Source organism: Alishewanella sp. WH16-1 (assembly GCF_001441695.1).
Taxonomy (GTDB): domain Bacteria; phylum Pseudomonadota; class Gammaproteobacteria; order Enterobacterales; family Alteromonadaceae; genus Alishewanella; species Alishewanella agri.
In genome coordinates, this window is the sequence record NZ_LCWL01000029.1 from 1 (window position 1) to 57,671 (window position 57,671).

The window sequence follows — 57,671 nt, forward strand, 5'->3', positions numbered from 1 at the left end:
TACCAATTCCACCACATCTGCATAACGTTTTGCGCAGTGCGCTTAACGTGGCGTGCAGTATAGCGACTTATCAGGCCGCGTCAATACGATTTTCAGCCTGATAAGCGCGGTTGCACAATTTAGCAGCGTTTTAGCCTTTTGGGCCTTTTTTCAGCAAGCCAATCTCTTCCAGACGTTGCATCAGATAGTCGTTAGAGTTAATCGGCTCCGGATAGCGGTTTGGCCGCTCAGCACTGATACAGCTGGCTAAGGTTTCAATTACATAATCCGGATTCGGATGCATAAAAAACGGGATAGAATAACGAGGCTCACCCGCCGCTGCACCCGCCGGGTTCACCACCCGATGCGTCGTTGATGGCAGTACATGGTTAGTTAAGCGCTGCAGCATATCGCCGATATTGACCACAATAGTGCCTTCAATGGTGGTCACCGGTAACCAGCTACCATCGCGGCGTAAAATTTCCAGTCCCGCCTCATTAGAGCCCACCAATAAGGTGATCAGGTTAATATCTTCATGCTGACCAGCCCGGATTGATTGGGTTGAGGTGTCCTTAATCGGCGGATAGTGAATAGGCCGCAGAATGGAATTACCGTAATTAACCTTGTCGGCAAAGTACGACTGCTGTTGCCCCAGGAAAAGCGCCAGCGCTTCCAGTACCCGGTTACCCAACTTTTCCAGTTCGGTATATAAACGATAAGTCGCGTCTTTGAATTCTGGTACTTCAGCTGGCCAGACATTTGGATACAAACTGGGATGCGGTGCCGGGATATCCAACTCCCGACCAACATGCCAGAATTCTTTTAGATCCGGGTGATTAGAATCCTTGGCTTTTTCCACACCAAAACCGGTATAGCCACGTGCCCCACCCTGACCCGGCTGATGATACTTGGCTTTTACTTCGGTTGGCAGTGCAAAAAACTGCTTTATAGCTTGATAAGTGTTCTCTATTACCTCATCCGGGATACCGTGACCACTAATGCCACAAAATCCAAACTCAGTATAGGCCTTGCCAATTTCGGCAACAAAGTTATCTTTGTCGGTGGCAAACCGTCTTATATCCAACGTTGGAACATGTTGAGTCATATAAAAGACCTGTTTTTAGCCTAAAGAAAAAAAGAACCCTGCAATCGCAGCGCTCATTAAATTCGCTAATGTTGCAGCAAGTAAGGCTTTTAAACCCAACTCGGCAATATCAGCGCGCCGGCCTGGCGCCATACCACCCAGGCCGCCTAACAAAATGGCAATTGATGAGAAATTGGCGAAGCCACACAGAGCGATAGTAACTATCACCTGAGTATGGGCGCTTAACTGCTCTTTCACCTGCACAAAGTCGAGGTATGCGACAAATTCATTAATCACCAGCTTTTGACCGATAAAACTGCCAGCCGCGCGGGCTTCTTCCCAAGACACGCCCAGAATAAAAGCCAATGGTTGGAATACGTAACCGAAAATCAGTTGTAAAGTAAGATCGTCTTTACCCAGCCAACCACCGACTCCACCGACAATGCCATTAACCAGAGCGATTAAACCAACAAAAGCCAATAACATAGCACCAACATTCAGTGCCAGCTGCATACCACTGGAAGCCCCTGCGGCTGCGGCATCAATCAGATTGGTATGCGGCTTTTCAGTGGTAATCTCTGCCAGATCATTTTTGGGTGTTTCGGTCTCTGGCAGAATCATCTTGGCCATTAAAAAGCCACCTGGCGCCGCCATAAAGCTGGCGGCAATCAGATACTTTAACTCCACACCTAAACCAGCATAGCCGGCTAATACCGAACCAGCTACCGATGCCAGCCCCCCTACCATCACAGCAAACAACTCGGAACGGGTCATGGTTGGGATAAAAGGTTTAACAATAAGTGGCGCTTCCGTCTGACCAACAAAGATATTGGCTGCGGCGGACATTGACTCTGGCCGGCTGGTACCCAGTAACTTTTGTAAACCGCCACCAATCAAACGAATCACCCAGGTCATAATGCCAACGTGATATAACACCGCTATTAATGACGAGAAAAATATGATGATAGTTAGTACATGAATCGCAAAAATAAAGCCTTGCGAGAAATTACCCAAATCGCCAAACAAAAATAGAATACCGGCGTTAGCATAGCCAATGACGTTGGCGACAACTTGCGAAATGCTATATAACACTTCCTGACCAACAGGCACGTAAAGCACAAAGGCACCAATGGCAATCTGAATGGCAAAGGCGCCACCGACAGTACGCCAGTTGATCCGGCTACGATTCGCCGACGCCAAATAGGCGACTAATAACAGGGCGGCAATGCCCACTAATCCCATCATAATGTTTTCCTGGTTGTTATTCCGACAATAGCTGGCGGATTTTTGCTTTTATAATATCGATAGCAATCTGGTTTTTACCACCGCGGGTGACCACCAGATCGGCATATTGTTTGGAAGGAGCGATAAATTCAAAAAAGGCTGGACGAACCGTAGTTTCATATTGTTCAGTTACCGAAGACAAACTACGACCGCGGTCTTCCAAATCACGCTTAATCCGGCGTAATAAACAAATATCCAAGGGTGTGTCCATAAACACGGAGATATCAAACTGTTCACGCAGTTTTTCATCAGTCAATAACAGGATCCCCTCAACCAGAATCACCTTGGCAGGCTGAACTTTAATGGTTTCTTCGGTACGGGTATGTAATTTATAACTATATTGCGGCATCGCAATTGTCTGACCGGCACGCAGTGCTTGTAAATGCTCGACCAGCAACTCATGCTCAAAAGCCGAAGGATGATCATAGTTGGTCAGAATACGCTGATCAAAAGACAAATGGCTCTGATCGCGGTAGTAAGCATCTTCGGACAGGATCGCAATCCGTTCACCACCCAACTCTGCTACCAGCTCCTGGTAAACCGTTGAAGCGAATAAACTTTTACCGGATGCTGACGCACCGGCGATAGCGATAATGGTTCTTTTACCCATAAAACAGCCCGAAGAATTGCAAATAGCTGGTAATTATCGCTAATAACGCCGTGTTTAGGAATAAAAACTTCCAAAAAAAATGCCAGTCAACTGACTGGCATTTTTACGATCACTAAATCATTAGAAGCGGTAGCTCACACCCATTTTCAGTCTCCAGGTAGAGAACTGGTTGTAGAACTTATCGTAGTTGTTAGTGTTGCTGGTAACGTTACCATAAACGTACTGGCCAGTAGTTGGATTGATTGTGAAGTCAACCAACTGAATAGTACCGAAATCACTACCATAGACACGACCTTGTGAACTGTCTAACAGGTTCAGGAAGTTAGCGATAGTGAAGTAGAAGGTGCCTTTATGGCCCTCTAACAGACCCGGGATTTCCTGACGGAAGTTCAGATCCAGTGTCGTCACCCATGGGGTGGTGCTTGAACCACGAGGCGCATAACCGCCAGCATACTTATCCAAGCCCAATGCATTGATGGTATTGAAGAAGTTGGTACGTGCCGCATCGTTCAAGAACACCACATTTGGGTCATTCGCCGTTGGGATATATACCAACAGAGCATTTGACGTAGTACCTGGGCTCAGCAAATCGTATGGATTACCGAAACCAGTACTATTATTGAAGGAGGTATTGTTACCGTTCAAGAAGTAAGTGATCGGCTTACCAGAACGACGCTCGTAGAACATATTAACGTTAGTTTTATAACCTGCGAAAAACTCGTGTTCATAGCCAAAGTTCACCACAAAGCGATGTTCAGTTTCAAAGGCTGAACGACCAACCAGTGCTTCGTTACGGTTAATTACGGTATTGAAACCGAAGTTACTGCTGGCAGTTGAACTGGTACTGGTATGAGCGTCCGTAATATCCTGATTGGTATAAGAGGTAGTCACACGAATACCGTTATCCCAAGCTTTGCTCAGCATAGTGCTGAAGATCTTCGAACGACCTTCTTTATCAGCATTGGTCAGCATAATATCGCGTGGCTGAGAAGCATTATAAATAATACGTTGACCGTCAGCAGTAAAACCTGCTTCGCGGCCTGTCAGACTTGGGTCGATCCAGAACGCAGTATTTTCAGGCTTCTTATACATATATTCCGTGGTCCACATTACATCATCTGCAATATACGGAATATTAATCATGTAATCGGCCGCTAACTGGAAGCGCCAGTCAGAAGGCATCTTAAAGTTAGGATCAGTGAAGTTGGTGCCAGCAAACACAGATGAGTTAGCAACGGCATCTTTAAACGCCTGCGGAACGTCCTTGATATCTACGCCAACTAAAGCAGCGGCTAACGGGCTGTTAGTGGTATTACGAATATCAAATTGTGCGATACCGACACCCGGATTTGAGTAAGCGTTTGAAATCCAAACAGTTGGTTGACCACCAGAGAAGCGACCAATACCGCCACGAATCGTCAGATCATCAGCGGCATCCCATTTAAAACCGAAGCGTGGCAGGAAAATACCTAAGCCATCCAGGTTTTCAGTGTTGTCAAATCCTGTGCGATCTTTTGCCTGCTGGTTAAATTTAGGCACATCACTAGACGCCAGCATCTCGTAACGTACACCGATATCGATTTGCAGATTATCGGCGGCAAACCACTGGTCATGTACATAGAATGCATGTTCGTCGCGCACAAACTCAGCAGCAGCGTCAGCTGGGTTCAGACTGGTCGCGTTTTGATAGATCAGGCGAGAAGCAATTCTGTTTTCAAAGTCAGCAAGACTGTTGAAAGTGTAAGAGCCCTTGGTGTTCTGTAAGAACATATTAAAAATATCCAGGCGCTTAAACTGATAGCCAAAGCTCAGATTATGGTCGCCTAACAGGTAATCCGCATCCATCGCAATGATGGTTGATTTCTTGTTCAGCTCGTTAGAGTGACGCGAGAAATCAGAACCCATACCAATATTATTGCTACCTACGCCGATATTTACCGTGATATCACCGAAGTCACCGAATGAGGCCTGGGTAGTAGGGTTATCAATATAGGTCAGACTGAACTGAGTAGAAAAATCTGGCGTCCAGTCTGAATAAAGTTTAAAAGCATAGTTGTTAAGATCTTCAATACGGTTGTACCAGTGCGAAGATAAACGCAGACGGTTAGCTGCAGAAGTAGTGTTAGCTGTTCTGTTGCCTTTGTTGTACTGGTAGGTAAAAGCTGCACGGTGGTCTTGGTTAATGTTCCAGTCCAGCTTGACCAGTAACTTCTTGTCGTCCGTTACGGGTGTGAAATCCCAGCTACCTGCGTCAACTCCGTAGACATCACGGGCAATGCGGCGAACCTCTTCATAGTCTGATAAGGTTGCAACTGTCGTGTTGGCCGCGCTGCTACCAGCTGGACCCCATTCGATCGGCGTATCAGCTTCATAGAATTCGTAAGAAACGAAATAGAACAGTTTATCCTGAACGATAGCGCCACCAGCCGTAGCACCCCAGGTGTATTCGTCAAATCTTAGTGGACGCTCAGTACGACCGTCTTTTGGTGTACCAGCCCACTTGTCGTTTTGCTTTTCATACATCACGCTGCCGTTAAACTTATTGGTACCAGACTTGGTAACGGCATTGATTTTCGCGCCTTGGAAACCGCTATCTTTGGCATTGAACGGAGAAACATCGATAGTAATCTGATCGATCGCATCTAAAGAGATCGGCGAGCGTGTGGTTGGGTAACCGTTAGCATTCAAACCGAAGTCATCGTTCTGTGCAATACCATCAATACTAATACTGTTAAAACGAGGGTTAGTACCAGCAACCACTAACTCACCATCTTTTGCTGTCAGAACAGCTAAAGGGTTATTACGCACAACATCTTTAATATCGCGGTCAAAGCTTGGAGTATTTGCAACGTCATTAGCACCAAAATAGCTGCTGCTACCTGTGTTACCCGCGAGAATAGCGGTCCCTGTTACAGCAATACGCTCAACCTGCTGCGGCTCTAACTCAGCATTAATCCGGAAAGATTCACCAAGTGAAATAAAGATATTATTATAAACTTTAGTGCCTTGTGCACTGGTGATCGTAATGGTATACGGCCCACCAACGCGTAAACCTGAACTGGCGAAAGCACCGCTTTGGTTCGTTGTAGCAACGGAACGGGTACCTGACGGCACGTGTAAAATTTCGACGCGGGCATTAGCTGCAACTTCACCTGTTGCAGTAACAACGTTACCACGAATTGCAGAAGATGTATCAGCAAATGCTATGTTGCTTACGCCGAGCGCAAGCGTTACAGCCATCGCTAAATGTCTAATTTTCATATCGTTTTCACCTGGTAGTTGTGGGTTTTATGCTAAATCTGATTTAGTTTTCAAAGATTGCTTTCAATCTGGTACAGAAGCCTAAACGAAAAATATGTCATTTTCGTTACAGTGACTGCAACTTACGGGAACTAATCCCAATGTCACTTGTCAAAGCCATCCCGTCTTATTAGTGTAACATGTCTAATTTCTGATGCGAATAATAGTGCAGAAAATCAACGAAAAAAGCTCCATTTAAATTTATCTTTTCTCAAAAACATCTCCCCTTTCCGACACCCCTGACATAATCAGCCAGCTTGCCCGGCCAAGACTGGATCTTCTGTTATCGACTGGCTATGCTGATTGACCTTTTCGTTATATCGGGAACAGCAATGCTTCAACGTTTGATCGCCAAACTTTGTGTTGGCTTTTTTTTACTCAACAGTCAGGTGCTTATGGCCACACAGCAAATCACTGTCGCTACCTTTAACGTCAGTATGGAAGCGGAAAACTACTTACCGCGAGGCACCAGAGGCAACACTCAGGTATTGATTGATGTGCTGGCAAATGGCGAGCATCCGCAGGTTAAAAACATTGCCGCGATCATTCAGCGGGTCCGGCCCGACATTCTGCTATTAAATGAATTCGACTATATTGAGAACCCAGCTCAGGGTATCGAAGCCTTTATTAAAAACTACTTGCAACAACCTCAGGCAGGCAGCGAGCCAATTGATTATCCCTACTATTATTACAATACCGTAAACACCGGACAGCCAAGCCCTTTTGATTTGGATAACGATGGCGAAGCCACCGGCGTTGGCGCCGATGCCTGGGGGTTTGGCTTTTACCCCGGACAATACGGTATGGTGTTGTTGTCTAAATATCCGATCGCGCTTGATCAGGTGCGGACCTTCCAACACTTTAAGTGGCAGGATATGCCAGGCCACTTGGTTACCACCAAAGCCGACGGTTCAGCCTGGTATAGCAATGATGCCTGGCAGCAATTCCCACTCTCTTCAAAAGCACACTGGGATATTCCGGTTCAGGTCGACGGTATAACAATCCACGTGCTGGCCAGTCACCCAACACCACCGGTGTTTGATGGCCCGGAAAATCGTAACGGTAAACGCAACCACGATGAAATCCGCTTTTGGGCTGATTATTTAATGTCAGAGCAGTCGGGTTATATCTACGATGATCAGGGTAGTAAAGGTGGCCTGCTCGGTGATGCACGTTTTGTAATTCTCGGAGATCTTAATGCTTCCGCCGAAGGCGAAGGCGATGCGCTACTGGCTGGGATCAGTGCTTTAATAAAGCATCAAAAAGTAAACAGTGATTTTATCCCGACTAGTGTAGGGGGTGCAGAGCATAGTCCGGATCGGGAATTTGGCGCCCGCCATACCGCTGGCTGGCGGATGCGGGCAGACTATGTACTGCCTTCCAGGCAAGGGTTTAACATTACAGATGGTGGGATATTCTGGCCGGCAAAAGCCGACGCCGACTATCGGTTAGTCGGCACCCGTGATGCCAGTTCAGATCACCGACTGGTGTGGCTAACCCTGCAGCTTACTGATTAGCTTTTTAGCGCTTAATCGGCTGCACATGTACCGTGACCTCTTCCCGGTCATGGTACAGATGCCGCGCCTGCAGTTGGTATCGGAATCCCGCTTCCTGCAACTGTTGCTCAAACGCAGCCAGTACTTCTTTTACGGTCTCGTAGCGTCTTTTCATCGGTAATTTCAGGTTAAAGATGGTTTCCTGACACCAACCCTGAATTAACCAGTCTGCAATACGCGCGGCAACGCGCTGCGGCTGCTCAATCATATCGCAAACCAACCAGTAAACATTTTTCTTGGCGGGGACAAATTTAAAACCATCCACCATCAGATGCTTCACCTGCCCCGTTTCCATTAGCGACTCAGCCATGGGACCATTGTCGATAGCGGTCACCATCATGCTGCGTTTTACCAGCTGATAGGTCCAGCCACCCGGGCAGGCACCCAAATCCACCGCCTGCATACCTGGCGCGAGCCGGGTTTCCCATTCATCTTTAGGGATAAAAGTAATAAAGGCTTCTTCCAACTTTAACGTACTACGACTAGGTGCTTCCGGCGGGAACTTCAGCCGCATAATACCGTTTTCCAGCGCAGAATTATTCTCCGGGTAAGACAAACCCAGATAACCGCTGGTGCCACTTAATAAAAACAAGTGCAAAACCGGCGCACGTTTATGTTCTTTTTGCAGCATCACCCCAGCCTGACGCAAGGACTGGCGCAGCGGCACAGTCAGCTTGCGTGCCAGTGTCGATAACGTCTTGCCATCGTTCGTATCAGGGAATTCCACCCGCAAGCTACCACAGCCGCTGAGTTCTTCCGCCAGTGCGGCCTGCAGTACGGGCGCGATCCGATCCTGGGCTGGCAGCTCCAGTTCGCCGCTTAGCAGCAATAACCACTGCCGGATAAAGATAAAGTGGTGAAAATCGAAATCGCGGTAAAAGCGCTGTAACGCTTCACTGTCATAGGCCTCAAAGATCACAAAGGCGCTGTTGGCTTTCAGTTTACAAAAACCAAATACCGCAAAGGCTGCGGCCTGCTCCTGTAGCTCAGCCGCCGCTTCTTTCTCAAAGCCGGCGCGGCAATATACTAATAATTGTTTCATCTTACTCTCTATGCCAGCTTGTCTGGCGCCAGCTTGCGATGGCCAGAAGCAGCCAACCTAAAATAAAGCTCTGGCCCCCCAGCGGGGCCAAAGCAGAAATATGTAGCGGCAAGGCAAAAACGCCGCTTAACAGTGTCCAACAAAACAGCCAGACACCCAGATGCCAACACAGTCTGACGGCCAATAACAGCTTCGTCGGCTGCCAGACATTTAACAACAGCAAACCTAAAGCATGTAATGCCAGCATTGCTAAGGCAGCCAATACCCGGCCTGTCGCCAGTTCCGTTAAGCTGCTGTGCCATAAATGCATCAGTGCTGCCGAAAGCGCCACTACTGCGCCGCCGTATAAAGCTGCCAGACTAGTACTTAACTTTAGCCAGAATTGCATCGATACTCCCGCGGGTAAACTCGGCGGCCTGCGCTATTAATTGGCGCTGGCTCAGGCCGCTACTTTTAAGTGGCTGAAAATCATGATCCGCTGTTTTTAACCAGTGTAAGGTCACCTCGGGCCAAGCTGACATCAGCGCGCTCAGTTCAGCATAGTTGCCAAAGGGATCCCGCTCGCCCTGCATTATAATAAGCGGCCGGCTAAGCTCAGAAAAATGCCCGGTACGCCACTGTACTTTGCGCGGTGGATGAAACGGATAGCCATAAGCAAATACCGCCCCAACCCGCTCCTCCAAAGATTCAGGCAGCGCGGCCAGCAGCGACGCAACACGCCCACCCATTGATTTACCGCCAATAAACAGCGGCAAATCGTCACCCAGCGCCTTTATCGCCGCCGCTAACTCCGGCAGCAAACTGGCAACTTTAGGCGGCGGCACCGGCGTACCGAGTTCGCGTTTACGCTGCATATAAGCAAACTCGAACAGCGCTACTTCTATCTGCTGTTGCTGCAGCGCTGCGGCCAGCTGCTGCATAAAAGCGCTATCACAACCGGCGCCGGCGCCATGGCAAAGTAATAACCTGGCCACTGCTGTCATGCCAGCACTCGCAGCACTATTAACAATGCCAGCAATACCAGAGGATTAGCTAGCATTTAATCATCCATTGCCACCGCATTGGTAAACTGCTGCTCGGCAAATTCGGCCTGCTCGGCACTGACCATATCCAGCATCCATTGTCGGAACGCTGTGATCTTGCCAAGCTCGGTTTGGCTCTCGCGACACACCAGATAGTAAGAGTCTTTACTGATCAGCACATGATTAAACGGTACGATCAGCCGGCCAGAGCTAATATCCGGCCGCGCAAGTACATTATGCGCCAAGGCCACGCCCTGACCATGAATCGCCGCCTGTAGCACCATCGAGGAATGACTGAAGATCGGCCCCTGATTGACATTAAAATTTTTAAAACCCTGGGTAGTAAACCAGGCTTTCCATGCACGGCGTGAGCCATCATGCAGCAGGTTATGAAACCGCAGATCAGTTGGCTCTTTCAGCGGTTTGCTGCCATTTAATAGCAGCGGCGAGCACACCGGCAATAAATATTCGGTATGCAATTTATCTGCATGCAGGTTACGCCAGTTACCGCGACCATAATAAATGGCGACATCAACATCATCGGTCAGCGAGCCTTCATCCTGATCCACGGCCTTGATCCGCACATCGATATCCGGATGCTGTTCACTAAACTGGTTTAACCGCGGTACCAGCCACTGAATAGCAAAGCTTGGCTGCAGGCTGACGGTAAGGGAGCCCTTAGCACCACGCGCCAGCAATTTTTCGGTGGCTTCGTGTAGCTGCAAAAAGATCTCTTTAATATCGAGAAAATAGCTCTGCCCTTCTTCGGTTAGCAGCAAAGAGCGGTTTTTCCGCATAAAGAGTTTCAGCCCCAGATGATCTTCCAGTGCTTTGATCTGGTGACTAATCGCCGCCTGAGTCACATACAGCTCTTCGGCCGCCTTGGTAAAACTTAGATGCCGGGCAGCAGTTTCAAAAGCTTTTAATGCATTAAGCGGCGGTAAACGGCGGGCCATAAGTCTCCGAAACGGGCGTAATGCAGCGGTTAGTTAGCAGGTGGCGTATAGCCATCAATCTGCACGTCCTGCCCCTGGAACAAAAAGGCTTCCATCTGCTGCTCTAACAACTTGCGATGCTCAACATTCATCATATTCAGCTTTTTCTCGTTAATCAGCATCACTTGCTTAGCTTGCCACTGTGCCCAGGCTTCTTTGCTGATGTTGTCGAAAATTTTCTTGCCCAGATCGCCCGGATAGAACTGGAAATCCAATCCCGGTGCCTCTTTTTGCAGAAATTGGCAAAATACGGTACGGCTCATAATTTTTCCTTGCTCAGACTTAATGCAGCCAGTTGCTGCAGCAGGTTTTTTGCCGGGGCCGACAGCCCCAGTTCAGGTATGGCACTTATTGTATACCAGAGCGCGGCAGATTGCTCCTCTACCCGCGCCGGCAAGCTGGAAAGTTGCAGCCAAAGTGGATTGATCCATAAATGAAAATGGCTGAAGGTATGCCGAAAGGTCGCCAGCTCCGTTTGTTGTTGCACCGCCAGGCCCTGCAGCGCGATAAATTGCTCGCGGTCTGCGGCAGTGGCAAATTCCAGAAAACCATATAAGCCGCCCCATAAGCCACTAGCCGGACGCTGCTTTAGCAACACCTGATCAGCTGCGGTTAACAGTAGCCAAAAACTTTGCTGCTCGGGTAAGGCTTTCTTTGGCTTTTTGCCCGGATAACCTTGCTGCTCGCCCTTAAGCGCCGCCTGACAATGCCGGGCCAGCGGACACTCGGCACAGCGCGGTTTACTGCGGCTGCAAAGCGAAGCGCCCAAATCCATCATCGCCTGATTAAACTGCTTTACTGTATCCTTAGGCGTATAGCGCTCTGCGAGTTGCCACAGCTGCTGCTCGACCTTTTTCTCGCCCGGCCAGCCGCTTACTGCGGCAAAACGGCTAAGTACCCGCTTGCAGTTACCATCTAAAATCGGATAATGCTGCCCCAGCGACAACGACAGGATAGCGCCGGCGGTAGAGCGCCCGACACCGGGCAGCGCCAGTACTTGTGCAAATTCGGTGGGAAATTCGCCCTGATGCAGTTCGACGATCTGCCGTGCCGCCTGATGTAAATTACGCGCCCGCGCATAATAACCAAGACCGGTCCAGTAGTGCAGCACCTCGTCGGTTTGCGCGGCGGCCAGGGCTTTCACATCCGGGAAACGGGCGAAAAAGCGCTGAAAATAGGGTATGACCGTCACCACCTGCGTCTGCTGTAACATTACCTCCGAGAGCCAGGTTTTATAGGGGCTGGGCTGTTGCTGCCAGGGTAAATCTTTGCGGCCATGTTGCTGGTACCATGCTACCAACTGCTCACTAAACCAGGTATCAGTTTGCAAAAATACGACTCCTGCCATTTAAAAGCACCAATTGTACCAGAGCCCGAGGTTGAGCTTGCTACCGTTTCCAAGGATAATAGCCGACTTATTTTTCAGATTGGAGCTTTGCATGACCAACCAGGCCACACCGCCAAACGACCATCAGCCGGATGATGCCAGTACGCAACCTTATTTACGGCGGATCCGCTCTTTCGTGTTGCGTGAAGGCCGCTTAACCAAGGGCCAACAACTGGCGCTGGAAAATCACTGGTCAGGCTATGGCGTGGATTATCAGCCGGCACTACTGGATCTGGACCTGTTATTTGGTCGCAGCGCCCCGCGGGTACTGGAAATTGGCTTTGGCATGGGCAAATCGCTGGTGGCGATGGCAAAAGCGGCGCCAGAACAGGATTTTATCGGTATTGAAGTGCATAAGCCTGGGGTTGGCGCCTGCTTATCCGAAGCCGTTGCGCAGGGCGTAAGCAATCTGAAAGTGTTTGAACATGATGCGGTTGAAGTGTTGGCCGAGATGATTCCAGAGCAAAGCCTGGATACAGTGCAACTGTTTTTCCCGGATCCCTGGCACAAAAAGCGCCATCATAAAAGACGTATCGTGCAGCCAGACTTTGTACAGGCACTGCGCAGCAAATTAAAAATCGGTGGTGTGTTTCATATGGCGACCGATTGGGAAAACTATGCCGAGCATATGCTGGAAGTCATGCAAGCTGCCGAGGGTTTTCAGAACTTATCTGCCGACAACACCTATGTCGAACGTCCTGAACACCGGCCTTTGACCAAGTTCGAACAACGCGGCCAGCGCTTGGGCCATGGTGTCTGGGATCTGATGTTTAAAAGGATAAGTTAATGCTTGCTAACAGCAGTCAGCTGATTTTACGCAACCTGGACGATTTACAGGGTCCGGTATTATTTGTCGAGCCAGAAGCCGACCAACTGGCCCGCCAGTTACCGGCCCTGGGGCAAATCAGCTGCTTTACCACCGATGCCGCCGTTAAACAGCAGTGGCAGCAAGCCGGTGCCGAGGTTTACTTTAGCGCTACGCCAGCCTTTAGCCAGCAGTTTGCCACCGCAGTGTTGTTTTATCCCAAGAGTAAAGAATTACTGGCCGATAATCTGGCCCGTATTGCCAGTGCACTGCAGCCTGATGCCCAGCTCTATGTGGTAGGTGATAATAAAGGCGGTATTAAAAGCCTGGTTAATCACGCCGAGAAGCTGGGGTTACATGCGCATAAACTGGATAACGCCAAACACTGCCTGTGGTTTTCACTCACAGGCGATCTCAGTCAACTCAAAACCGGCGCCATCAGTCAGTTTAGGATCCAACATAAGGATAAACACCTGACAATCTGTTCGCTGCCTGGGGTATTTAATCATGGCAAGCTGGATACCGGCACGGCGCTGTTACTGCAGCACCTGGGGCATATCCAGGATGGCAAGGTGCTGGACTTCGCCTGCGGCGCCGGCATTATCGGCGCCGCACTAAAACAGCAGGCGCCAGGCATTGAGCTGTATTGCTCGGATATCAGCGCTTTGGCTATCGCTGCGACCAACGCCACCTTACAGGCTAATCAACTCAGTGGTCAGGTTATTGCCGCTGATGGTTTGCCGACTCAGCCGCAGCTGTTTAAGCATATTGTCAGCAATCCACCCTTTCATACCGGCATTAAAACCGACTACAGTATCAGTGAAGCCTTTATTGCCCAAAGCGCGGCGCGGCTGCAATCTGGTGGTACCTTAACCCTGGTCGCTAATAATCATCTCGCCTACCAACAACTGCTGGAGCAAGCCTTTGGTAAGGTGAATATTCTGGCTAAAGCCAATGGTTTTGTAATTTATCAGGCGGTGAAAAAATAATATGCCAGCACGGGCGCTGATTTCAGTAGCATTGTTACTGGGCGGGCTATGTAGCCTTCCGGCGAAAGCCAATCCAGCCAATTGTTTACAGGCGCCTGAGCGGGTAAAAGCTTGCCCGCATAAGTTGTATCGGGCTGTGCAATTAGCCGGCATGAGCAAACCGGCTTTGACCTGTATCTGTGTCACTGACTTTGCGCTGCTGCTGGCCACACCAGCAGATGCGACCGAGCGTCTGGCACAGTTTCGCCGCAAACAGCAGCTAACCGAGCATTTGCAACAAGACGTCGAACCCATACTGGAGATCCTTCGCCGCGCGCCCTAGAAGCTCTAGGCTGGTAACAACACCAAGCGTTGTTGAAATTGGCCCAGGCACTCTTCTTGTTCTTGCAGCAATACTGGCACCAGGTAAAGCTGACCCTGCTCCACCCAATAAATGGCATTTTGAGTAAACTCAAGTGCCAGCGTTATTGCCTGCTGCTTGTCGCAGAGCACGACCCAACTTTTCTCTTGGAAGCTCAGATCGGGAGCGGCGCCAATAACTGAGCGATATGGCGCACCCAGTTGCAGCAACCGTGCTTGTAGCTTCTTATCGAGTAGCTGATTATAAAGTGGGTTTTCCGCGTTACCGGCAGGGTTCTGGCCGCTGATAATGGCAAAATTAATCGCCATCGAAAGTGATTGGTGAGATAAAAAAATACTGCTTTTATAAAGTTGCCATAGGTTCATGGCTGATCTCAGCTATCATTGCCTGCAATTACTATAAACGCGCTGGATAAAATTTCCACTCTTCCTTTGCTAAAAAGCACTATTCTGTTTAGCATCTAACAAGTACAACATTACATTCGGGATTTGCAGAATATTTATGTCCAGCCCAACCCGCACCACATCGATGAAAAGCGCGCTGATCTGGCTGGTGATGTTAATTTGCAGTTTAACCCTGACTATCGCACTCTTTTTCAGCAATTATCTGGATTTTCAGCGCCAGGAACAACAGCTGCAGCAGCAGGTTCTGGCGTTGGCGGACATCATTGCCATTAATACACAATCAACTCTACTCACCAATAACCGACATCGCGAAGAAACCCGGCTAAAGGCATTAACTGCGATACCGACGATTAAAAATGTACATATCTATCAATTTGATCAAACTAATCAGCAACTAAAATTTTTTGCCAGTTATAACCGCACTGACATCGGTCCCTGGCCACCACAAACCGAACGGGTTCAAAGCCTCAGCGAGCAGCCTCTCCCCCTTAGCAGTGCGGATCAGCTGGAATTGGGTCGCCAGGTCGAAGTTGACGGCCAATTGCTGGGCTATGTGTATCTGCGAGCCGGTTCGGATCAATTGCAGCAATCGCAGCGGAATCAGAATCTTATCACCATAGTTATCGCATTATTGGCGCTGGGGCTAGCGCTGTTACTGGCGCTTAAGCTACAGCGGCGCTTCACTCTGCCATTGCATGTGCTGTTAGAACTGGTAAATAAGGTCGCAAAAGAAAGAGACTATTGTGTACGCGCCCCTACTGCCAACCTCGATGAGTTAAACCAACTTAGCCGGGCGTTTAATACCATGATGGATCGGATTGAAGGTCAATTGCGCAAGCGGGAACAGGCCGAACTGGAAATTAAACAACTTAACCAGAGTCTGGAACAAAAAATCGCCGAACGGACCAAGGCGTTACGCGAGTCAAATCAAGAGTTACTCAATACCCTTGCCACCCTGCATCAATACCAAAATCAAATTGTTGAAACCGAAAAAATGGCTAGTCTGGGTCAAATGGTGGCGGGTATCGCGCATGAGGTGAATACACCTATTGGCCTCGGTGTTACAGCCTCAACTTTGCTACAGGATAAGGTTCAAGAAATTGAGCAGGCGTTTCAGCAAAAAACGCTAACCTCAAGTCAACTGGCGCGTTTTCTGAACGATAGCAAAGAAAATCTGGGCATTATTTATCGCAACTTGGAGCGTGCTGCTGGCTTAATCAGCAGCTTTAAACAAGTCGCCGTCGATCAATCTAATGAGAATCAACGGCAATTTAATATGGCGCAGTTGATTAACGAGGTGATGTTATCGCTGCGGCCTAATCTTAAAAAGACCGCGCACCAGTTACGGATCGAATGCCCGCCCGATTTGATCGTAAATAGCAAACCCGGACCAATCAACCAAATTTTAATTAATTTAATTATGAATAGCTTGCTACATGCTTTTGATGAGGGGCAAGCGGGCGAAATTACGATCCGGGTCACCCTGCAGCAACATCGTTGCTTCATCCACTATGCAGACAATGGCCGGGGTGTGCCAGAGCACATCCGCAAGAAAATTTTTGATCCTTTTGTCACAACCAAAAGAGGCGAAGGCGGTAGTGGTTTAGGTATGCATCTGGTTTATAACCTGGTTACCCAAGCCCTGAATGGCAAGATTAAATTAGAGAGTGCTTTAGGTGCCGGCATTCAAATTGATATCGACTTTCCAGTGGGCAACCTAAGCCCAAGCAAGCTTAACTCCTAACATAATGACTCTAAACAACTTTTAATTAAACTACATTAGATCAGACTAATTGTTAACAAAATTCTTGTTAACAATTAGTCCGGTAGATTATAATTGCAGCTAATTTGACAATTCATCCGTCAATTTGTCTACAGTTAAAGAACGAACTTCTTACAACTCCCAAAAAAGGTTTTACTCCAATGCAAACACCCGTGATTCTGGTCGTCGAAGATGAAGAAGTAACCAGATTAAATCTGGTCAATCTGTTCCAGGGAGAGGGCTACCACGTTATTGAAGCGGTCAATGGCGAGGAAATGTATCAAAAACTGGAAGAAAATCCGGTTAATTTAATTGTAATGGATATTAATCTGCCAGGGAAAAATGGTTTAATTTTGGCTCGCGAGTTACGGCAGAAGCAGAATATTGGTCTGATTTTCCTGACCGGCCGTGACAACGATGTTGACCGGATCCTGGGTCTGGAGATCGGTGCCGATGATTATCTGACCAAGCCTTTCAACTCACGGGAGCTAACCATTCGCGCCCGCAACCTGCTGAATCGCACTGTGGCGCAGCCGGTGGTGGAAGAACATAAGAGCGTGGTGCGCTTTAATGGCTGGACCCTGGATGAAAACAGCCGTAATCTGACTTCACCAACCGGCGTTGCCCGTCGCCTGCCAAAAGGTGAATACCGTGCCCTGCGTTTGATGCTGGATACACCAGGTAAAATTTTTACCCGCGAACAACTGATTCGCCATATGACGGGCCGCGAGTTACGGCCGAATGACCGGACTGTTGATGTCACCATCCGCCGCATCCGCAAGCACTTTGAATCGGATATTGACAGCCCGGAGCTGATCAGCACTATCCACGGTGAAGGTTACCGCTTTGTAGGTAAACTTGAGAAGTAATTAATACTGCTCAATATATTGCTGCAGAGTAGCCAGGTGCTGCTCTGCAGTAAAATGCAGTTCTAATAACTGTCGCTGTAATCCCTGCCAATCCGGCTCCTGCTCTTCTAAAGCTCTGGCTTGCTGCATCACCCAGGCTAACCCCACTGCTGCTGCTGCACCTTTTAATTTATGCGCCACACTTTGCAGCTCTTTGGTTTGTTGCTGTACTGCAGCTTCCAGTAATTTATTGATGTAACCCGGCAATAGCTGTGCAAACAGCTGGGCACTGCCCTGCATGGCTCCTTTCCCAAGACTTTGCAGGTATCCCTGCAACACCGTTTCATCTAATGCCGGATGATTAGTACTGCCAGAGTCTGGCTCCTGACTCGATGACTGTTGCAATCGTAGTGCACTGGGTGAGAATAGCTCAGCCAATAATTGATCAAGTTTGTCGGTATTCAACGGTTTAGCCAGTACACCATCCAGCTTAATGTCACCCAGCGACTCCTGCGCCTTGCGCACATTGGCACTCAACATTACAGTAGGTAGCACGGCTAACCGTTGATCAGAGCGAATATAACGCGCGATCTCTGCACCATCCATATCGGGTAACTGCATGTCCAGCAGTACCAAATCTAAATCATCTTCGGTTTCCAGAAGCGCCAGCGCATCTTCCCCGGTTTCAGCATGGATCACGGTATGGCCACGCTGTTCCAGCAAGGTAATAGCAATATCAGCATTCAGTGGTACATCTTCAATCAGCAGAATGGTCAAGGGTGGGCAACTTATTGGTGGCAGTTGCTCAGGCGCTTGCGCAAACACGACCGGCAAGCGGATACTAAAGGTACTGCCTTCTCCCACAGTACTAGTGACCTGTATATGACCAGACATGGCTTCAACCAGCGAGCGGGAGACCGACAGACCGATACCCGAGCCAACAATACTGAGGCGTTGCCCATCTTTAGATTTGTAGTACAAATCAAATATACGGGGCAGATCATGTTGGGCGATACCAATACCGGTATCCGACACCTCGAGCAGTAACTGTTCTGCCTGCAGTAAACAACGTAACCGCACTTGGCCCTGACGGGTAAACTTCACCGCGTTACTCAGCAGATTCCACAACACCTGGCGTAATCGTGTGGTATCAAGTAGCAGATAGCTATCGATCAAACCTTCCGGTTTTAATTCAAACTGCAGCCCCTTCTGCTGACAGATCAAGTGGGCAAAGTTGGCAATATCCTGTAAAAAGTGCTGCAAGTTGACACTTTGATACACGATATCAAGTTGATGCCGGTCAATCTTATCTAAATCAATAATATCATTGAATATATTACCCAAGGTCTCAGCACTGGTAAAAATCGTATTCGCCCAACTGGACTGCTCTGGCCCCAGTTCACTGCTAAGCAAACGGCGGCTTAAACCGACAATACCATTTAAAGGCGTACGCAATTCATGACTTAGGGTGGCAATAAACTGGCCTTTATCCTGATAGGCTTTTTCCAGTGCCTGCTCAGCTAACTTGCGCGAGGTAATATCGCGGCCAAACCCCAACAGACCAATGTAGCTGCCCTGACGGTCATAAAATGGCAAATGGCGCATTTCAAACCACAGCACACTGCCGTCCAGCTTTTTAAACTGTACATCTAGGGTTAACTCCGTTTCAGGCGCCGCCAGCCCATACTCTGATAAAATAGCAGCTTGCCGGCTGTTGGCATCATAAAGTCGGGTCAGATCCTGACCGAGCAACGCCGACATCGGCCGCTCCATGATACTCTCAAACATTTTATTACAGCTGGCCAGTAAGCCACGCTCATCGCGGTAATAAAATAAATCCGGAGAGCTATCGACAATAGAGCGGATCAGCAAACTCTGCTCAGCCAGCTCTTGTTCCGTCTTGCGGCGTTCGGCAATTTCTTTGCGCAGCTCTTCTATCGCCCGCCGTTTTGCCTGAAACGCGCGCTTACGCTCTTCAATCTCAAAATTAAGCTGGCGGATACTTTCCTGCATTGACTGGTTCAGTTGACGCTCCGACTGTGCGGAGTCCTGCAAAAATGCCAGGGCGGCATCCAATTTTAAGATCAGGTAAAACACTAACATTACAGCAACGGCAAAGGCCGGCACGGTATAAGCCAGCAATAACTGCAGCTCGTGGAGCACCAGCTCGCGATTAAGTACCGCGGTATAACCCAAATAACTCAGCAAGACCAGTGCTGCCATCAACAACACCAGCACGGCACCCAGCTGCCAACTACCCCATTGCCGAATCCTGACAGCAAAGGCTTTCACCTGTGGGTGTACTGGATTTTGCATAAGGTTAGAGATCCCGCTGTTAGTAAGCCTGATTCGCCAGCTCCGGTATTAGCATCTACACTTGATACCGCAGCCTGAAATAAAAAACCAAACTAGATTAACGGTTAAGTGTTGTTTTGCCAATCTCAGCCTTGGCAGTGGTCGTAAATGCCGGCAGATGACATAGCATAATTATTAAAAAATATCGGCGCTATTCAGCAAGCTGATGGTGCGATAGCCGCAGTATAGCTGCTAGCGGGCATGCCGTTTAGCGTAGATATCTGGCATAAACACCAATTTTGCTAAGTTAGGTAAAAAGTCAGCAGAATCGCTGCTTCGCTCTGCGACAAGCTGCTTGATTTTTGCTTTAAATGTCGGTATACCTGTTAACCTCTAAAAGTATAGACGGCTAAAACTTCCGAGTTAAAGACCGCAACGCGTTGACCTCTGAGAGACAACCCGACAAATTCTTTCAGCAGTAGCACAGACAACAACAAGAATAATAATTCAAAATATTTATATAATTATTTATTTCAGGATAAGTTTGGAGGCGTGTCATGGCGTTGTATCAGCATAGTCAGGCAAGAGAGAACTGTGGCTTTGGGCTGATTGCGCACCTGGAAGGGGTCGCCAGTCACCGCATAGTCAGAACCGCAATCAATGGTTTAGACCGGATGCAACATCGCGGCGGTATTTCTGCCGATGGTAAAACCGGTGATGGTTGTGGTTTATTAATGCAAAAACCGGATAGCTTTTTCCGCGCGCTGGCCGAGGAGCATGGCTGGAACCTGGCGAAAAAATATGGCGTCGGGATGATTTTTTTAAGTCAGGATCCGGTTAAGGCTGCCCTGGCAAAAGACATTATTAATCAGGAAATTGCCCGCGAAACTCTGACTCTGGTCGCCTGGCGTAAAGTACCAATCGACGCTGGCGTACTGGGACCGCTGGCCCTGAACTCAATGCCGCATATCGAGCAGGTACTGGTCAACGCCCCACATGGCTGGGGCGATCACGACCTGGAACGCCGCCTTTATATGGTACGCCGCCGTGTTGAGCAACAGCTGACAGCGGATGACGATTTTTATATTCCCAGTTTTTCATCCTTAGTTACCGTATTTAAAGGCCTAATGATGCCGGCGGACTTACCCGGTTATTATCTGGATCTGGCCGATATCCGGATGGAAACCGCCATTTGCGTGTTCCACCAGCGTTTTTCGACCAATACGATGCCACGCTGGAAACTGGCACAGCCGTTCCGCTTTTTAGCCCATAACGGTGAAATTAATACCATTACTGGCAACCGGCAGTGGGCCCGCGCCCGTCAGTATAAGTTTGCGTCACCTTTATTACCGGATCTGCAGGATGCCGCACCCTTTGTTGGTCAAACCGGCTCTGACTCCAGCTCTTTAGATAACCAGTTGGAATTGCTGTTGGCCGGCGGTATGGATCTGTTCCGTGCCATGCGTTTACTGGTACCGCCTGCATGGCAGGGCAATAAGGTGATGGACGATAACCTGAAAGCCTTTTACGAGTTTAACTCCATGCATATGGAGCCATGGGATGGTCCGGCGGGTATCGTACTGACCAACGGACAGCATGTGGCCTGTAATCTGGATCGCAATGGCTTGCGCCCTGCCCGCTTTGTGATTACCCGCGACAAGTTGATTACCCTGGCCTCTGAGGTCGGGATCTGGGACTACACCCCGGACGAAGTGGTTGAAAAAGGCCGGGTTGGCCCCGGCGAAATGCTGGCGATTGATACCACCAGCGGCAAGATCTGGCGTTCAGATGAAATCGATCAGGATTTAATGCAGCGTCACCCGTATCGCAGCTGGCTAACGGAAAACGTGCAGCGGCTGGTACCTTATGAAAAGTATGAAACCGATCTGATTGGTAAACGCGTTTTTACCGACGACGAAATGTTAGTGCTGCATAAGCTGTTTAACTACAGCTATGAGGAAATTGAGCAGGTGGTGACTGTCCTGGCTAAAGATGCGCAGGAAGCGGTTGGCTCTATGGGTGACGATACGCCGATGGCCGTGCTGTCGCGTAAGCCGCGCACCCTGTTTGATTATTTCCGCCAGCAATTTGCCCAGGTCACCAACCCACCTATAGATCCGTTACGTGAAGCCCATGTGATGTCGCTGGCCACCAGTATTGGCCGCGAACATAACGTCTTTAAAGAGACTGCCGGCTATGCGCGGCGGATCCAGTTTGAATCACCGGTGCTGATGTATTCAGATTTAAAACAACTGAAACAGGCGGATGAGAAATACTATAAGCACCAGATCTTCTCGTTGAATTTCGACCCGGCACAGCAGGATCTGCAGCAAGCTGTCAGCACTCTTTGCCAGCAAGTGGTGAGTGCGGTAAGAGATGACAAAGTGGTACTGGTGATCCTGACCGACCGGCGCATTGCTCAGGGGTTATTACCCATTCCTGCGGCTATGGCTGTCGGCGCCGTACAGCAAGCCCTGGTTAATGCCCAGCTGCGCTGTGATTCGAACATCATTATTGAAACCGCTGCCGCCCGCGATCCGCATCATTTCGCAGTGTTGATTGGCCTGGGTGCCACGGCGATTTACCCGTTCCTGGTTTATGAGACCGTCGAACAGCTGGTCGAGAAAGGCAATATCGCGCTGACCGCAAGGCAGGCCGTGCTGAATTACCGCAAAGGCATCAATAAAGGCCTGTATAAAATCATGTCGAAGATGGGGATCTCGACGGTCGCCAGCTACCGTTGCTCCAACCTGTTTGAAGCGGTCGGTATCCACCCTGATGTGATGGCGCAGTGTTTTAGCGATGTGCCGTCACGGCTAAGCGGCGCTAACTTTGCCGATTTCCAGCAGGATCTGCAGCAACTGGCTAATGTGGCCTGGTTAAAGCGCAAACCGCTAAATCATGGTGGTCTGTTAAAATATGTGCACGATGGCGAGTACCATGCCTATAACCCCGATGTGGTGCAAAGCCTGCAAAAAGCGGTACGCAGCGGCAACTATGAAGACTACAAGGACTATAGCCGCTTTGTAAACGAGCGGCCGGTGGCACATATCCGCGATCTGTTCCAGTTAAAAGCGGGTACGCAAGCGGTAGCAGTGGAGCAGGTCGAACCGGCAGAGCAGCTCTATCCGCGCTTTGACAGCGCAGCGATGTCTATCGGCGCCTTAAGTCCAGAAGCACACGAGGCGCTGGCCATTGCGATGAACCGCCTCGGTGGTCGCTCCAACTCCGGTGAGGGCGGCGAAGATCCGCGGCGCTTTGGTACCGAGAAAAACTCGAAAATCAAACAGGTCGCCTCCGGCCGTTTTGGGGTAACGCCACATTATCTGGTCAACGCCGAAGTGATTCAGATCAAGGTAGCACAAGGTGCTAAGCCCGGCGAAGGTGGTCAGTTACCCGGTGAGAAAGTCACCGCTGAAATTGCCAGGCTGCGCTATTCAGTGCCCGGCGTGACGTTGATTTCACCGCCGCCACACCACGATATCTACTCGATTGAAGATTTGGCGCAGCTGATTTTCGATTTAAAGCAGGTTAATCCACAGGCGCTGATCTCAGTCAAACTGGTATCAGAGCCCGGTATCGGTACTATCGCGACCGGTGTCGCCAAAGCCTATGCTGACCTAATCACCGTATCAGGCTATGACGGTGGTACCGGCGCCAGCCCGCTGACGTCGGTAAAATACGCCGGTAGTCCGTGGGAGCTGGGCTTAGCTGAAGTACATCAGGCTTTGGTGGAAAACGGGCTGCGTGATCGGGTGCGGCTACAGGTTGACGGCGGTCTGAAAACCGGCCTTGATGTGGTGAAAGCCGCTATTCTGGGTGCCGAAAGCTTTGGTTTTGGCACCGGCCCGATGGTCGCACTGGGGTGTAAATTCCTGCGCATTTGCCATCTGAATAACTGTGCAACCGGTGTCGCAACCCAGGATGCCACCTTACGCCGCGACCACTTTAATGGCCTGCCGGAAATGGTGATGAACTATTTCAGCTTCCTGGCGCGCGAAGTGCGCGAGCTAATGGCAGAGCTGGGCGTGACCGAATTAACTCAACTGATTGGCCGTACTGATCTGTTGGATTATCGCAGTGCGCAAACGCAAAAACAGGGCAAACTGGATTTGACGCCTATTTTGCAAGCCTCCGGCGTGCACTCGGATAAACCTTTGTACTGCGTACAAAATAATACGCCTTTCGATCCGGGCGCCTTAAACCAATTATTACTGCAAAAATGCGAGCAGGCGGTACTGAAAAAAGCCGGTGGCCAACATAATCTGCCGATCCGCAATACCGATCGCTCGGTTGGCGCGGCGTTGTCCGGCTTTATTGCCCGCCAGCATGGTAATCAGGGTATGGCAACCGATCCGATCCGCATTAAGTTTACCGGCACTGCCGGCCAGAGCTTTGGCGTCTGGAATGCCGGTGGTCTCTATCTGTCGCTGCAGGGTGATGCCAACGACTATGTTGGTAAAGGCATGACCGGTGGCCAGATCGCAATTTACCCGGCTAAAGGCGCCAGCTTTGCCAAAAATGGCTTTACCATTGCCGGTAATACCTGTCTTTACGGCGCCACCGGCGGCCGCTTGTTTGCGGCAGGCCAGGTCGGCGAACGTTTTGCGGTGCGTAACTCCGGCGCCGTCGCCGTGGTAGAAGGTACCGGTGATAACTGCTGTGAATATATGACCGGCGGTGTGGTCGTGGTGCTGGGCTGTACCGGGGTGAACTTTGGCGCCGGTATGACCGGTGGCTTTGCTTACCTGCTGGATGAGCAGGATGATTTAGCACTGCGCTTAAATGGCGAGCTGGTGGAAGCGCTGGATGTGGAAATGCCCATTCTGCAGGAACATTTACGCAGTCTGCTGCACCAGCATGTCGAAGAAACCGGCAGTGAAAAAGCTCAGCGGATCCTGAATGATTTCCACAACTTTTTAAGCAAATTTAAGCTGGTAAAACCAAAAACCAGCGATGTAAATACCTTGCTTGGTCACCGCGCCCGCTCGTCTGCCGAGCTGCGCGTGCAAGCGATGTAAGGGAGGCGTTATGGCACAGAATGTATACCAGTTTATTGACGTAAAACGGATTGATCCGCCAAAACGCTCACTAACCGAGAGAACTATCGAGTTTGTTGAAATTTATCAGCCATTAAGCGCCACCCAGGCCGAGGGGCAGGCCGACCGCTGTCTGGATTGCGGCAACCCCTATTGTGAGTGGAAATGCCCGGTACATAATTATATTCCCCAGTGGCTCAAGTTGGCGAATGAGGGCCGTATTGTCGAAGCGGCAGAACTGTCCCACAAAACCAATAGCCTGCCAGAGGTGTGTGGCCGGGTTTGCCCACAAGACCGGCTCTGTGAAGGCGCCTGTACCCTGAACGAAGGCTTCGGCGCTGTCACCATCGGCAGTATCGAAAAATATATCACCGACAAAGCCTTTGAAATGGGCTGGCGGCCTGACTTATCCGCAGTGGTCAAAACTGACCGCAAGGTCGCGGTGGTCGGCGCCGGTCCGGCGGGCTTAGCCTGTGCCGATGTGCTGGTGCGTAATGGCGTTACCCCTGTGGTGTTTGACCGTTATCCGGAAATCGGTGGCTTGCTCACCTTCGGTATTCCGCCGTTTAAACTGGAAAAGGATGTGTTAAAACTGCGCCGGCAGATTTTCAGCGAAATGGGCATTGAGTTCCGGCTTAATACCACCGTCGGCGTGGATGTTAGCTTCGATAGCCTGCTGGAAGAGTATGATGCCGTCTTTCTGGCGCTGGGTACCTATACGCCGATGAAAGGTGGCCTGGTGAATGAAGAGGCGCCCGGTGTTTACGAAGCCTTGCCGTTTTTAATTGGCAACGTCAATAACCTGATGGGCTGGCAGACCGAACACCCCTTTGTCAGCATGGCAGATAAAACCGTGGTGGTATTAGGGGGGGGCGATACGGCTATGGACTGTGTCCGTACCTCTATTCGTCAGGGTGCGGCTAAAGTCAGCTGCGCATACCGCCGCGATGAAGCCAATATGCCCGGCTCGCGCAAAGAAGTGCAAAATGCCCGCGAAGAAGGCGTTGAGTTTCTGTTTAATCTGCAGCCACTGGGGATTGAATTAAACGATGCCGGCCAGGTCTGCGGCGTACGGGTAGTGACTACCGAACTGGGGGCACCTGATGCCAAAGGGCGGCGCAGCCCACAGCCTGTGCCGGGATCAGAGCAGATATTGCCGGCGGATGCGGTGATTATCGCCTTTGGTTTTCAGCCCAGTCCACCAAAATGGTTAATCGACCAGGGTGTAGCGTTGGATAGCAAAGGCCGGGTCTTAGCCAGCGAGCAAAGCCCCTATGCACTACAAACCAATCAGCAAAAAATCTTTGCTGGTGGCGATATGGTATTAGGCTCTGATCTGGTGGTCACGGCTATCGCCCAGGGCCGCAAAGCAGCTGAGGGGATCCTGGATTACTTGCAGGTTTAATTGACAGTAGGAGGCGGGAGCACTCCCGCCGTCCTCTCACACCACCGTACATGCGGTTCCGCATACGGCGGTTCCTGTCTGTATCGAGCGTATTCAATACATGAGTCTGTTTCGTGCATCGTGCCGCCCTGACCACGGTAACCCGGGCACCGGCGCAGGTTTTAGGCCTAAAACAAAAAGGCCAGCTTGCAGTTGGCAAAGATGCTGATATGCTGCTGCTCAATAGCCATGATCTGAGTATCGACACCGTGATCGCCAAAGGCCGCTGCCTGGTAAAGGACGGCCGGCCACGGGTGTATGGCACCTTCGAAAAACCGCAGCAATTCGCAACAGGAGGTTAGATGCGTCTTTCCTGCATAAAGCTGCTGCTTGTTAGCAGCCTGGTTGGCCTGGCAGTACCGGGCGCACTGGCGGTTGAGCCGCAGCCGGAACCCGCTCAGAAAGAACAGCCGTTGGCAGCCGCTGATGCAGCGACGCCGGCTGTTCAGCCTGAACCCAGCATTCTGGATATCGCCAGCACGCCGACGCAAGTCCTACCGCAGCCTGAATACGATCTGATGTTAATGGGCGGCGGTCTTGCCACCTGTAGCTCAATGTCAAACCGCAGTTGCCTGGAACAAACTCAGTTCAACGCCCTGGCAAAAACCGGTAATTTGTATTGGTTGCAACAGAGCCTGCTGCAAAATTTCGCTACCGCGGAAGTTTTCAGCGCTGAACGTAAAACATTGCAGCAACAGCTGGTGCAGCTGTTTAATCAACTTGCTGCTGAACATACTGCTCCGCTAACCGAACAACAGTTGATCGGGCTGTGGCGGGCGGCTCCGGCCACAGAGCAAGCGCCGGATGGTGAAACCCTGTGGCAACAGCTGTCTGAGCGTGAGTTAAATGTCGTCTTCGATTATCTGGAAGTGCCGACCCTGAGCAGTGATGGCAAGTACCGGTTAACTGAACACGTTGATTTAGCAAAGACTCAGGATCAGCACTCGGCTGAACTGTACCGTGAGTTTGTGCGTCTGGCGGCAATGAAAGCCAGCAACAAAGGGCGCAGTGCGCCAAAACTGCTCATGGTGACCGCCTCATCACGGGATCCCTTTGCTGCGGTGGATTTTTATCTGGATGCCTTTCGCCAGGCTGGCGCAGAGGTAGAGTGGCTACCGCTAACCGCTGCCTTGCAGGCGGCGATGCAGGCGCAAAATTGTCAGGCGCTGCCGCAATTTTTGGCGGACATCCATGGTAGCTACCGCCGTGAACAGGTTTATGCGGATCTTTACGCACTTAAGCTGCAGGCCTGTCAGGCAGGCAGTAAAGCCCTGGTTGCAAAAATTGCTGCGGCTGATGGCATTTTCTTTAATGGCGGTGATCAAAGTCTGACCTATCAGGCGCTGCGCTTTACGGACGGCTCTGCCAGCCCGGAGCTAACCGCGATTTTCGGTGCCGTTGCCAACAAGCAGCTGCTGGTTGGTGGCACCAGCGCTGGTACCGCAGTGATGAGCGGCAATCAGTGGCTGGCACCTCAGCTGGCAGCGGTACCGATGATTTCCAACGGCGACAGCTATCACGCCTTACAATATGGCGCGGTAGCGGGCCCTGCACCCTGGCCGGGATGTCGCAAAGAGAACCGCTGCCCGGATAATTTAAGTGAGCGCCAGCTTACCTACACCGCGACCGGTGGCCTGGGATTATTCCCGCTCGGAGTGCTGGATACCCATTTTGCCGAGCGCGGCCGTCAGGCCCGGCTCTTAGTGCTACAGCAGGCAACGCAAACCAGACTGGCTTTTGGTGTCGATGAAGCCAGTGCCATGCTGGTGGATTTAGGCCACTATGCCACAGGTCTGGTGCAAATGGCTGCCCGCGGCGCGGGTGAGGTCTATGCCAGCGAGTTACTGCCAGAGTCGAGCAAAGCGCAGTTACTGGCGCACACCTATACCCTGACAGCTGGAGATACTATAGTCTGGCAAGCGGAGACCGAGCCTCAGGCTGAGACTTTAAGCCCGGCTGAGAATGTGCCCCAAAATGTGACGCTGACTCTGGTGCCCGCCGCCGCTAAAACGCCGCTGACCGAGCAGGCCGAGCCGCTGCATAGCAAGAGCCCGCTATTTAGCCGCGATCACTACCGTAGCCTTAGCCGTTCACTGTGCCGCAGCAACTTTCACAGTGCCACCGTCAGTGAGCCACCTTATCTGATCCGTCTGAGTAAAGACGGTGCTTGCAGTGCCGATGCCGAAGGTAACCTCAGTTATCGCCAGCAGCTACGCATTATCAGTCCGGCTGAATAACCGCCACTAAACCGGTCGCCCTGCTGCCTTTAGCGCAGGGCGACTAGCTCCGCTCTCTTCATTCAACAGCGACTTCAACAGCTACTTTAACACCTGAAACAGATTACTGTGTTGATCGGTCCAGCGCACCTCGGGTCGTAAGGGTCTTGGCCAGGGCCGACTGGCTTGCCGGATGCTGTCTTGCTGTAAAAAACGCTGATTGCGACTTAGCAGTACCCACTCGGTCGCCGCCGGATTATCGGCATCGGCTGGCGTCGGGATAAAGACCGCTTCCAGTCCCAAGGCCGCAGCCTGATTACGTAACACACTACTGAGATCCAGATAGTTATTCGAAATATGCACGGCCAGCACGCCATCAGGCAACAAATGCTGCCAATACAATGCCAGCGCCTCTGTCGTTAACAGATGCTGCGGAATAGCATCACTGCTAAAGGCATCTAACACCAGCAAATCAAATTGCTGACTGCCCTGCTCTGCCAGTTGCTGCTGTAGCAGCTGTCTGGCATCGCCCAGCTGCAAGCGAATTTCCGCCTCGCTCTGCGCCAGATAACTAAAATGCTGCTGGGCCGCCTCGATCACCGCCGGATTAATTTCATAAAACTGTAATAGGTCGCCGCTGCGACCATAGGCCGCCAAAGCGCCGGCGCCCAGGCCAACCAACCCCAGATGACGCTGGCTCAGCTGGCTGCTGCGTGCCGGATCAGCCGGTAAAAAGTGTGCTATTGCCAATGCGACCCCAGTACCAGGCCGATAGTAGCTCAGCGGTTGCATGGCTTTACTCTCGTCCAGATACTGCGCACCGTGGCTGGTGGTGCCATCTATCAGTTGGCGCTGCCGTTGCCCGTTTAACTCGACATCGCGCACAATCAGGCTACCGTAAAAATTCCGGCTGCTGCTGATATCCTGGCGCCCCAGTTGCTGTTCAATCAGCAAAAAACTGCCAATAAAGATCCCACCTGCCAATAACGCCGTTGCCGTCTGCCACACCGCCTGCCGGCGCCAATTATGCAGCGTCACCAGCCAGAGGATCGCCAATAGCACCAGCGGAAACTCCCAGTAACGACTAAACAGCAACGGCGCCAGTAGATTAACCAACAGGCCGCCCAATACCCCGCCGGCAGCCAACAACAGATAGAATGCCGTTAACTGCTCGCGGGACGGCTTGCTGCGTGCCAGCTCGCCATGACAGAGCATACAACCACTAAACAGCAACATCAGATACAGCAACAGCTGTGACAGCCAGTCAAACTGCCGTCCCAGATAAAACAGCAGTAGTGCAACAACTAAGCAGATGGCAAATAAATACAACCAGATAGCGCGCTGATACCAGCTATCGCGGTTAAACACCAGAGTAAAACTGAGTAAGTAAAGTGCCAGCGGTACTACCCAGAGAAAGGGCACCGGCGGCACATTTTGCGTTAATTGCTGGGTTACTGCCAACAACAGCACCACCCCGGCGGCAGATAACGCCAGATAACGAGCGCTATGGCCGCGCCGCAACGTCAGTGGTGCCGAGGGCGGCAGCTTGCTCTGCGCCAGTGACTGCCACAGCAGCACCAGGATACAGCCGCTAAACAGGATAAAACCGCCAGTCCAGTAAGCTTGCTGCTGCGGTAGCGCCAGATAGGGCTCGACTAGAAACGGATAACTGAGTAGGGCTGCAAAAGAACCCAGGTTTGACAACGCATAAAGCCGGTACGGGCTCTGCTGCGGGTAACGGGCGGCAAACCAGTGCTGCACCAAAGGCGCGGTGGCGCTTAACAGCAGATAGGGTAAGCCGATCGCCAGTGCAAGATAGCTTAGAATACCCGACAAGGGTGCAGCTTGCGGATCGGGTTTCGCATCCAGCAGTAACAAACTGGCTACCGCCAACAGCAGTAAACCGCTATGCCACAAACGCTGCTGCGTCAGGTTAGCATAGCGGCTTAGCAGGTGCGCATACAAATAGCCGCCAAGCAGCGCCGTTTGGAAAAACAATAATGCGGCGGTCCAGATCTGAGCGCCTCCACCAAAGTACGGCAATAGCAGGCGCGCCAGCATAGGTTGTACCAAAAACACCAGACTGGCGCTGAGCAGCACGGTCAGAGCAAATAACAAGAGGTCTACTCCGCTTAAAAGGCGTCAGCCTACCCAAAGTACTCTCTGCCGGCAAGGGGTATCCGCCGCGCTGTATGCTGCTTACGGTAAATAACGCAGCGCTGTATTGAAGTTTGCGGCGTGAATTTTGCTCGTCTCGGCGCAGCAACCTTGTCTGATTTGTCGAACCGCGCATCATAGGTTAGACTTGCAGCGCGCTGGCCGGTAGCAGTGGCGGTATCGCTAAACTGTTAAACCCTGACGCTGGGCTTTCAACCCAACATTACTATAACAATACTCTCTATCGCGCCCCGGCGCGCTGCTAAGGTTTATTTATGGGAAAGTTTAAAGTTCCGCACACTCTCACGCTACTGTTTAGCATGATGGTGATTGCGATGATCGCCACCTGGATTGTTCCACAAGGTTTTTTCGCTACTGAGACGATGGCTAATGGCCGGGCTGTGGTTGTGCCGGGTACTTTTAGTCTGGTTGAAGAACGCAGTTATCTGACGCCCTGGCAATTATTAACCGCCATTCCACGGGCTTTTGCCTCCGCCCAGGATGTAATTTTCTTTGTGATGATTTTAGGCGGCGTGTTGGCAGTGGCCCGCGCAACCGGCACCGTGGATGCACTGATTGGCCGCTTACTGGAGCGTTTTGGTTCCCGCCCACAGATGCTGATCTTTATGGTGGTGTTCTGTTTTGCGATGGCGTCCAGCTTTATTGGTACCGCTGGTGAGTATATACCTTTTGTGTTAATTCTGGTGGCGCTGTGTAAAGCCATGCGGCTGGATGCGATGACGGCAGTCGGTATGACGGTGGCAGGTTATGGTATCGGCTACGGTATCTCAGCAGTAAATCCTTTTACGCTAGTCATAGCCCAACAAATTGCCGATGTGCCAATCTTATCCGGTTGGGAACTCCGGGCGGTAATCTTCTTGCCTTTTGTATTAATTGGCTTTCACCATGTCTGGAGTTATGCCAAAAAAGTCGCACAAGACCCAACCCAATCCATGGTTCGGGATTTACCCTGCCCACTCGGTGATAAACAGGCTGTTGCTTATCCCCAACTTACTTGGCGTCATCGCCTGATTTTAGGTAGTTTTGTTTTAACTATCGGTATCGTGGCGGTGAATATCCGCATGAATGGCTGGTATCTGTATGAGCTGGGTGCCGCCTTTATTGCATGGGGTTTATTTGTCGTGTTAGTTGGCAATATCTCAACAGATACTGCAGCGAAGAAATTTATTGAGGGCGCTATGGAGTTAACGACAACGGCCATTTTGATTGGGGTCGCCCGTGGTATTTCATTAATTCTGGAAGATGGTCAAGTACTGCATACATTGGTTCACGGCATGTCACAGCCACTGTCTTATGTTAGCTCCGAAGTTGCCGCTGTCGGTATGTTTCTAATGCAAACCTGTATTAACTTCTTTATCCCGTCTGGTAGTGGTCAGGCTTATGTGACTATGCCATTGATGGTACCACTGAGTGATTTATTAGAGATCCCGCGTCAGGTGGCAGTGTTGGCCTATCAGTTCGGTGATGGTTTCTCGAATATGATTATCCCGACCAATGCTATTTTAATGGGGATTATCGGTATTGCCGGTATCCCTTATGGCCACTGGTTCCGTTTTTGCTGGCCACTAATGCTGAAACTGATTCTGGCGTCTTCGGTGGTATTGGTTTTGGCAGTGATGTTTGGTTATGGCAACGATGTGCAACCCAGCGATCTGCCTATGCAATCCAGCGTACAGTCCCGCTAAGCCGGTGCCAGGTTCAACAATTACAGGAAATGGGCTCAGTACGAGCCCTTTTTTGTAACAACCGTTTGCCAGTAGCCGCGCTTTATCAGTAAAGTAACACAAGGATTTTGATGCAGCCAAGCAGGACATATGCAGCAAGCACGGCAAATTGCCGAGATTATTTTAAAAGGCTTTCGCAAACACTTTCGTCTGTTTCAGCAGGTCACGGCCCGTGCCCGGCAGCGCTTTGAGCAAGCCGACTGGCAGGCCTATCAGCAGGATAGCTCAGAGCGGATCCAGTTTTATGATTTGCGGGTTAATGAAACCATCAGCCTGCTACGCCAGCAATTACCCGCCGAATGTTTAAGCGAACCGCTGTGGCAGCGGGTTAAGCAACACTATCTGGAATATTTACTATTCCACCCGCAGGCTGAACTGGCAGAAACCTTTTATAACTCGGTATTTTGCCGGTTATTTGCCCGCAAGTACTTTCATAACCAGAATATCTTTGTCGAATCGACTTTGGATAAGCAACATCTGCCGGCACCTATTGCCTCGGTGTACCAAAGTTATTTCCCGGCACAGGATGGTTTAAAGCAATCGATCCGCAATATTATTGCCGCCTTTGGTTTTAATACGCCCTTTATCGATCTGGAACATGATATCCGCTGTGTGCTACGCAGCTTTATCAGTCAGTCCAGTCATGGCGCTTTTCCGGTGCATCTGCTGCGGTTAGATATTCTGCACACCCCGTTTTTTCGCAATAAAGCCGCCTATCTGGTTGGCCGGGTGGTGACGCCACAAGGCCAGCAACCTTTTATCATTCCGTTGCTGCATGCCGAGGGTAAAGGTCTGTATCTGGATACGCTGCTTACTGATCCGGAGCAAATGAGTATTATCTTCGGCTTCTCGCGCGCCTACTTTATGGTGCAATGCCCGGTCCCCTCGGCACTGGTGCATTTTTTACGCGAATTGCTGCCGCATAAAACCCTGGCCGAGCTGTATGCCGCCATAGGCCTGCATAAACAGGGTAAAACCGAATTTTATCGCGAATTGTTGACCCATCTTGAGCGCTCGCGGGATCGCTTTGTTGCTGCACCGGGGGTCCGGGGCATGGTAATGATGGTATTTACCCTGCCCTCTTTTCCTTATGTGTTTAAAGTGATTCGCGATACCTTTAGCGAAACCAAACAATTTGACCGTGCCACGGTAAAAGCCCGCTATCAACTGGTAAAACAGCATGACCGGGTCGGCCGGATGGCCGATACGCTGGAATATTCCGATGTTGCCTTGCCGAAGGCGCGCTTTACGCCCGAGTTATTGCAGGAGCTACAGGACAGTATTGCCGGTTCACTGCAAATTGAGGACGAGCTGGTGGTAATTAAACATCTGTATATTGAACGGCGGATGACACCACTCAATCTCTATCTGGAACAGGCCTCAACTGCCGATAAAGCCAGCATTATGGATGACTACGGCACCGCCATTAAAGAAATGATTGCTGCCAATATTTTCCCCGGCGATATGCTATTGAAAAACTTTGGTGTCACCCGGCATAAACGGGTGGTGTTCTATGATTATGACGAGGTGCAATATCTGCTGGATGTGAATTTCCGCAGCCTGCCCAAGGTCGATAGCTTTGAAGCAGCACTGGAGGCGGAAGCCAATTGCTGGGCCGCACCCGGTGATGTGTTTCCGGAGCAGATGGCGACCTTTGTCACACCGGGCGCCGAGATCCGCGATATGTTATTTAGTAAACATCCGGAGCTGTTGGATGCCGGCTACTGGCGACAAAAGCAGTACCGGATCCGCCAGGGCCAGGTGGAAGATATTTTCCCTTATCCGCAAGCCATGCGCTTTTGTCACCTTTATCCGGAATAACCTTATGCCTTTTACTATCTGGGTCGATGCCGATGCCTGCCCGGCCGTCATTAAAGAGATCCTGTACCGCGCTGCAGAGCGCAAGCAACTGCCGCTGGTGCTGGTGGCAAATCAGCCACTGCGTACCCCACCCTCGCCCTTTATCAGCAGCCTGACGGTCAGCAAGGGTTTTGATGAAGCCGATAATGAGATTGTGCGCCGTTGTCACCAGGGCGATCTGGTGATTACCGGTGATATCCCGCTGGCGGCTGAGGTGCTGGCCAAGGGCGCGGAAGCGATTAATCCGCGCGGAGAGCGCTATGATCGCGATACCATCCGCCAGAAACTGACGATGCGGGACTTTATGGAGACGCTACGCGCCAGTGGTGTGCAAAGTGGCGGCCCGGCCGCTTTTAGCCAGGCCGATCGTCAGGCCTTTGCTAATCAGTTAGACCGGCTATTACAACAGTTACGCTAGAACAACTGCCAGGCTAAAATAACCTCTGCTGCGACACAAAATGCCGTTCTAGCTTACTTAGCGGATCGATAAAACTCAGCTGCTGCGCGAGTAGCTGCAGGGGGCGGCTAAAATCGCTGGTATTTTTCGGTAACAACTCAGGATAGTAAGCATCATTTAAGATCGGCATGCCCAGACTCAGCATATGCAGCCTGAGTTGATGGGTTTTGCCCGTCAGCGGCTGTAGCTGAAACTGGCCGATATCCCCATCAACGCCGACCAGCTCGATAATAGAGTGCGCATTGGCCTCACCCGGTACGATCTGATTAATAAATCGCGGCTGGGCTTTTTCAATCCGGTTACTCAACTGCCAGCTTAGCGGCGGCTGCAGGTTGGCGCTTAAGCGGGCCCGGGCCTGATAGCGCTTTGCCAGCTGCCCTTGCTGAAATAACTGGTAATAATATGGCCGGCTTTGGCTATTACAGCTAAACAACACTAAGCCGGCGGTATCGCGATCCAGCCGGTGTAGCGGCGCTAAATCGCTGATGCCGGTATCCTCTTTCAGCCGCTGCAACAGGCATTCGTTAACAAAGTCTCCGCCCGGCGTAACCGGTAAAAAATGCGGTTTATCGGCGACCAGCAGGTGCGCGTCCTGATACAGGATCTGATGCAAAAACGGAATTTTCGGCTCTGCCGCGACTTCGCGAAAATAACAGAGCCGGCGACTGGGCAAAAACGGCGTCAGCTCAGTGATCGCCTCACCCTGATACCAATAGACCTTGCCGTCGCGGATCCGCTGCTGCCAATTCTCAGCCGGAATGCGCGGAAAATGGGCACACAAAAATGCCAGTACCGTCGGCCAGCCCTGATTATGCGCCGGCAAGGTAATTTCAGAAGGCTGTTTGGCAGTAATTAACATCACGACGTCTGGTTTAAGCCAACAAAGCAGCAAAAAAGTGGCGGCAGCTTAGCATAAAAGCCGCTAGAATACGCGCCCAAACAGCCAACGCCCGGAACCCCTGCCAATGCATCGCAATGCTATTCTGGCGCTACGACAGCGCGAATTGCAAAAAGCCACCCGCGTTTTTAATGCCAGGGGTAGCAAGGTGCGCCGCTGCGAGCACTGCTTGCTACCCCAAGCTGACTGTATCTGTGCAGCCACGCCAGCGCCGCAGGCAAAATCTGCGTTTTGCTTTATTATGTATACCGGCGAATGCTATAAGCCAAGTAATACCGGGCGCCTGATCTGCGATATTGCTGCTGATAGCCATGCCTTTGTCTGGGATCGCACCCGGCCGGATCCGGCGTTACTGGCGCTGCTGGCCGACCCACGCTATGCGCCCATCGTGGTTTTTCCGACCCAATATGCCGAAGCAGAACGTTGCCTGGCCGATGCAGCTGCGCTACAGCAGGCCAGTGCCGGGCGCACGCCGCTGTTTGTGATGCTGGATGGCACCTGGCGCGAAGCGAAGAAAATGTTTAAAAGCCCTTATCTGGCTAAACTGCCGGTGCTGGGGATCCAGCCGACGCAACAAAGTGATTATCTGCTGCGCGAAGCGGCACACTTGCATCAACTTTGTACCGCGGAAGTGGCGATTGAAGTGCTGCGGCTGGCGGCCGATCAACCGGCTGCAGAGCAGTTAGCGGAGTACTTTCAGGTATTTCGCAATGCTTATTTAAAAGGTAAGCCGCATTTACAGCTGCCCGATTAAGTCAGGCAAAAAAGGGCAGCCGAAGCTGCCCAACTGTCAGTTACCTGACCACGTTGCTAAAACTTAGAACTGGTTCATAGTGTTATGCGCACCACCGGCTTTTAGCGCCGCTTCACCGGAGAAGTACTCTTTGTGATCATCACCGATATCAGAACCCGACATATTCTGATGCTTAACACAGGCAATGCCCTGCCGGATTTCCTTACGCTGTACGCCAGCCACGTAACCCAACATACCGGCAGCGCCAAAGTATTCCTTCGCCAGATTGTCAGTCGACAGAGCCGCGGTATGATAAGTCGGCAGGGTGATCAGGTGGTGGAAAATCCCCGCCTCACGCGCCGCATCAGCCTGGAAGGTCTGAATCCGCTTATCGGCTTCCAGCGCCAGCTCAGTACTATCGTACTCGGCGCTCATTAAGGCGGCACGATCGTAAGCAGACACATCTTTGCCCGCCGCTTTCCAGGCATCAAATACTTGCTGGCGGAAATTCAGTGTCCAGTTAAAGGATGGGCTGTTGTTATAAACCAGCTTGGCACCCGGCACCACTTCCCGAATGCGATCAACCATCTCTTTGATCTGACCGATATGTGGCTTCTCGGTCTCGATCCACAGTAAGTCAGCACCGTTTTGTAATGAGGTAATACAATCCAATACCACCCGATCGACACCACTGCCCGGTTTGAACTGGAACAAACCACTGGCTAAACGCTTAGGCTTTAACAGCTTACCATTGGCTTTTACTACCACGTCACCATTGGCAATATCATCGGCACTGCTAATGTAATCGCCATCCAGGAAGCTGTTATATTTATCGCCTAAATCGCCCGGCGCTTTGGTTACCGCGATTTGCTTGGTTAAACCCGCACCTAAAGAGTCAGTACGGGCAACAATAACGCCATCATCGACGCCCAGCTCCAGGAAGGCGTAACGCACGGCATTAATTTTCGCCAGGAAATCAGCATGCGGTACCGTGACCTTGCCATCCTGGTGACCGCACTGCTTCTCATCCGATACCTGGTTTTCAATCTGAATCGCACAGGCACCGGCTTCAATCATTTTCTTCGCCAGTAAGTAGGTGGCTTCTTCATTACCAAAGCCAGCATCAATATCGGCAATAATCGGCACCACGTGGGTTTCAAAGTTATCAATCTTGCTCTGTACCGCTGCAGCTTTGGCGCTGTCTCCGGCAGCACGGGCTGCATCCAGTTCGCGGAACAGACCGCCCAGCTCGCGGGCATCAGCTTGTTTTAAAAAGGTGTATAACTCAGCGATTAATGCCGGCACTGAGGTTTTCTCGTGCATGGATTGATCCGGCAGTGGGCCAAACTCAGAGCGCAGTGCGGCAATCATCCAACCAGACAGATACAGGTATTTACGCTTGGTGGTACCAAAGTGCTTTTTAATCGCAATCAGCTTTTGCTGGCCGATAAAGCCATGCCAGCAACCTAATGACTGCGTGTACTGGCTGCTGTCCGCGTCATAAGCGGCCATATCGGCGCGCATCACCTTAGCGGTATATTTCGCAATATCTAAACCGGTATTAAAACGGTTTTGTAAACGCATCCGTGCCGCATACTCAGGACTGATAGCATTCCAGCCCTGGTTGCTGCCAACAACTTGCTCTAATGCGGCGATCTGATCGTGATAAGCTGTCATGGTAGTTTCCTCTTGGTTTTAACTGTAACCGCTGTGGTGTGCTTTCAATATAGTTAACAAAACAAAGATTCATAAAGCTGATTTTCATGATGCTCATCATTTTTTTAATGAATGACAAAAGCGGCTATTGGGTTCGCTTTGCAGCAATGCTATGATTCAGCGCAATAATGTACTGACAGCTGAGCATTTCAGATATGAATATCAATAAAATGGACCTCAACCTGCTGGTTTACCTAGATGTGCTGCTGCGGGAGAAGAATGTGACCCGGGCCGCCAACCAGCTGAATATCACCCAGCCGGCGATGAGTAATGGCTTAAAACGACTGCGGGATTTACTCAATGATCCGATCCTGGTGCGCACCTCTGAGGGGATGGTGCCCACCGAGCGGGCACGCGAATTAGCCCCTGTGGTACGTGGTGTTTTGCTAACCCTGGAAGAAACCTTACAACCGAACAAAGATTTTGAGCCGTCACAAAGCCGGCGCGTGTTCCGGATCATGGCCAGCGATTATGCGGCCTCGACGCTGATCCCAGCGCTGTTAAAAAAATTGCGGGTACAGGCGCCCTATACCAGCCTGGATATTATGACCCCGTCCGATGTGACCTTTCATGATGTGGAAAATGGCAAGGTCGATATGGCGATTAACCGCTTTGATCAATTACCGCAGTCGTTTCATCAGAAAACGGTCTGGCGCGATAGTTTTTCCTGCCTGCTAAACCGGCAAAACCCGGTGCTCTCGCACTTTAATCTGGATAGCTATCTGAAAGCGCAACATATCTGGGTCAGTAAAACCGGCTTTGGTGTCGGTGTCGGTATGGATCCGAAAGACGTGCAAAAGCTCGGCTGGGTAGACGAAGCCCTGGCCAAACTGGGCAAACAACGCAATATCACCGTCTTTACCCGTAACTACCATGTGGCGATGCATCTGGCGGTAGGTATTGACCTGATTGCGACGCTGCCCAGCCGCGCCGCCCGTTTATACGAAAAAGATCCGACGATGGCGATTATGGATCCACCTTTTGCCATTCCGTCAATTGAACTGAAAATGATCTGGAGCCCTCTGCTGCATCAGGATGCCAGCCATATCTGGTTTCGCCGCCTGATCACCGAAACGGCAGATGAACTGAACTGACCTGAACTGGATTAGACATAAAATCGAAAAAGGCGCCACAGGGGCGCCTTGCACATCAGGTTTTTTCAGGTCTTGTTACATCAATCCAGCAGTTGATAAGCTGGCAGGGTCAGGAAGTCCACCAGTTCATCTGCTGTGGTAATGTCCAGCAATAAGGCTTTGGCGCGCTCAAAATTCTGGCTATGCCAGACCTCGGCGCCGACCTCGGCGAACACTACTTCGGCTTCTTGCTCCAGTAAGGTAGCAAAAAATGCTTTGGTGACCAGCTGACCATTATTCAGCTGCTTACCATGTTTGATCCACTGCCAGATCGAGGTTCTGGAAATCTCCGCCGTGGCCGCATCCTCCATCAAACCATAGATCGGCACACAACCCTTGCCGCTGATCCAGGCGGCAAGATATTGCAGCGCCACCCGGATATTGGTGCGCATCCCCTGTTCGGTGCGTTCACCATCACAAGGCGCCAGCAGATCGGCGGCGGTGACCGGCGCATCCTGCTCGCGCAGCACATGCAGTTGATTGGTTTTGCCGCCAGTTAACACCTGGTCAAAAACTGCATTGGCGGTAGCAGCCAGCCCCGGATGGGCTACCCAGGTACCGTCATGGCCATTACTGGCTTCCAGCGTTTTATCGGCTGTCACCCGCTCTAAAATCGCAGCATTAGCCGCCGGATCCTTAGCCGGAATAAAGGCTGCCATACCGCCCATCGCCAGCGCACCGCGCTTATGACAGGTTTTGATCAGCAGTCGCGAGTAAGCACTTAAAAACGGCTTATTCATGGTCACGACCTGCCGATCTGGTAATACCCGATCCGGATGGTTATTTAAGGTCTTGATATAGCTAAAAATGTAATCCCAACGCCCACAGTTCAGTGCGGCGATATGGTCTTTCATCATATACAGGATCTCGTCCATCTCGAATACGGCTGGCAAGGTTTCGATCAGGATAGTGGCGCGGATGGTACCAGTCGCCACAGCGAACTTACGCTCGGTAAAGTGGAAGATATCATCCCACCATTTCGCTTCCAGATGGCTTTGTAATTTCGGCAGGTAATAGTACACGCCAGTACCTTTCGCCAGGCGGGTCTGATAGTTATGGTAAAAATACAGCGCAAAATCCAAAATGCTGCCCGGAATTTGCTCACCATCCAGCTCAATATGCTTTTCCCATAAGTGCAAACCGCGGACCCGGGCAATTAACAACGCCGGGTCGTCTTTTAACGCATAGTGTTTACCGCTTTGTGGATCGGTATAGCTGATAGTGCCAAGGTTAGCATCGCGCAGGTTGATTTGGCCCTCAATCACACCATCCCAGCTTGGCGTTTGCGAGTCTTCAAAGTCCGCCATAAAGACTTTTACATCGGCATTCAGGGCGTTGATGATCATCTTGCGATCGACCGGACCGGTAATTTCCACCCGGCGATCCAGCAAATCGGCTGGTAGAGGCGCAACCTGCCAGTCGCCGTCGCGGATGGCTTGGGTTTCAGGCAGAAAATCAGGTAAGGCGCCGGCATCAAATTGCGCCTGCCGCTCTGCCCGCGCCGCTAACAGGGCTTTTAACTGGGGCCGGAATAGCTGTACCAGCTCGCTGACAAATTGACAGGCCGGTTCAGTCAGGATTTGCTGATAGGCATCGCTGATCGGCGCTTTAATGGTTAAACCGCCACGGGTAATCGCTGTTGTCATGTTGCTGCCTCTGTACTGTTTCAGATGAAGTTACTATAAGCCGGATTTCTTCATAAAAGCCATTAATGGCGACTATGACAAGCATTCTTACAGAAAATATCAAAATAGCGGAAGCAACCATAATTGTGGCACAGCTTATGCTTAGAAATTACTACCTTAGTGGTCTTGTCAATTTTTCGTCGGAGGATGCATGGAATTTGTCATGCTGTTATTAGTTTTGCTGGTGGTGCTGGTTGCCCTGGTCGCCAGCCGTTTTATTGACAATAGCAACCCCTTTCAGGTTGCACCCAAAGCGGCCTTATTTAGCCCGGTTGAACGTTCATTTTTAAGCTTACTAGAGAAAGCTGTAGCATCCGATTACAAAATTATTAACCGGGTCAAACTGGCTGATGTGTTAGATGTGCGGGATAGCGCAACAGAGAAAGCCAGACGCAGTACCCTGCTCAAGCTGAATGCCAAATATCTGGACTTTTTGCTTTGTGAGCCTGAAACGATGAAAGCCATAGCCGTAATCGATTTAGTCAATGCCAAACACCGCGAAGGGCATAAAGCTGTGCCGGACTGGTTCGTCAGTGGTGCCCTGGAGACAGCCGGCATTCCTTATCTGCGAATTGCGATTAAAGCCGGCTATACTGTGACGGATTTACAAGCAGCGCTGGCGGCTAAGTTAGGTAAGCCAGCACCAAAAGCCGAACCGATGTTAAAAGGCTTAGTGAAAAAAGGCCCGACCCGGCCGATTCGTTCGCTAAAGCCACAACTAAGCAAAACAACAATGCCAGCGCCGGTTAACCGTTCGCCAACTCCGGCCTTGTCTCACTCCCAAATCAGAGCGCAATCGACCGCACTGATCCAGGCTTCTTAACGCACAGGAGAAATGAGTCACTCCGCGCTAAGATCGAATGCCGCCTGCTGCAACAGGCGGCATTCACCCTTTCCTGAAAGCTTAAATAGTGTTTTTTCGCTAAAGTTCTTGTCGCTGAGGCCGATAAGCTGATGACGTGTTGCTAACAGGAGGAAAAATGAGTCAATCCGTTGGCGCTCTGGCGTCTGCCCAGGCTTTCGAAGTGTTGGGCGCTGTTATGGCTAAGAAACAACAGAATCAGCAAGCACAAATGACCAACATGTTGGTACAAAGTGCTATGCAAACTGTAGAGCAAACCTCAGCGGCACAGCCGGTGGGGAATATTGGCCAGAACATTAATATCACGGTGTAATCACCGGCTGGTGTCGGCAGCAATAGCTCAGGTTATTGCTGCCGCCCTTTTGTTATTGCCGTTTAAATCTTACGACTAACTCATGCAGCTCATGTGCAATACGTTGCATTTGTTGGGTAGTTGCGGCCGATGCATCGGCTTGATGCAAACTTTGCGTCGATAAATCCGCAATATTGACCACCTGCTGATTTACACTTTCAGCAACATGGGCTTGCTGCTCTACCGCCGTCGCCATCTGTAACGCCATTTGCGTAATAGCTTCCACCGCTTCCGATATACCGTTTAACATCTCGGCAGTTTGCCGCACTTGTTGCAAACCGCTTTCGGCGCCCTCTGTCCCCGCCGCCGCCACTTTAACCGCATGCTGTGCCCGACTTCCCAGCTCGTGGATAATCGTATGAATTTCTTTAGTAGAACCTTGAGTGCGTTGAGCTAAGTTACGCACTTCATCCGCTACTACGGCAAAGCCGCGGCCTTGCTCTCCTGCGCGTGCCGCTTCAATAGCGGCATTTAGTGCCAACAAATTGGTTTGCTCGGCAATTTGTTCAATCATCTGCGCTACCGTGGCTATTTTCTGTGTTTGCTCAAACACCTCTGTTACCGAATTCGCGATCTCGGCAACCGTTTGCTGTAAAGCCTCGATCGCTTTTCGGGTAGTACGGGCTGAATCCCGCCCCAGTACGGCCAGTTCGTTAGCGTGCTCCGCCCGGCCCGCCGTTTCCTGCACATGGCCTGAGACTTCATTAATAGTGGTGGTCATCTGATGCATCGCTGCGGCGGTTTGATCTGTTTCTTGCTGCTGCAGATGAATTTTTTGTCGACTGGCATTCGCTTGCTGCTGCCCCAGCTCTGCTTGCTGAGAAACGGCTTTAGCTGCATCTTCAATCCGTGTTAGAACTGCGCCAAGATGCGCTTCCGAACTCATAATACTGACTTTCAACGCCCCGAGATCCAGCTCATCATCAGTAAAGGTTAATACCGCCAATTCATGTTTAAAGGCATTCTTCAATAAAACTTCTAAACTATGCAGCGTACTTTTGCGGCTAAAGTGGGCAACCACGATATGGCCGATTAATAGTAGTAACAACAAGGCACAAAGACCGCTCGGGGGCAGCAGCCAGTAACCCAGCACCAGTGCCAGCACAGTAAGCATTAAAAAGGCTTTTTCAGCATTAAAGTGCCAATGACGGCTGGTATATTTGCCAGCGTTAATGGCCTTGTAAAGCTTATCGGCCCGTTCCACATTTTGCCGGCTGGGGCAGGAACGAACCGATTCATAACCAATTACCTTGCCATGTTCAGTTACCGGCGTGACATAGGCGTCCACCCAGTAATAATCGCCATTTTTACTGCGATTTTTTACCAACCCCATCCACGGACGCCCCGCCTTCAAGTGCTCCCACATAATCTTATATGCCAGCGGCGGCATATCCGGGTGCCGCACGATATTATGGGGTTGACCGATCAGCTCATCACGGGTGAAGCCACTGATCTTCACAAAATCATCATTGCAATGCTGAATAATGCCGCGTAAATCGGTGGTAGAGATTAATTTAACGTCGGGGCTAAAGGTGCGTTCTTGCTGGGTAACGGGTTGGTTAATACGCATAGGCTTCCTGCTTGCTACTTAGTCTTATTTCAGCTTAGCAAGCAGGTGATACTTCGCCACTCAGATTAAAAATTAATTATTTTTCAGGTGCAGTGCTGCAGCGTTAAACTTTACCCCGTCCCAGCCACTGCGCTGGAAATTGCGGATATTCTGATGATCGGTGCCGCTGGGCGTATCCATCACCTGGCGATAGTACTCGCCGAAAAGTTGCAGTGTTTGGGCTTCTGATAACTGATGCAATTGGGCAAAAGCCAGAATTTTGCAGGAACCGGTATTTTCACCTGCCTGGTTTTGCAGTTCACCATTTTGAAATGCTACCGGCGTAAAATCGTAGTGCTGATCAATGACAGCGATAGTTTGCGCAAAGCTCAGGCTATCCGGCTCGGTACTTATTTGAATAAAAAAATCATCCAGCATTAACAAACCCCCAACATGAGTGGCAGAATGCGTATCTTAGAAGCCTGAGCGAGCAACTGCAATGCCTTGCCGCAACTGTTGTTGAATAAAAATGTAACAAAAACTGACGCCTAACTGCGGCGAGCGTCAGTTTTGCGTTGCAAGGGTTTAAAACTGGTAAGAAACACCAAAGCGGAATTCGTTCTTCGTGTCGCCACTGTTTAACGCCAGACTACTACGCACTGCCCAATCCGGACTGAGATAGAAAGCGATACCACCAGCCAGACTGCCATAATTATCAGCAATCGTATGATAGCTTGCTTCCGTAAACAGTTCGGCTTGCGGGCTTAACGCATGCTTAACACCGGCACCAAAATAGGCGCCCGTTTCATCAGCATCGCCCGAGTATGAATCCAGGCCAGCTAATAGATAGGTTTGACTTTGTGGTGAAAAATCCAGCTTAAAGCCCGTTAAATAGCGGACTCCGACATCGATCACGTTAAAATCGAAACGTCCCACCGATTGCCGGCTATAATCCGCCCGCAACACCCAGGCCGGCGCAATTTGCACCGAGCCCTCAATATAAGGACCATCGCCGGCAGCATCAGTATAGCCTGCGCCAATATAGTTCCAACGAATATCTGCGGTCGCCGGTAAGCTCGCAACCGTCAGTGCCGTGGCGGCGGCGATCAGTAATTTATTCATCATCCTACTCCTTGTTCAACGCAGCTGACCTGCTGCAACTCGCGGCACAAGTTTAAACCCGATGGCTGAACCAACTCTGAATCATGCCAGCTCGCCCTAATATTCGATAAAATTGAACTTATCAGGCCAAGTTTTGCGCTTATCATTCGAATCAATATCGGTTTAAATAACAAGACTGACCAAAACCGGAGTATGCCATGCGTAAAATTAAACAACTTATTGCCGCCGCGACGGTATCTGACGGTGCCGGCGTAAAGATTAAACGTAGCTTGGGTCAAAGCCAGCAACTGCGGCTTGATCCTTTTTTGATGCTGGACTGTTTCGGCTCTGAACAAGCAAATGACTATATTGCCGGTTTTCCGGCCCACCCGCATCGTGGTTTTGAAACTGTGACCTATATGTTAGATGGTCATATGTTACATGAGGATCATCTGGGTAATAAGGGCCATCTGAAAAGTGGTGGCGTACAGTGGATGACCGCAGGCCGTGGCATTATTCATTCGGAAATGCCACAGCAGGAATCAGGCCTGATGCGCGGTTTTCAGCTCTGGCTCAACCTGCCTGCCGCCGAGAAAATGAAGGAAGCCGCCTATGTCGATATCGCACCTGAGCAGATCCCAGTCGCACAGCTTGCCCCTGGCATCAGCGCAAAAGTTATCGCCGGCGTGTTACAACAAGCAGCGCAGCAATGGGCTGGCCCTATTCAGGGGTTAAGCACCGCACCGCTGTATTTCGATTTAACGCTGGAAGCCGGTAAAAGCCTGAGCATTCCGGTACCCGACGGACATAATGCGTTACTTTATCCCTTCGCCGGAGAGATTAGCGTAGCGGGCAGCAAGGTAAAAGAACATCACGCCGCTATATTGGAAACCAGTGGTACAGTTGAGTTAACCGCTATTACTGCCAGCAGGGTGCTCTTGCTCGCTGCTAAACCCATCGGCGAGCCGGTAGTACAATACGGTCCCTTTGTGATGAATACGGTTGGCGAAATCGAACAGGCAATCCGCGATTATCAGACCGGGCGTTTAACCTCAGGTAAAGCCGCTGAAACCATTCAGCTACATCAGTAAAATTCTCTATACCGGGGTCGAAAGGCCCCGTTTTTTTGTGCCTGCCAGCTGGCTTCAGCTCGCATCGGCGCCCGGTTTGGGTATACAATGCGGCTTTTCAATCGAACTGGATTTACTGATGCAATTAATCGGTATTATCGGAGCAATGGAACCAGAAGTTGCTCTTTTAAAACAACAAATCAGCAATGGCCGCACTGAACAGCTGGGCGGTTATACCTTCTTGCTGGGCGAACTGGCTGGGAAACAGGTTGTGCTGGTGCAATCAGGCATTGGTAAAGTTGCCGCGGCCGTGGCAACGACTCTGATGATTTGTCAATTTAAACCAGACTGCATCATCAATACCGGCTCTGCCGGCGGTTTCGACCCGGAACTGAGTGTCGGTGACGTGGTAATCAGTACTGAGGTCAGACACCACGACGTTGACGTCACCGCCTTTGGTTATGAAATGGGCCAGGTACCACAAATGCCTCCCGCCTTTCTCGCTCATCCGGCTTTGGTAAGAGCAGCCGAGCAAAGTATCGCTGCATTGGGATTTTGCAAAACCAAGAAAGGCTTAATCGCAACCGGCGACAGCTTTATGTGTGATCCGGAGCGGATTGCCAAAACCCGCAGCCAATTTCCGGCCATGCTGGCCGTAGAAATGGAGGGTGCCGCTATTGCGCAAAGCTGCTATATGCTACAGACGCCTTTTGTGGTGATCCGCAGTCTTAGCGACATCGCCGGCAAAGAATCGCCAGAATCCTTTGAGGCCTATCTGGAGGTGGCATCACGTAACAGCTCTGCGATGGTGCAAGAGTTGCTGACAGCCATTGGCGATTTGACTCTGTAAGCCGCGATGGCAGAATATCTGCTATATCCAGCGGCTTTGGTACTGGCTTCGTTAGTCACGGGTTTATTACTGCCCTGGCCTTTGGCATATCATCCGCTGAGTTTCTTTGCGGCATTTTGTCGTAAACTGGCGCTGAAGGTTCACCCGGACCTCAGCCGCCCAGCCAAGCAACAAAGACTATCCGGTTTACTGGCCTTACTGTTGGTACTGGCACTGCCATTGTGCTGCTGGTACGGGCTTTACCTGATGTCTGCCTGGCCACTGTTACTGGATGCGATTGTGATCCTGTGCTGTTTCAGCTGGCCAGCCTGGCGCAAGCTGGCACAAAAAGTCAGCCATAGCCTGCATAAACAACAATTAAGTCTGGCACGCAGTCAGGCACAGTTAGTGTTGCTGCGCGATACTCAGGCATTGTCTGCGATGGGGCTGGCTAAGGCCTTGCTAGAGTCGTTAGCCATGCGGTTTCAGCAGCAATTCACCTCGATCATCTTCTGGTATCTGCTGGCTGGCGCGCCAGGGGTATTGGTTTGCCGGTTGAGCCAGGTTGCCAGCCAGCAATGGTCAACAAAACTGCCGCCTAACCAGCATTTTGGTCAGGCGGCTGCGCGCTTAGCCGCCTTTTTTAATGCTCCGGCTTATTTGCTTGGTGCGGCCTTGTTCTGGCTGCAAGGGCTACGCCGGGCAACAGCAGCCACGATTCGAGCCGATGGCGAGCCTTTTAACTATGCCAAGCATCAGTTATTACGATGGCTAAGTCATACCCTGAGAGTCAGCCTCGGAGGGCCGGCACAATACGGTCACCGTACCGTACGTCGTCACCGCATACAGCAGCATTATGAACCAACAGCTGCAGATGTTAGCCGCCTACTACGGTTACTCGACTACCAGCTCTATATCCAGCTGTTTCTGCTGACCGGGCTGACTTTACTCATCACTTCTATCTGAGCTCGATGACTACAGCGCCTAACAGCAGACTGGACAAAACACGCCCGGCCGGTATATGTTGCAATACCTTATCACAAGGTGTAGCACCAACGATAAAAGCCAAGCTACCAGTCATAGGATCGTGCAGTGGTAAAATTGTTCGTCATCTTGCTATTACTGTGCTGTAGCCCCTTTACGCTGCAGGCGCAGACAACGTTATTGCCGCTGACGCCGGAGCAAGGTTTGTCGCACCGTACCGTTAAAGATTTATTAGTCGATCGGCACGGCTTTTTATGGATCGCGACCGCCGGAGGTATCAATCGCTTCGATGGCAATAAACTCACCGAGCTACACGCGCAAACGCATCGCCTGTCTGAAATCGCCTTTAATGATATTTTAGAAGACTCGCTCGGCCGACTCTGGCTAAGTGCCAATCATACAGGGCTCTACCTTTACAATGCCGAGGCCGGCACCTTCGAATTGTTTATTGCCGCACCGCGTGAACCCGGCCATCCGGTTGAATCGACTATCTTGACCTTGATTGAACAGGATCCCGATCATCTGCTGTTTGTGGTGAATCAAGCTATCTATCGACTGAAGATCAGCGATAAAAATCTGACAAAAATTTTCGATTTAGAGACACTGGGCTACCCTGCGGGCTGGATCCGGCATTTAATGTTGCAGCAGCAACAGCTGTTTATCGCAGCTTTTAACGGCGTTTTTCACCTCGATCTTAACAGCGGTGCGCACCAGTATCTGCCGCATTTGCCAGCCGGGATCACAGCACCGAGCGCAGAACAACAGCATACTAAGAATTTACTGCTGACAGAGACACATCTGTATGTCGGCACCGTCAGTGGTTTATATGCGATCGAACGTCAGGCTTTGCAACGCTTCCTGCAGCATGGCACGCCCTACCAGTCACACACCGTTTTTGCAGAGCGCAATATCTGGCAACTACGCCAACAGCTAGACGAACTCTATATCGCCACCGATCAGGGACTCTATCGCTACCAAGTCGGGATGCAAGCACCCCAGCTGATCTTGAGCTTTAGCACCAGTAATCAGACGGTCAGCGACAATACGATTATCGATGTGGTAACCGATAATAATGGCGGCTTCTGGCTGGGCAATCGCAGTGACGGGGCCTATTACTGGCATCCACAAACCGAAGCTTTCGCCAGCTGGTCGAGCCGTAATGGCTACGCTTTGAGTCACGACAGTGTAAATAGCCTGCTCAGTACGGCCAACACATTGTGGCTGGGAACTGAGAATGGTTTAAACCAGTTGCATCCGGATAGCGGCACAGTCACCCCTTTGTTGGCGAACCCGGATCCGTCACGCAATTTGCATCAGGGTAGAGTGCGCCGCGTGATAGCGCTGAACGATATCTTGTGGCTGGAAACGGCCGAAGGGATCCAGGGGCTGAATAGCCGCAGCGGTGAGCTACTGCCGTTGCCGGTTGAAATACAGGATATTTTAGGTCGTGGTGCACATTCCTTAGTGCAGTTTCAACAATCGCTACTCTTTGTGCAGCGTAAGCAGCTCTACCGCTACTGGCCTGAGCAAGGTAAACTTCAGGAACTTAGCCAGCTAACCCAGACGTTACCGATGGATTTTTTTGGCGAGTTTCTTGGTAGCGCCGATAATGGCGAAAGCCTGTTGCTAAGTAACGCCGATCAACTCTGGCGTTACACGCCCGCTAGCGAGCAGGTCGAGCTGATTTATCAGCACCCGGATTATCAGCCACAGCTCAATCGGTATGCGACCGTGATGCACCTGGCACCGTCTGGCTTACTCTGGCTTGGGATTAAAGGTGCCGGCCTCTTTGCTTTCGATCCGCAAACACTGGAGCAGCGGTACCACTTATCCGTTCAGAACAAGCTACGTAGCGATGAAATTCTGGCACTGATTACTGATCCTTACGGTGATCTTTGGTTTTCCTCCCGGCAAGGGCTGGCCCGGGTCAAAATTGCTGACTTGCAAGTGGAGTATTTCAACCGGGCCGATGGCCTGGCCTTTGATGACTTTAACCCACAGGCCGTAACGCAGTTAACGGACGGCAGACTGGCCTTTGGCGGCAAGCAGGGCGTGGTATTAGTCGACACCAGCCGGCTACAGCGCACTCAACCACCGTTACGGGTGGTTATTACCGACTTTGCGGTGCTGGCAGGGGAACAACAAGAGTTACATGGTTACCTGAATGACCGGGTCTTCAACCTCAGTGCCAAAGATACCGGCCTGCGGATCAACTTCAGCGCCATGAGTTTTCATCAAAACCATAAGCTGCGCTATCGCTATTGGTTAAATGGGCAATCACAAAGCAGTTACCCGGAGCAATCGGACAGCCAGGTATTATTTCCGCAACTATCGCCAGGCCGCTATCAGTTTAATGTGGTGGCAATCTCACCCCTTACCGGCGCGCAAAGTGAACCCGCCAGCCTGTACCTTACCATTCAACCGCCGCTCTGGCGCAGTGTACCGGCTTTACTAATTTACACTGTTTTGAGCGCCCTGTTACTCGCCTGGTTCTTACGCCGCCGCAGGCAGCAACACGCGGTGCTGCAGCAGGCTCATCAACAGGTCAGCATTAGCGAGCAGCGGCTAAACCAGGCATTATCCTCAGTTAACAGCGGCGCCTTTGAGTGGCAGGCTAGCAGCAATACGTTGGAGTCCAGCCGCTTACCCCGGATGTTGGGCACCTCGGAGCTAATGCAGCGTATTACCTACCAGCAGCATTGTTCGTTAATTCATCCGGACGATATCGCAAACTTTGAGCTGCAATGGCAGAAAGTCCTGGAACAACCCGGACAAATGTTGGATATCACCTACCGGATGCGACACCAGGATGGGCGCTGGCTCTGGTTCCGCGACCGCGGCCGGGTGACAGAGTTTAGCGCGGAGCAACAAGCACTGAAGCTGCTCGGTACCTATAGCAATATTACCGAAACCAAAGCCAATGAAGAAAAAGCACGCTTATTTGGTGAAGCCTTTCAGCAGACACGAGACTGGGTGGTTATTCTGGATACCCGGCAACGCGTCCTGGCCGCTAACCAGTCCTTTTGTCAGGCCTTTGGTGGCATAGAACCTTATTTAGACAGCCCGCGGGTACATCACCTGGGGATTAGTCTGGTAAGACGCCGCTTCTACACCCAACTGCTGAAAACCATGGCCAAAGGCGATCATTGGCAGGGCGAAGAGCAAGTGATTACGCCGGATGGCCGCGAACGGCCAACGCTGATTAATGTCAGCGCCGTCGGTGAGCAAGGTGTCAGCTTTTATGTGCTGGTATTCACTGACATTACAGCACAAAAAGTGGCAGAAGATGAGCTGCGTTATCTGGCAAATTATGATGCGCTGACCGGCTTACCAAACCGCGCCTTATTAATGGACCGGATCTTACATGGAATTGAAAAAGCCAAACGGGAAAAGCGCTCGCTGGCGCTATGCTTTATCGATCTGGATAAATTCAAGCATATCAATGATTCACTGGGGCATGACATTGGCGACCTGATGCTAAAAGAAGTAGCCAGACGCTTAAAATTGACGTTGCGGGACAGTGATACAGTAGCCCGGCTGGGTGGTGATGAGTTTGTTGTTTTACTCGAAGGCTATAAGAATAACGACAATATCAGCCATGTGGCGCGAAAGATGCTCGCCACTATTAGCGAGCCAATGCAGTTAGGCTCCGACAGCGTTGCGGTCTCGCCCAGTATCGGCATTGCGATCTATCCGGACGATGCGTTAAACGGCACCGAGTTAATGAAACACGCCGATGTCGCTATGTACCATGCTAAAGAAGCCGGCCGTAATAACTTCCAGTTCTTTATCAAAGAGATGAATGAAAAAGCTCATATGCAGCTGGCCAGAGAAACCCGCTTACGCAAGGCGATACAGCGCCAGGAGTTTATCAACTTCTACCAGCCGATTATCGACAGTCGCGAACAAAGTATTGTCGGGGTCGAGGTACTATTACGCTGGCAAAGCAGCGACGGTATGATCTCCCCGGCGGAATTTATCCCGCTGGCCGAAGAGTTACGGTTGATTGTCGAGATGACGCAACAGCTGCTGGAACGCGCCCTCTACGATATGCAGCAATGGCGCAGGGCCGGCATGAACCTGTACCTGTCAGTTAACCTGACGACCCAGCATTTAGAACAACCCGCGTTAGCAGAAAGCGTGTTGGCTTTGTTAGATAAGTATCAGCTGCCGACTGTCGCCTTACGCTTTGAAATTACCGAAAGTGCGCTAATGCGTGATCAACAAAGCGCGATTCGTACTATGCAAGCATTGAGCGATGCCGGCATTAAACTGGCACTGGATGACTTTGGTACCGGCTATTCGTCTTTGAAATATTTAAAAGAATTACCGCTGGACGCGATTAAAATTGACCGGAGTTTTGTGCAGGATATTGGTATTGACCATAATGATGAGACCATTATCGATGCCATGTTGAGCATGGCTGGCAGCCTTGGTATGTATTGCGTCGCGGAAGGGGTAGAAACCGAGCAACAGCTGGCGTTTTTTAATAAACGCGACTGTTATTTAATTCAGGGATTCTTATTCAGCAAACCCTTACCGGCGGCTGAGCTGCTGGCGTTATTACAATCAGAGCAATTTGCGCCTACGTCAAACCGCGATAATGACAACTGGCAGCTATAAGTCACCGGTTGCCGCAGCCTTAAGCTTTTTGCTGACAATCGTTTTATAATAGCGGGCCCTGATCATTCCGGACTCCACATGACTCCGCATCTCGTTAAAGGCGCCCTGCTGTTATTACTGGCTGAAGCTTGCTTTGCCGGCATTGGCGCTATCGTCAAATTTACCAGCGCGACCGCCACTGAAGCTCAGGTGGTGTTCTTCAGGAATTTCTTTGCGTTGCTGCTGATGCTGCCGTTTTTGTTTAAACACGGTTTTAGCCTGCTGAAAACAAAGCGTTGGTATCTGCACGCCAGCCGGGCACTAACCGGCATTATTTCAATGTACTGTTTTTTCTATGTGCTGGCCCGCTTGCCACTGGCACAAGGTATGTTGGTGTTATTACTGTCGCCTTTTGTGGTGCCAATTATCGCCCGCTTCTGGCTAAAAGAGCGACCGTCGCGCATCACGCTGGCCGGTATTGTGCTTGGTTTTGCCGGCGTGGTGCTGGCGCTGCCTACCCCAGACCCCAACCTGAATATCATTTTATTGGTGGCTCTGGCCTCAGCCATTCTGGTCGCTGTGACCAAAACCACTATTCGCTATATGTCTGATACCGAACCGGCGGTACGCATTGTGTTTTATTTTTCTCTACTCACTGCAGTACTGTCAGCAATCCCCGTGCCCTTTTACTGGCAACCACTTAACAGCGGCGTCTGGCTGGCGTTTTTGGGTATGGGTGTACTGGCGGCCATTGGGCAACTGGCGATGACCCGTGCCTATGCCATAGCACCGGCCAGTGATATTGGCATGTGGACTTACAGCAGTGTGATCTTTGCCGGCGCCTTTGGTTACCTGTTCTGGCAGGAGCCCATCACCATGAGCTGGGCTGCCGGGGTGCTGGTGATTTTCTACGCCGGTTATATCACGACACGGCAGCGCTTACTCTGAATGGAATACTTTCGTGCACTGCTCTGGTACTGCGTGATAAGACAGGCTAAAATACGCTCCCTTTTTTACAGGCGACAACACAGGCAAGAATAATGGGTAAGAAGCTGCATATTAAAACCTGGGGCTGCCAGATGAACGAATATGATTCATCGAAAATGGCGGACCTGCTGGATGCCACACATGGCTACACGCTGACCGAAGAGGCAGAAGAAGCTGATGTGATCTTGCTGAATACCTGTTCGATTCGTGAAAAGGCTCAGGAAAAGGTGTTTCATCAGTTGGGGCGTTGGCGGCCACTGAAAGAGAAGAATCCAGAGCTGATTATCGGTGTCGGCGGCTGCGTGGCATCACAGGAAGGTAGCGCCATCCGTGAGCGGGCGCCCTTTGTCGATATCGTATTTGGCCCCCAAACCCTGCACCGCCTGCCAGAGATGATCAATGCCGTGCGCGGTGATCGTTCGCCTGTGGTCGATGTCTCCTTCCCGGAAATCGAGAAATTTGACCGTCTGCCAGAGCCAAAGGCCGAAGGTCCGACTGCTTTTGTCTCCATTATGGAAGGCTGCTCGAAATACTGTACCTTCTGCGTGGTGCCCTATACCCGCGGTGAAGAAGTCAGCCGGCCACTGGACGATGTATTATTTGAAATTGCCCAATTAGCCCAGCAAGGGGTGCGTGAGGTCAACCTGCTGGGGCAGAACGTTAATGCCTATCGTGGTGCCACCCATGATGGCGGTATTTGTCATTTCTCCGAATTACTGCGCTTAGTTGCCGCCATCGACGGCATTGACCGTATTCGTTATACCACTTCGCATCCGGTAGAATTTACTGACGATATTATCGAAGTGTATCGCGATGTGCCGGAGTTGGTCGACCATTTACATTTACCGGTACAATCAGGTTCCGATCGGGTGTTAAACCTGATGAAACGCGGTCACACCGCACTGGAATACAAAGCCCAGATCCGTAAATTGAAGAAAATCCGTCCGAATTTAAGTATGTCATCGGATTTTATTATCGGCTTCCCGGGTGAAACTGATGAAGATTTCCAGGCGACGATGGACTTGATCCAGGCAATCGGTTTCGACATGAGCTTTAGTTTTATCTACAGCGCCCGTCCCGGCACCCCTGCCGCCGATTTACCGGATGATGTTAGCGAAGACACCAAAAAACAGCGGCTGTATATCCTGCAAGATCGCATTAACCAGCAAGCCCTGAAAATTGCCCGGGGTATGTTAGGCACCGAGCAACGTATTCTGGTGGAAGGCCCATCGAAGAAAAACATTATGGAGTTGACCGGTCGCACTGAGAATAATCGTGTCGTTAACTTCGAAGGTTCGCCACAGATGATTGGTCAGTTTGTTGACGTGCTGATTACCGATGTATTTAGCAACTCGCTGCGTGGCACCTTGTTGCGTACCGAGCAGGAGATGGACCTGCGCCGCCAGACCGCACCGGCGCAAATTCTGGCGCGCCAGCCAAAAACAGACGAACTGGGTGTAACAGCTTATGTTCCCTAAGATGATTGCCTGAACCATTAGAGAGAGCAAGTTTGAACAGCGACAGTAGCAGTATTGAATTACAACTTGAGCCTGCCGACCACCGGCGGCTCACCCTACTCTGTGGTCCTTACGACGACAACCTGCAGCACCTGGAACGCCGGTTACTGGTGCAAATCAGTCACCGCGCCAATCTGGTCCGGATTGAAGGACCTGAGCCCAACATTGACGCTGCCGCACTGATTATTCGTGAACTCTATCAATTAACGCTGAATGCCCAGCAACAGCCGCAAGCCATTAGTCCGGAGCAAGTACACCTGACGATTAGCGAACACTTTGATATTCAGTATCAGGGGCAGGAAGGCACGCGGCGCGAATTCGCGTTAAAAACCAAAAAAGGCTTGATCAAACCCCGTAACCCTAATCAGGCGGCTTATGTCGCCAACGTATTGCAGCATGACGTTAGCTTTGGCATAGGCCCGGCCGGTACCGGTAAAACCTACCTGGCAGTCGCCTGTGCGGTGGATGCGCTGGAGAGTGGTCAGGTCAAACGCATAGTGTTAACCCGCCCGGCGGTTGAAGCGGGCGAAAAACTGGGTTTTTTACCCGGTGATCTGGCGCAGAAAGTCGACCCCTATTTACGCCCGCTGTACGATGCGCTGTTTGAAATGCTGGGTTTTGAAAAAGTTGAAAAGTATCTCGAACGTGGCGTGATTGAGATTGCGCCGCTGGCCTATATGCGCGGCCGCACCCTGAATGACGCCTTTATTATTCTGGATGAAAGTCAAAACACCACCATCGAACAGATGAAAATGTTTTTAACGCGGATCGGTTTTAGTGCCAAAGCAGTCATTACCGGCGATGTGACCCAGGTCGACTTGCCGCGCGGCCAATACTCAGGCTTAAAGCATGCCATTGATGTGCTTAGTGCTGTGCCGGAAATCAGTTTTAACTTCTTTAATGCCAAAGATGTGGTACGCCACCCGATAGTACAACGTATTGTGATGGCCTATGAGGCCTACGAAGCGGCCCATCCAAAAACCGATGAGCCAACCCGGAACGGGAGTCGGCGATGAGCATCATCCTGGATTTGCAACTGGCCAGCAGTGCCAGTGATCTGCCTGACGTCACACAATTTCAACGCTGGCTGCAAGCGGCGATTCTGCCGTTTCAGGATGAAGCTGAAGTCACTATCCGGATCGTCGATGAGCCGGAAAGTCAGCAACTTAATCTGCAATACCGTGGCAAAGACAAAGCCACTAATGTCTTGAGTTTTCCCTTTCAGTGTCCACCGGGCATAGAGCTGCCATTACTGGGTGACTTGGTGATTTGTGCCGGCGTGGTCCGTGCTGAAGCCGCTGAGCAAAATAAGCCATTAGCTGCACATTGGGCACATATGGTCGTGCACGGTTGCTTGCATTTATTGGGATTTGACCATATAAATGACGCTGATGCTGAACAGATGGAAGCAGAGGAAATTCAAATCCTGCAACAGCTTGGCATCAGCAATCCTTATTTACTGGATGATATCTGATCTTGGCAGAGCACATCCGATGTTCAATTCTTTACGGAGTTAAAGTTCACTAATGAGTGACGACAATCCCCACTCTAGTCGCGGTTCTGCGCCGCGTAGCTGGTTAGAACGTATCGCCAGTATTTTCAGCGCAGAGCCTCAGGATATTTCTGATCTGGAAGATATTATCAGTGAAGCTGCCATCCGCGAGCTAATAGATACTGATACCAAAAATATGCTGCAAGGCGTGCTGGACGTGTCAACGATGCGCGCCAGAGACATTATGATCCCGCGCTCGCAAATGGCTACTCTGGACATCGAGCAACCGCTGGCAGAGTTATTGCCCATCCTGTTAGAAAATAATCATAGCCGTTATCCGGTCGTCAACGAAGACAAAGATCATATTGAAGGCATTTTGATCGTTAAAGATCTGCTGCAATATGCGCTGGATCCGAATAGCGCAGACTGGCAGTGGCGAGATTTAGTGCGGCCTGCGGTAATTATTCCGGAGAGTAAGCGGGTGGATGCACTACTGCGCGAGTTCCGGCAAAAACGCTATCATATGGCGATAGTGGTGGACGAATATGGTGGTGTTTCCGGCTTATTGACGATTGAAGATATCCTGGAACAAATCGTTGGTGAGATTGAAGATGAACACGACGATGAAGAAGAGAACGATATCAAGAAAATGGCGTCACGGGTGTTTCAGGTCAGTGCCTTAACTCCGCTGGATGAATTTAACGAAACCTTTGGCACGCAGTTCGATGAAGAAGATGCCGATACCATTGGCGGTATAGTGTTGCATGCCTTTGGCCATATGCCGACCCGCGGCGAGAGCATTACGCTTGGCAACCTGACGTTTAAAGTCAGCAAAGCCAATAGCCGGCGACTGATGCAATTACAGGTGGTGCGCGCGGCCGAGTCGGAAGCAGAAGGAAACTGAAGATACTGCGCCTGAACTTAAACCCCTGGCTGCAGGGCGCGATACTGGTGGTACTAGGGTTACTTAATACTCTGGCATTTGCGCCCTATACCTTGTGGTGGCTACCTTTCTTAACACTGGTCGGGTTGAGCCTTGCTATTGCCAACAGTCCAAGCCCGCGTCAAGCGGCCTGGTATGGTTTTTGTTATGGTCTCGGCTGGTTCGGACTCGGCATTAGCTGGGTTCATGTCAGCATCGACCAATTCGGAGGCTTACCCTTAATCGCCAGCCTGGGGTTGATGGCCCTGCTGGTGTCTTATCTGGCATTGTTCCCGGCTTTGGCTGCTTGGCTGAGCCGTCGTTTACTCGGAAGCTTACCCTTGCCCCTGCTACTGCTGGCCAGTTGGACCTTTAGCGAGTGGCTGCGTAGTTTCTTGCTCACTGGCTTCCCCTGGTTATCACTTGGTTATAGTCAAACCGATTCCTGGCTACGACACTATGCACCTTTAATCGGTGAAATTGGTATCAGCGCCATCCTAATCTGGGTGGCGGCCAGTATCGCGAATGTACTGGCGCCGGCGTCCAAGCTCAACCGACTCACGCCTTTACTGCTCAGCGCCATTTTACTGTTTGCTGC

The 57,671-nt window shown here is 50.9% G+C and carries 46 protein-coding genes (1 of these 46 running past the window's edge); 27 read left to right on the forward strand and 19 right to left on the reverse strand.

What is annotated here, in order from left to right:
* Positions 1–130: 130 nt before the first annotated feature.
* From AAY72_RS03235 to AAY72_RS03250, 4 genes are all read right to left on the reverse strand, one after another.
* Positions 131–1,084 (reverse strand): isopenicillin N synthase family oxygenase, encoded by a 954-nt coding sequence (locus AAY72_RS03235; RefSeq protein WP_057785560.1) that lies wholly within the window; start codon positions 1,082–1,084, stop codon positions 131–133.
* A 15-nt stretch (positions 1,085–1,099) separates the two neighbouring features.
* Complete coding sequence (locus tag AAY72_RS03240; RefSeq protein ID WP_057785561.1) at positions 1,100–2,308, reverse strand: NupC/NupG family nucleoside CNT transporter; 1,209 nt, start codon at positions 2,306–2,308, stop codon at positions 1,100–1,102.
* Positions 2,309–2,324: 16 nt separating this feature from the next.
* Positions 2,325–2,957 carry a uridine kinase gene (gene udk, locus AAY72_RS03245; RefSeq protein ID WP_008985861.1) on the reverse strand — a complete coding sequence of 211 codons (633 nt, stop codon included), beginning with the start codon at positions 2,955–2,957 and terminating at the stop codon, positions 2,325–2,327.
* Between the two features lie 120 nt (positions 2,958–3,077).
* Positions 3,078–6,218, reverse strand: coding sequence for a TonB-dependent receptor domain-containing protein (locus AAY72_RS03250; protein WP_057785562.1), 3,141 nt, complete (start codon positions 6,216–6,218; stop codon positions 3,078–3,080).
* A 371-nt stretch (positions 6,219–6,589) separates the two neighbouring features.
* Here AAY72_RS03250 and AAY72_RS03255 point away from each other — a divergent pair, with 371 nt between their 5' ends.
* A complete protein-coding gene (locus AAY72_RS03255) occupies positions 6,590–7,774 on the forward strand; it encodes an endonuclease/exonuclease/phosphatase family protein (RefSeq protein WP_057785563.1) in 1,185 nt (394 codons plus the stop codon).
* Between the two features lie 4 nt (positions 7,775–7,778).
* On the opposite strand, the gene rlmM is transcribed toward AAY72_RS03255, so the two are convergent.
* The 6 genes from rlmM to mutY are packed head-to-tail and all read right to left on the reverse strand — an operon-like array spanning position 7,779 to position 12,202.
* The gene (rlmM, locus tag AAY72_RS03260; RefSeq protein WP_057785564.1) at positions 7,779–8,855 is read right to left on the reverse strand and encodes a 23S rRNA (cytidine(2498)-2'-O)-methyltransferase RlmM; all 1,077 of its coding nucleotides are present in this window, start codon (positions 8,853–8,855) and stop codon (positions 7,779–7,781) included.
* A 1-nt stretch (position 8,856) separates the two neighbouring features.
* Entirely contained in the window at positions 8,857–9,243 is a 387-nt protein-coding gene (locus AAY72_RS03265; protein WP_057785565.1) for a hypothetical protein, read from the reverse strand.
* Positions 9,215–9,838: an alpha/beta family hydrolase gene (locus AAY72_RS03270; RefSeq protein WP_057785566.1), complete on the reverse strand. Its 624-nt coding sequence runs from the start codon at positions 9,836–9,838 to the stop codon at positions 9,215–9,217. The genes AAY72_RS03265 and AAY72_RS03270 overlap by 29 nt, the downstream gene beginning before the upstream one ends.
* Positions 9,839–9,894: 56 nt before the next feature.
* Positions 9,895–10,833 (reverse strand): transcriptional regulator GcvA, encoded by a 939-nt coding sequence (locus AAY72_RS03275; protein ID WP_008608642.1) that lies wholly within the window; start codon positions 10,831–10,833, stop codon positions 9,895–9,897.
* A gap of 29 nt (positions 10,834–10,862) precedes the next feature.
* Positions 10,863–11,135 carry an oxidative damage protection protein gene (locus AAY72_RS03280; RefSeq protein ID WP_008608644.1) on the reverse strand — a complete coding sequence of 91 codons (273 nt, stop codon included), beginning with the start codon at positions 11,133–11,135 and terminating at the stop codon, positions 10,863–10,865.
* Positions 11,132–12,202 (reverse strand): A/G-specific adenine glycosylase, encoded by a 1,071-nt coding sequence (gene mutY / locus AAY72_RS03285; RefSeq protein WP_057785567.1) that lies wholly within the window; start codon positions 12,200–12,202, stop codon positions 11,132–11,134. The genes AAY72_RS03280 and mutY overlap by 4 nt, the downstream gene beginning before the upstream one ends.
* Before the next feature lie 109 nt (positions 12,203–12,311).
* Here mutY and trmB point away from each other — a divergent pair, with 109 nt between their 5' ends.
* The 3 genes from trmB to AAY72_RS03300 are packed head-to-tail and all read left to right on the forward strand — an operon-like array spanning position 12,312 to position 14,375.
* Entirely contained in the window at positions 12,312–13,046 is a 735-nt protein-coding gene (gene trmB / locus AAY72_RS03290; protein ID WP_057785568.1) for a tRNA (guanosine(46)-N7)-methyltransferase TrmB, read from the forward strand.
* Positions 13,046–14,053: a class I SAM-dependent methyltransferase gene (locus AAY72_RS03295; RefSeq protein ID WP_057785569.1), complete on the forward strand. Its 1,008-nt coding sequence runs from the start codon at positions 13,046–13,048 to the stop codon at positions 14,051–14,053. Before trmB ends, AAY72_RS03295 begins: the two co-directional genes overlap by 1 nt.
* Before the next feature lies 1 nt (position 14,054).
* On the forward strand, positions 14,055–14,375 hold the full coding sequence (locus AAY72_RS03300; RefSeq protein WP_057785570.1) for a hypothetical protein: 321 nt from the start codon (positions 14,055–14,057) through the stop codon (positions 14,373–14,375).
* A 5-nt stretch (positions 14,376–14,380) separates the two neighbouring features.
* On the opposite strand, the gene AAY72_RS03305 is transcribed toward AAY72_RS03300, so the two are convergent.
* Positions 14,381–14,779, reverse strand: coding sequence for a DUF3293 domain-containing protein (locus AAY72_RS03305; RefSeq protein ID WP_057785571.1), 399 nt, complete (start codon positions 14,777–14,779; stop codon positions 14,381–14,383).
* Between the two features lie 136 nt (positions 14,780–14,915).
* Here AAY72_RS03305 and AAY72_RS03310 point away from each other — a divergent pair, with 136 nt between their 5' ends.
* Positions 14,916–16,562: an ATP-binding protein gene (locus AAY72_RS03310; RefSeq protein ID WP_057785572.1), complete on the forward strand. Its 1,647-nt coding sequence runs from the start codon at positions 14,916–14,918 to the stop codon at positions 16,560–16,562.
* A gap of 179 nt (positions 16,563–16,741) precedes the next feature.
* The gene (arcA, locus tag AAY72_RS03315) at positions 16,742–17,449 is read left to right on the forward strand and encodes a two-component system response regulator ArcA (RefSeq protein ID WP_008985848.1); all 708 of its coding nucleotides are present in this window, start codon (positions 16,742–16,744) and stop codon (positions 17,447–17,449) included.
* On the opposite strand, the gene AAY72_RS03320 is transcribed toward arcA, so the two are convergent.
* On the reverse strand, positions 17,450–19,744 hold the full coding sequence (locus AAY72_RS03320) for an ATP-binding protein (protein ID WP_057785573.1): 2,295 nt from the start codon (positions 19,742–19,744) through the stop codon (positions 17,450–17,452).
* A gap of 536 nt (positions 19,745–20,280) precedes the next feature.
* On the opposite strand from AAY72_RS03320, the gene gltB reads away from it, so the two are divergent.
* From gltB to AAY72_RS03340, 4 genes are all read left to right on the forward strand, one after another.
* Entirely contained in the window at positions 20,281–24,744 is a 4,464-nt protein-coding gene (gltB, locus tag AAY72_RS03325; RefSeq protein WP_057785574.1) for a glutamate synthase large subunit, read from the forward strand.
* Positions 24,745–24,754: 10 nt separating this feature from the next.
* On the forward strand, positions 24,755–26,167 hold the full coding sequence (locus AAY72_RS03330; RefSeq protein ID WP_057785575.1) for an FAD-dependent oxidoreductase: 1,413 nt from the start codon (positions 24,755–24,757) through the stop codon (positions 26,165–26,167).
* A gap of 113 nt (positions 26,168–26,280) precedes the next feature.
* On the forward strand, positions 26,281–26,508 hold the full coding sequence (locus AAY72_RS03335) for an amidohydrolase family protein (RefSeq protein ID WP_057785576.1): 228 nt from the start codon (positions 26,281–26,283) through the stop codon (positions 26,506–26,508).
* Positions 26,509–28,443, forward strand: a complete 1,935-nt coding sequence (locus AAY72_RS03340; RefSeq protein WP_057785577.1) for a cyanophycinase — start codon at positions 26,509–26,511, stop codon at positions 28,441–28,443.
* Positions 28,444–28,524: 81 nt separating this feature from the next.
* Here AAY72_RS03340 and AAY72_RS03345 read toward each other — a convergent pair whose 3' ends face one another.
* Positions 28,525–30,540, reverse strand: a complete 2,016-nt coding sequence (locus tag AAY72_RS03345) for a spermidine synthase (protein ID WP_057785578.1) — start codon at positions 30,538–30,540, stop codon at positions 28,525–28,527.
* Positions 30,541–30,854: 314 nt separating this feature from the next.
* Between AAY72_RS03345 and AAY72_RS03350 the strand changes: the two genes are divergently transcribed.
* The 3 genes from AAY72_RS03350 to AAY72_RS03360 all read left to right on the forward strand — a co-directional run bounded on the left by AAY72_RS03350 (position 30,855) and on the right by AAY72_RS03360 (position 34,602).
* Positions 30,855–32,285: a YfcC family protein gene (locus tag AAY72_RS03350; protein WP_057785579.1), complete on the forward strand. Its 1,431-nt coding sequence runs from the start codon at positions 30,855–30,857 to the stop codon at positions 32,283–32,285.
* 129 nt (positions 32,286–32,414) lie between these two features.
* A complete protein-coding gene (aceK, locus tag AAY72_RS03355) occupies positions 32,415–34,145 on the forward strand; it encodes a bifunctional isocitrate dehydrogenase kinase/phosphatase (protein ID WP_057785580.1) in 1,731 nt (576 codons plus the stop codon).
* A gap of 4 nt (positions 34,146–34,149) precedes the next feature.
* Positions 34,150–34,602 carry a YaiI/YqxD family protein gene (locus AAY72_RS03360; RefSeq protein ID WP_008985836.1) on the forward strand — a complete coding sequence of 151 codons (453 nt, stop codon included), beginning with the start codon at positions 34,150–34,152 and terminating at the stop codon, positions 34,600–34,602.
* A gap of 13 nt (positions 34,603–34,615) precedes the next feature.
* Here the strand turns inward: AAY72_RS03360 and AAY72_RS03365 are convergent, their stop codons facing one another.
* A complete protein-coding gene (locus AAY72_RS03365) occupies positions 34,616–35,500 on the reverse strand; it encodes a pseudouridine synthase (RefSeq protein WP_057785581.1) in 885 nt (294 codons plus the stop codon).
* A 106-nt stretch (positions 35,501–35,606) separates the two neighbouring features.
* Between AAY72_RS03365 and AAY72_RS03370 the strand changes: the two genes are divergently transcribed.
* A complete protein-coding gene (locus tag AAY72_RS03370) occupies positions 35,607–36,293 on the forward strand; it encodes a tRNA-uridine aminocarboxypropyltransferase (RefSeq protein WP_057785582.1) in 687 nt (228 codons plus the stop codon).
* A 63-nt stretch (positions 36,294–36,356) separates the two neighbouring features.
* Here AAY72_RS03370 and AAY72_RS03375 read toward each other — a convergent pair whose 3' ends face one another.
* On the reverse strand, positions 36,357–37,949 hold the full coding sequence (locus AAY72_RS03375; protein WP_057785583.1) for an isocitrate lyase: 1,593 nt from the start codon (positions 37,947–37,949) through the stop codon (positions 36,357–36,359).
* Between the two features lie 194 nt (positions 37,950–38,143).
* Between AAY72_RS03375 and AAY72_RS03380 the strand changes: the two genes are divergently transcribed.
* On the forward strand, positions 38,144–39,082 hold the full coding sequence (locus tag AAY72_RS03380; protein WP_008608671.1) for a LysR family transcriptional regulator: 939 nt from the start codon (positions 38,144–38,146) through the stop codon (positions 39,080–39,082).
* 80 nt (positions 39,083–39,162) lie between these two features.
* On the opposite strand, the gene aceB is transcribed toward AAY72_RS03380, so the two are convergent.
* The gene (gene aceB / locus AAY72_RS03385) at positions 39,163–40,767 is read right to left on the reverse strand and encodes a malate synthase A (protein WP_057785584.1); all 1,605 of its coding nucleotides are present in this window, start codon (positions 40,765–40,767) and stop codon (positions 39,163–39,165) included.
* A 202-nt stretch (positions 40,768–40,969) separates the two neighbouring features.
* Here aceB and AAY72_RS03390 point away from each other — a divergent pair, with 202 nt between their 5' ends.
* Both AAY72_RS03390 and AAY72_RS03395 read left to right on the forward strand, forming a co-directional pair.
* On the forward strand, positions 40,970–41,629 hold the full coding sequence (locus AAY72_RS03390; RefSeq protein WP_231728885.1) for a DUF2726 domain-containing protein: 660 nt from the start codon (positions 40,970–40,972) through the stop codon (positions 41,627–41,629).
* 157 nt (positions 41,630–41,786) lie between these two features.
* Positions 41,787–41,981, forward strand: a complete 195-nt coding sequence (locus AAY72_RS03395; RefSeq protein ID WP_008985827.1) for a hypothetical protein — start codon at positions 41,787–41,789, stop codon at positions 41,979–41,981.
* Between the two features lie 52 nt (positions 41,982–42,033).
* Here AAY72_RS03395 and AAY72_RS03400 read toward each other — a convergent pair whose 3' ends face one another.
* From AAY72_RS03400 to AAY72_RS03410, 3 genes are all read right to left on the reverse strand, one after another.
* Positions 42,034–43,590 carry a PAS domain-containing methyl-accepting chemotaxis protein gene (locus AAY72_RS03400; RefSeq protein WP_057785586.1) on the reverse strand — a complete coding sequence of 519 codons (1,557 nt, stop codon included), beginning with the start codon at positions 43,588–43,590 and terminating at the stop codon, positions 42,034–42,036.
* Between the two features lie 72 nt (positions 43,591–43,662).
* Positions 43,663–44,007 (reverse strand): HopJ type III effector protein, encoded by a 345-nt coding sequence (locus AAY72_RS03405; RefSeq protein WP_008985825.1) that lies wholly within the window; start codon positions 44,005–44,007, stop codon positions 43,663–43,665.
* A 147-nt stretch (positions 44,008–44,154) separates the two neighbouring features.
* On the reverse strand, positions 44,155–44,691 hold the full coding sequence (locus tag AAY72_RS03410) for a hypothetical protein (protein WP_057785587.1): 537 nt from the start codon (positions 44,689–44,691) through the stop codon (positions 44,155–44,157).
* Positions 44,692–44,888: 197 nt separating this feature from the next.
* Here AAY72_RS03410 and AAY72_RS03415 point away from each other — a divergent pair, with 197 nt between their 5' ends.
* From AAY72_RS03415 to lnt, 10 genes are all read left to right on the forward strand, one after another.
* Positions 44,889–45,761, forward strand: a complete 873-nt coding sequence (locus tag AAY72_RS03415) for a pirin family protein (protein WP_057785588.1) — start codon at positions 44,889–44,891, stop codon at positions 45,759–45,761.
* Between the two features lie 118 nt (positions 45,762–45,879).
* Entirely contained in the window at positions 45,880–46,590 is a 711-nt protein-coding gene (gene mtnN, locus AAY72_RS03420) for a 5'-methylthioadenosine/S-adenosylhomocysteine nucleosidase (RefSeq protein WP_057785630.1), read from the forward strand.
* 6 nt (positions 46,591–46,596) lie between these two features.
* Positions 46,597–47,535 carry a cobalamin biosynthesis protein gene (locus AAY72_RS03425; protein ID WP_057785589.1) on the forward strand — a complete coding sequence of 313 codons (939 nt, stop codon included), beginning with the start codon at positions 46,597–46,599 and terminating at the stop codon, positions 47,533–47,535.
* A 126-nt stretch (positions 47,536–47,661) separates the two neighbouring features.
* The gene (locus tag AAY72_RS03430; protein ID WP_057785590.1) at positions 47,662–52,176 is read left to right on the forward strand and encodes an EAL domain-containing protein; all 4,515 of its coding nucleotides are present in this window, start codon (positions 47,662–47,664) and stop codon (positions 52,174–52,176) included.
* A gap of 78 nt (positions 52,177–52,254) precedes the next feature.
* A complete protein-coding gene (locus AAY72_RS03435; RefSeq protein ID WP_057785591.1) occupies positions 52,255–53,103 on the forward strand; it encodes a DMT family transporter in 849 nt (282 codons plus the stop codon).
* Positions 53,104–53,195: 92 nt separating this feature from the next.
* Positions 53,196–54,620, forward strand: coding sequence for a tRNA (N6-isopentenyl adenosine(37)-C2)-methylthiotransferase MiaB (gene miaB, locus AAY72_RS03440; RefSeq protein ID WP_057785592.1), 1,425 nt, complete (start codon positions 53,196–53,198; stop codon positions 54,618–54,620).
* 32 nt (positions 54,621–54,652) lie between these two features.
* Positions 54,653–55,675 carry a PhoH family protein gene (locus AAY72_RS03445; protein WP_057785593.1) on the forward strand — a complete coding sequence of 341 codons (1,023 nt, stop codon included), beginning with the start codon at positions 54,653–54,655 and terminating at the stop codon, positions 55,673–55,675.
* Positions 55,672–56,133: an rRNA maturation RNase YbeY gene (ybeY, locus tag AAY72_RS03450; RefSeq protein WP_057785594.1), complete on the forward strand. Its 462-nt coding sequence runs from the start codon at positions 55,672–55,674 to the stop codon at positions 56,131–56,133. Before AAY72_RS03445 ends, ybeY begins: the two co-directional genes overlap by 4 nt.
* A 52-nt stretch (positions 56,134–56,185) precedes the next feature.
* On the forward strand, positions 56,186–57,055 hold the full coding sequence (locus AAY72_RS03455; RefSeq protein ID WP_057785595.1) for an HlyC/CorC family transporter: 870 nt from the start codon (positions 56,186–56,188) through the stop codon (positions 57,053–57,055).
* A 47-nt stretch (positions 57,056–57,102) separates the two neighbouring features.
* A protein-coding gene (gene lnt / locus AAY72_RS03460) for an apolipoprotein N-acyltransferase (protein WP_057785596.1) crosses the window boundary here: on the forward strand, positions 57,103–57,671 show its 5' portion. Its footprint extends 928 nt past the window's final position; only the first 569 of its 1,497 coding nucleotides appear in the window; its start codon is at positions 57,103–57,105; the stop codon falls past the right edge of the window.

Bases quoted from the DNA above. Each gene is read 5' to 3' on its own strand.
- rlmM (WP_057785564.1), bottom strand. From the start codon at position 8,855: ATGAAACAATTATTAGTATATTGCCGCGCCGGCTTTGAGAAAGAAGCG.
- AAY72_RS03380 (WP_008608671.1), top strand. From the start codon at position 38,144: ATGAATATCAATAAAATGGACCTCAACCTGCTGGTTTACCTAGATGTG.
- AAY72_RS03395 (WP_008985827.1), top strand. From the start codon at position 41,787: ATGAGTCAATCCGTTGGCGCTCTGGCGTCTGCCCAGGCTTTCGAAGTG.
- AAY72_RS03235 (WP_057785560.1), bottom strand. From the start codon at position 1,084: ATGACTCAACATGTTCCAACGTTGGATATAAGACGGTTTGCCACCGAC.
- AAY72_RS03295 (WP_057785569.1), top strand. From the start codon at position 13,046: ATGCTTGCTAACAGCAGTCAGCTGATTTTACGCAACCTGGACGATTTA.
- AAY72_RS03320 (WP_057785573.1), bottom strand. From the start codon at position 19,744: ATGCAAAATCCAGTACACCCACAGGTGAAAGCCTTTGCTGTCAGGATT.
- AAY72_RS03280 (WP_008608644.1), bottom strand. From the start codon at position 11,135: ATGAGCCGTACCGTATTTTGCCAATTTCTGCAAAAAGAGGCACCGGGA.
- AAY72_RS03340 (WP_057785577.1), top strand. From the start codon at position 26,509: ATGCGTCTTTCCTGCATAAAGCTGCTGCTTGTTAGCAGCCTGGTTGGC.
- AAY72_RS03370 (WP_057785582.1), top strand. From the start codon at position 35,607: ATGCATCGCAATGCTATTCTGGCGCTACGACAGCGCGAATTGCAAAAA.
- AAY72_RS03270 (WP_057785566.1), bottom strand. From the start codon at position 9,838: ATGACAGCAGTGGCCAGGTTATTACTTTGCCATGGCGCCGGCGCCGGT.
- udk (WP_008985861.1), bottom strand. From the start codon at position 2,957: ATGGGTAAAAGAACCATTATCGCTATCGCCGGTGCGTCAGCATCCGGT.
- AAY72_RS03305 (WP_057785571.1), bottom strand. From the start codon at position 14,779: ATGAACCTATGGCAACTTTATAAAAGCAGTATTTTTTTATCTCACCAA.
- AAY72_RS03255 (WP_057785563.1), top strand. From the start codon at position 6,590: ATGCTTCAACGTTTGATCGCCAAACTTTGTGTTGGCTTTTTTTTACTC.
- AAY72_RS03300 (WP_057785570.1), top strand. From the start codon at position 14,055: ATGCCAGCACGGGCGCTGATTTCAGTAGCATTGTTACTGGGCGGGCTA.
- AAY72_RS03375 (WP_057785583.1), bottom strand. From the start codon at position 37,949: ATGACAGCTTATCACGATCAGATCGCCGCATTAGAGCAAGTTGTTGGC.
- aceK (WP_057785580.1), top strand. From the start codon at position 32,415: ATGCAGCAAGCACGGCAAATTGCCGAGATTATTTTAAAAGGCTTTCGC.
- AAY72_RS03365 (WP_057785581.1), bottom strand. From the start codon at position 35,500: ATGTTAATTACTGCCAAACAGCCTTCTGAAATTACCTTGCCGGCGCAT.
- AAY72_RS03360 (WP_008985836.1), top strand. From the start codon at position 34,150: ATGCCTTTTACTATCTGGGTCGATGCCGATGCCTGCCCGGCCGTCATT.
- AAY72_RS03240 (WP_057785561.1), bottom strand. From the start codon at position 2,308: ATGATGGGATTAGTGGGCATTGCCGCCCTGTTATTAGTCGCCTATTTG.
- AAY72_RS03390 (WP_231728885.1), top strand. From the start codon at position 40,970: ATGCTGTTATTAGTTTTGCTGGTGGTGCTGGTTGCCCTGGTCGCCAGC.
- AAY72_RS03275 (WP_008608642.1), bottom strand. From the start codon at position 10,833: ATGGCCCGCCGTTTACCGCCGCTTAATGCATTAAAAGCTTTTGAAACT.
- AAY72_RS03455 (WP_057785595.1), top strand. From the start codon at position 56,186: ATGAGTGACGACAATCCCCACTCTAGTCGCGGTTCTGCGCCGCGTAGC.
- AAY72_RS03400 (WP_057785586.1), bottom strand. From the start codon at position 43,590: ATGCGTATTAACCAACCCGTTACCCAGCAAGAACGCACCTTTAGCCCC.
- miaB (WP_057785592.1), top strand. From the start codon at position 53,196: ATGGGTAAGAAGCTGCATATTAAAACCTGGGGCTGCCAGATGAACGAA.
- AAY72_RS03310 (WP_057785572.1), top strand. From the start codon at position 14,916: ATGTCCAGCCCAACCCGCACCACATCGATGAAAAGCGCGCTGATCTGG.
- gltB (WP_057785574.1), top strand. From the start codon at position 20,281: ATGGCGTTGTATCAGCATAGTCAGGCAAGAGAGAACTGTGGCTTTGGG.
- aceB (WP_057785584.1), bottom strand. From the start codon at position 40,767: ATGACAACAGCGATTACCCGTGGCGGTTTAACCATTAAAGCGCCGATC.
- AAY72_RS03415 (WP_057785588.1), top strand. From the start codon at position 44,889: ATGCGTAAAATTAAACAACTTATTGCCGCCGCGACGGTATCTGACGGT.
- AAY72_RS03330 (WP_057785575.1), top strand. From the start codon at position 24,755: ATGGCACAGAATGTATACCAGTTTATTGACGTAAAACGGATTGATCCG.
- mtnN (WP_057785630.1), top strand. From the start codon at position 45,880: ATGCAATTAATCGGTATTATCGGAGCAATGGAACCAGAAGTTGCTCTT.
- AAY72_RS03425 (WP_057785589.1), top strand. From the start codon at position 46,597: ATGGCAGAATATCTGCTATATCCAGCGGCTTTGGTACTGGCTTCGTTA.
- arcA (WP_008985848.1), top strand. From the start codon at position 16,742: ATGCAAACACCCGTGATTCTGGTCGTCGAAGATGAAGAAGTAACCAGA.
- trmB (WP_057785568.1), top strand. From the start codon at position 12,312: ATGACCAACCAGGCCACACCGCCAAACGACCATCAGCCGGATGATGCC.
- AAY72_RS03405 (WP_008985825.1), bottom strand. From the start codon at position 44,007: ATGCTGGATGATTTTTTTATTCAAATAAGTACCGAGCCGGATAGCCTG.
- ybeY (WP_057785594.1), top strand. From the start codon at position 55,672: ATGAGCATCATCCTGGATTTGCAACTGGCCAGCAGTGCCAGTGATCTG.
- AAY72_RS03265 (WP_057785565.1), bottom strand. From the start codon at position 9,243: ATGCAATTCTGGCTAAAGTTAAGTACTAGTCTGGCAGCTTTATACGGC.
- AAY72_RS03435 (WP_057785591.1), top strand. From the start codon at position 52,255: ATGACTCCGCATCTCGTTAAAGGCGCCCTGCTGTTATTACTGGCTGAA.
- AAY72_RS03250 (WP_057785562.1), bottom strand. From the start codon at position 6,218: ATGAAAATTAGACATTTAGCGATGGCTGTAACGCTTGCGCTCGGCGTA.
- AAY72_RS03410 (WP_057785587.1), bottom strand. From the start codon at position 44,691: ATGAATAAATTACTGATCGCCGCCGCCACGGCACTGACGGTTGCGAGC.
- AAY72_RS03350 (WP_057785579.1), top strand. From the start codon at position 30,855: ATGGGAAAGTTTAAAGTTCCGCACACTCTCACGCTACTGTTTAGCATG.